The 57671-nt window shown below is 56.9% G+C and carries 49 protein-coding genes and 3 pseudogenes (2 of these 52 cut by a window edge); 20 read left to right on the forward strand and 32 right to left on the reverse strand.

Translation table 11 applies throughout. The features are described from left to right. The 4 genes and pseudogenes from DK870_RS14925 to DK870_RS30010 all read left to right on the forward strand — a co-directional run. Positions 1-51: the final stretch of an ABC transporter ATP-binding protein gene (locus DK870_RS14925; protein ID WP_161548977.1), read on the forward strand. Its footprint begins 711 nt before the window's first position; the window shows 51 of its 762 coding nt (coding positions 712-762); its start codon lies beyond the left edge, outside the window; it ends in the stop codon at positions 49-51. A gap of 12 nt (positions 52-63) precedes the next feature. After that, complete coding sequence (locus tag DK870_RS14930; RefSeq protein ID WP_161548978.1) at positions 64-567, forward strand: Lrp/AsnC family transcriptional regulator; 504 nt, start codon at positions 64-66, stop codon at positions 565-567. A gap of 32 nt (positions 568-599) precedes the next feature. Then, positions 600-1634 (forward strand): annotated as a pseudogene (locus DK870_RS30005) (cache domain-containing protein); the annotation flags it as partial. Positions 1635-1727: 93 nt separating this feature from the next. Further along, positions 1728-2492 carry a methyl-accepting chemotaxis protein gene (locus DK870_RS30010; RefSeq protein ID WP_372241675.1) on the forward strand — a complete coding sequence of 255 codons (765 nt, stop codon included), beginning with the start codon at positions 1728-1730 and terminating at the stop codon, positions 2490-2492. 27 nt (positions 2493-2519) lie between these two features. On the opposite strand, the gene DK870_RS14940 is transcribed toward DK870_RS30010, so the two are convergent. The 5 genes and pseudogenes from DK870_RS14940 to DK870_RS14960 form a co-directional block, all read right to left on the reverse strand. Beyond that, a complete protein-coding gene (locus DK870_RS14940) occupies positions 2520-3155 on the reverse strand; it encodes a LysE family translocator (RefSeq protein ID WP_161548979.1) in 636 nt (211 codons plus the stop codon). 1164 nt (positions 3156-4319) lie between these two features. Then, positions 4320-5678 (reverse strand): hypothetical protein, encoded by a 1359-nt coding sequence (locus DK870_RS14945; RefSeq protein WP_218580520.1) that lies wholly within the window; start codon positions 5676-5678, stop codon positions 4320-4322. After that, positions 5675-11982: pseudogene (locus DK870_RS14950) on the reverse strand (AAA domain-containing protein). Before DK870_RS14950 ends, DK870_RS14945 begins: the two are co-directional and overlap by 4 nt. A gap of 14 nt (positions 11983-11996) precedes the next feature. Continuing rightward, on the reverse strand, positions 11997-12641 hold the full coding sequence (locus DK870_RS14955) for a 4Fe-4S single cluster domain-containing protein (protein WP_161548980.1): 645 nt from the start codon (positions 12639-12641) through the stop codon (positions 11997-11999). 2 nt (positions 12642-12643) lie between these two features. Beyond that, positions 12644-14476 (reverse strand): AAA family ATPase, encoded by a 1833-nt coding sequence (locus DK870_RS14960; RefSeq protein ID WP_161548981.1) that lies wholly within the window; start codon positions 14474-14476, stop codon positions 12644-12646. A 440-nt stretch (positions 14477-14916) separates the two neighbouring features. Between DK870_RS14960 and DK870_RS14965 the strand changes: the two genes are divergently transcribed. The 3 genes from DK870_RS14965 (at position 14917) to DK870_RS14975 (ending at position 16773) form a co-directional block, all read left to right on the forward strand. Next, positions 14917-15498: a hypothetical protein gene (locus tag DK870_RS14965; RefSeq protein ID WP_372241676.1), complete on the forward strand. Its 582-nt coding sequence runs from the start codon at positions 14917-14919 to the stop codon at positions 15496-15498. Continuing rightward, on the forward strand, positions 15491-16198 hold the full coding sequence (locus DK870_RS14970) for an RES family NAD+ phosphorylase (protein WP_161548983.1): 708 nt from the start codon (positions 15491-15493) through the stop codon (positions 16196-16198). The genes DK870_RS14965 and DK870_RS14970 overlap by 8 nt, the downstream gene beginning before the upstream one ends. Before the next feature lie 74 nt (positions 16199-16272). Continuing rightward, a complete protein-coding gene (locus tag DK870_RS14975) occupies positions 16273-16773 on the forward strand; it encodes a hypothetical protein (protein ID WP_161548984.1) in 501 nt (166 codons plus the stop codon). Between the two features lie 86 nt (positions 16774-16859). Here the strand turns inward: DK870_RS14975 and DK870_RS14980 are convergent, their stop codons facing one another. Further along, complete coding sequence (locus DK870_RS14980; protein WP_256679860.1) at positions 16860-17396, reverse strand: DUF892 family protein; 537 nt, start codon at positions 17394-17396, stop codon at positions 16860-16862. Positions 17397-17427: 31 nt separating this feature from the next. Between DK870_RS14980 and DK870_RS14985 the strand changes: the two are divergent. After that, positions 17428-18264: pseudogene (locus tag DK870_RS14985) on the forward strand (DNA polymerase V subunit UmuC); the annotation flags it as partial. 161 nt (positions 18265-18425) lie between these two features. On the opposite strand, the gene DK870_RS14990 reads toward DK870_RS14985, so the two are convergent. Next, positions 18426-19646 (reverse strand): HEAT repeat domain-containing protein, encoded by a 1221-nt coding sequence (locus tag DK870_RS14990; protein ID WP_161548985.1) that lies wholly within the window; start codon positions 19644-19646, stop codon positions 18426-18428. A 532-nt stretch (positions 19647-20178) separates the two neighbouring features. On the opposite strand from DK870_RS14990, the gene DK870_RS14995 reads away from it, so the two are divergent. The 4 genes from DK870_RS14995 (at position 20179) to DK870_RS15010 (ending at position 27578) form a co-directional block, all read left to right on the forward strand. Beyond that, complete coding sequence (locus DK870_RS14995; protein WP_161548986.1) at positions 20179-21306, forward strand: DUF4062 domain-containing protein; 1128 nt, start codon at positions 20179-20181, stop codon at positions 21304-21306. A gap of 2 nt (positions 21307-21308) precedes the next feature. Beyond that, positions 21309-23078 carry an alkaline phosphatase family protein gene (locus tag DK870_RS15000; RefSeq protein WP_161548987.1) on the forward strand — a complete coding sequence of 590 codons (1770 nt, stop codon included), beginning with the start codon at positions 21309-21311 and terminating at the stop codon, positions 23076-23078. Positions 23079-23361: 283 nt separating this feature from the next. Continuing rightward, the gene (locus tag DK870_RS15005; protein WP_161548988.1) at positions 23362-25683 is read left to right on the forward strand and encodes an ATP-dependent endonuclease; all 2322 of its coding nucleotides are present in this window, start codon (positions 23362-23364) and stop codon (positions 25681-25683) included. Then, positions 25680-27578 carry a UvrD-helicase domain-containing protein gene (locus tag DK870_RS15010; RefSeq protein ID WP_161548989.1) on the forward strand — a complete coding sequence of 633 codons (1899 nt, stop codon included), beginning with the start codon at positions 25680-25682 and terminating at the stop codon, positions 27576-27578. Before DK870_RS15005 ends, DK870_RS15010 begins: the two co-directional genes overlap by 4 nt. 909 nt (positions 27579-28487) lie before the next feature. On the opposite strand, the gene DK870_RS29840 is transcribed toward DK870_RS15010, so the two are convergent. Both DK870_RS29840 and DK870_RS29845 read right to left on the reverse strand, forming a co-directional pair. Further along, positions 28488-29258 (reverse strand): hypothetical protein, encoded by a 771-nt coding sequence (locus DK870_RS29840; protein ID WP_305987038.1) that lies wholly within the window; start codon positions 29256-29258, stop codon positions 28488-28490. 182 nt (positions 29259-29440) lie between these two features. Continuing rightward, a complete protein-coding gene (locus DK870_RS29845; protein WP_305987040.1) occupies positions 29441-31081 on the reverse strand; it encodes a hypothetical protein in 1641 nt (546 codons plus the stop codon). A gap of 578 nt (positions 31082-31659) precedes the next feature. On the opposite strand from DK870_RS29845, the gene DK870_RS29690 reads away from it, so the two are divergent. From DK870_RS29690 to DK870_RS15035, 4 genes are all read left to right on the forward strand, one after another. Further along, the gene (locus DK870_RS29690; RefSeq protein ID WP_256679861.1) at positions 31660-32115 is read left to right on the forward strand and encodes a hypothetical protein; all 456 of its coding nucleotides are present in this window, start codon (positions 31660-31662) and stop codon (positions 32113-32115) included. 14 nt (positions 32116-32129) lie between these two features. Next, on the forward strand, positions 32130-33083 hold the full coding sequence (locus tag DK870_RS15025) for a hypothetical protein (protein ID WP_161548990.1): 954 nt from the start codon (positions 32130-32132) through the stop codon (positions 33081-33083). 46 nt (positions 33084-33129) lie between these two features. Next, complete coding sequence (locus DK870_RS15030; RefSeq protein ID WP_232000884.1) at positions 33130-33768, forward strand: hypothetical protein; 639 nt, start codon at positions 33130-33132, stop codon at positions 33766-33768. 546 nt (positions 33769-34314) lie between these two features. Further along, complete coding sequence (locus DK870_RS15035) at positions 34315-34554, forward strand: hypothetical protein (protein ID WP_161548992.1); 240 nt, start codon at positions 34315-34317, stop codon at positions 34552-34554. A 90-nt stretch (positions 34555-34644) separates the two neighbouring features. Here DK870_RS15035 and mobH read toward each other — a convergent pair whose 3' ends face one another. Beyond that, positions 34645-36363 carry a MobH family relaxase gene (gene mobH / locus DK870_RS15040; protein WP_161548993.1) on the reverse strand — a complete coding sequence of 573 codons (1719 nt, stop codon included), beginning with the start codon at positions 36361-36363 and terminating at the stop codon, positions 34645-34647. 224 nt (positions 36364-36587) lie between these two features. Between mobH and DK870_RS15045 the strand changes: the two genes are divergently transcribed. Then, complete coding sequence (locus DK870_RS15045) at positions 36588-36785, forward strand: hypothetical protein (RefSeq protein WP_032803416.1); 198 nt, start codon at positions 36588-36590, stop codon at positions 36783-36785. A gap of 133 nt (positions 36786-36918) precedes the next feature. Here DK870_RS15045 and DK870_RS15050 read toward each other — a convergent pair whose 3' ends face one another. Both DK870_RS15050 and DK870_RS15055 read right to left on the reverse strand, forming a co-directional pair. Further along, positions 36919-37881, reverse strand: coding sequence for an ArdC family protein (locus DK870_RS15050; RefSeq protein WP_161548994.1), 963 nt, complete (start codon positions 37879-37881; stop codon positions 36919-36921). Positions 37882-38016: 135 nt separating this feature from the next. Further along, positions 38017-38346: a hypothetical protein gene (locus tag DK870_RS15055; protein ID WP_161548995.1), complete on the reverse strand. Its 330-nt coding sequence runs from the start codon at positions 38344-38346 to the stop codon at positions 38017-38019. Between the two features lie 456 nt (positions 38347-38802). On the opposite strand from DK870_RS15055, the gene DK870_RS15060 reads away from it, so the two are divergent. Then, a complete protein-coding gene (locus tag DK870_RS15060) occupies positions 38803-39168 on the forward strand; it encodes a DUF3742 family protein (RefSeq protein WP_161548996.1) in 366 nt (121 codons plus the stop codon). 20 nt (positions 39169-39188) lie between these two features. On the opposite strand, the gene DK870_RS15065 is transcribed toward DK870_RS15060, so the two are convergent. The 5 genes from DK870_RS15065 to DK870_RS15085 form a co-directional block, all read right to left on the reverse strand. Then, positions 39189-40730, reverse strand: coding sequence for a conjugal transfer protein TraG N-terminal domain-containing protein (locus DK870_RS15065; protein WP_161548997.1), 1542 nt, complete (start codon positions 40728-40730; stop codon positions 39189-39191). Positions 40731-40740: 10 nt separating this feature from the next. Then, on the reverse strand, positions 40741-41049 hold the full coding sequence (locus tag DK870_RS15070; protein ID WP_161548998.1) for a hypothetical protein: 309 nt from the start codon (positions 41047-41049) through the stop codon (positions 40741-40743). Between the two features lie 3 nt (positions 41050-41052). Further along, positions 41053-42435, reverse strand: coding sequence for an integrating conjugative element protein (locus DK870_RS15075; RefSeq protein ID WP_161548999.1), 1383 nt, complete (start codon positions 42433-42435; stop codon positions 41053-41055). Further along, positions 42432-43388, reverse strand: coding sequence for a TIGR03756 family integrating conjugative element protein (locus tag DK870_RS15080; protein WP_161549000.1), 957 nt, complete (start codon positions 43386-43388; stop codon positions 42432-42434). Before DK870_RS15080 ends, DK870_RS15075 begins: the two co-directional genes overlap by 4 nt. Positions 43389-43493: 105 nt before the next feature. Next, a complete protein-coding gene (locus tag DK870_RS15085) occupies positions 43494-43748 on the reverse strand; it encodes a helix-turn-helix domain-containing protein (protein WP_069551348.1) in 255 nt (84 codons plus the stop codon). A 169-nt stretch (positions 43749-43917) separates the two neighbouring features. Between DK870_RS15085 and DK870_RS15090 the strand changes: the two genes are divergently transcribed. After that, a complete protein-coding gene (locus tag DK870_RS15090; protein ID WP_069551349.1) occupies positions 43918-44175 on the forward strand; it encodes a LasR-specific antiactivator QslA in 258 nt (85 codons plus the stop codon). 37 nt (positions 44176-44212) lie between these two features. On the opposite strand, the gene DK870_RS15095 is transcribed toward DK870_RS15090, so the two are convergent. The 9 genes from DK870_RS15095 to DK870_RS15135 are packed head-to-tail and all read right to left on the reverse strand — an operon-like array spanning position 44213 to position 51680. Next, entirely contained in the window at positions 44213-46966 is a 2754-nt protein-coding gene (locus DK870_RS15095; protein ID WP_161549001.1) for a conjugative transfer ATPase, read from the reverse strand. Further along, positions 46966-47382, reverse strand: coding sequence for a TIGR03751 family conjugal transfer lipoprotein (locus tag DK870_RS15100; RefSeq protein ID WP_161549002.1), 417 nt, complete (start codon positions 47380-47382; stop codon positions 46966-46968). The genes DK870_RS15095 and DK870_RS15100 overlap by 1 nt, the downstream gene beginning before the upstream one ends. Continuing rightward, the gene (locus DK870_RS15105; RefSeq protein ID WP_161549003.1) at positions 47345-48862 is read right to left on the reverse strand and encodes a TIGR03752 family integrating conjugative element protein; all 1518 of its coding nucleotides are present in this window, start codon (positions 48860-48862) and stop codon (positions 47345-47347) included. The genes DK870_RS15100 and DK870_RS15105 overlap by 38 nt, the downstream gene beginning before the upstream one ends. Then, on the reverse strand, positions 48852-49664 hold the full coding sequence (locus DK870_RS15110) for a TIGR03749 family integrating conjugative element protein (protein ID WP_161549004.1): 813 nt from the start codon (positions 49662-49664) through the stop codon (positions 48852-48854). Before DK870_RS15110 ends, DK870_RS15105 begins: the two co-directional genes overlap by 11 nt. Next, a complete protein-coding gene (locus DK870_RS15115) occupies positions 49661-50302 on the reverse strand; it encodes a PFL_4703 family integrating conjugative element protein (protein ID WP_161549005.1) in 642 nt (213 codons plus the stop codon). Before DK870_RS15115 ends, DK870_RS15110 begins: the two co-directional genes overlap by 4 nt. Further along, positions 50299-50712 carry a TIGR03750 family conjugal transfer protein gene (locus DK870_RS15120; RefSeq protein ID WP_161549006.1) on the reverse strand — a complete coding sequence of 138 codons (414 nt, stop codon included), beginning with the start codon at positions 50710-50712 and terminating at the stop codon, positions 50299-50301. The genes DK870_RS15115 and DK870_RS15120 overlap by 4 nt, the downstream gene beginning before the upstream one ends. Before the next feature lie 7 nt (positions 50713-50719). Beyond that, a complete protein-coding gene (locus tag DK870_RS15125; RefSeq protein ID WP_060738069.1) occupies positions 50720-51091 on the reverse strand; it encodes a TIGR03745 family integrating conjugative element membrane protein in 372 nt (123 codons plus the stop codon). Positions 51092-51108: 17 nt separating this feature from the next. Continuing rightward, the gene (locus DK870_RS15130; protein WP_161549007.1) at positions 51109-51348 is read right to left on the reverse strand and encodes a TIGR03758 family integrating conjugative element protein; all 240 of its coding nucleotides are present in this window, start codon (positions 51346-51348) and stop codon (positions 51109-51111) included. After that, positions 51345-51680: an RAQPRD family integrative conjugative element protein gene (locus DK870_RS15135; RefSeq protein ID WP_161549008.1), complete on the reverse strand. Its 336-nt coding sequence runs from the start codon at positions 51678-51680 to the stop codon at positions 51345-51347. Before DK870_RS15135 ends, DK870_RS15130 begins: the two co-directional genes overlap by 4 nt. A gap of 307 nt (positions 51681-51987) precedes the next feature. On the opposite strand from DK870_RS15135, the gene DK870_RS15140 reads away from it, so the two are divergent. Further along, a complete protein-coding gene (locus DK870_RS15140; RefSeq protein ID WP_161549009.1) occupies positions 51988-52359 on the forward strand; it encodes a histone-like nucleoid-structuring protein, MvaT/MvaU family in 372 nt (123 codons plus the stop codon). Between the two features lie 286 nt (positions 52360-52645). Here DK870_RS15140 and DK870_RS15145 read toward each other — a convergent pair whose 3' ends face one another. The 6 genes from DK870_RS15145 to DK870_RS15170 form a co-directional block, all read right to left on the reverse strand. Continuing rightward, positions 52646-53377, reverse strand: coding sequence for a TIGR03747 family integrating conjugative element membrane protein (locus DK870_RS15145; protein ID WP_161549010.1), 732 nt, complete (start codon positions 53375-53377; stop codon positions 52646-52648). Between the two features lie 90 nt (positions 53378-53467). Continuing rightward, on the reverse strand, positions 53468-55573 hold the full coding sequence (traD, locus tag DK870_RS15150; protein ID WP_161549011.1) for a type IV conjugative transfer system coupling protein TraD: 2106 nt from the start codon (positions 55571-55573) through the stop codon (positions 53468-53470). 9 nt (positions 55574-55582) lie between these two features. Further along, positions 55583-56098, reverse strand: a complete 516-nt coding sequence (locus DK870_RS15155; RefSeq protein ID WP_161549012.1) for an integrating conjugative element protein — start codon at positions 56096-56098, stop codon at positions 55583-55585. Beyond that, a complete protein-coding gene (locus tag DK870_RS15160; protein ID WP_161549013.1) occupies positions 56095-56643 on the reverse strand; it encodes a lytic transglycosylase domain-containing protein in 549 nt (182 codons plus the stop codon). The genes DK870_RS15155 and DK870_RS15160 overlap by 4 nt, the downstream gene beginning before the upstream one ends. Next, positions 56625-57344 (reverse strand): TIGR03759 family integrating conjugative element protein, encoded by a 720-nt coding sequence (locus DK870_RS15165; RefSeq protein WP_161549014.1) that lies wholly within the window; start codon positions 57342-57344, stop codon positions 56625-56627. Before DK870_RS15165 ends, DK870_RS15160 begins: the two co-directional genes overlap by 19 nt. A 9-nt stretch (positions 57345-57353) precedes the next feature. Beyond that, positions 57354-57671 carry the 3' end of a chemotaxis protein gene (locus tag DK870_RS15170; RefSeq protein WP_161549015.1) on the reverse strand. It continues 354 nt past the right edge of the window, so the window shows 318 of its 672 coding nt (coding positions 355-672); its start codon lies off the right edge, out of view; it ends in the stop codon at positions 57354-57356.

Consider the following 57671-nt stretch of genomic DNA (forward strand, 5'->3'; position numbering starts at 1 on the left):
AACCCCAGAAGCGAGCGCCTGCAGCAGTTTCTGTCCAACGGGCTTAAGTGAAATGCTTTGGCTATGACCAGCGGAACAAAGAACCACGCGGCCCATGAGGGTTTGGGACGCATCGACGCGGCCATCGTCGACGTACTGCGCCGCAATGGGCGCATCACCTATAAAAAACTCGCCTCACTGGTGCACTTGAGCGAGAGCCCTTGTCAGCAACGCGTTCGCAAGCTGGAGAGGCTGGGCGTCATCCGCGGTTACGGGGCATTTATTGACGAGCGCAAGCTATTACCCGGTTTATCACTGGTGGTTCTAGTGACACTGGCTGAGGGCAGGGGATGCAGCACGCAAAAGGTATTTGAGGCGCTTGTCAGTGCTTGCCCGCAAGTCATTGAGTGTCACCTGGTGAGTGGTGCGCTTGATTACTGCCTCCGAATACGCTGCCGGGATATGGAGCATTTCCGATCAGTCACTGAATCATGGCTGGAGAGCATTGAACTGCACCTCGAGAAACTGGTGGCCTATCCACAGCTGGCCGTCATCAAGCCTTCATCGACGCACCTTGGTATCGAATAACAATTACAACACTTCACGCCTAGAGATAAACCATGATCATTGCGAACCTGAAGTTCAGTCATAAGGTATTGCTTGCAGCATCATTCGTTGTTGTCGCAGCGTTTTCGCTTTTTACGCTTTACAACGACTCGATCCAGCGCAAAACCATTCGCTCGAACCTTGAAAACCACCTAGAGGAACTGAGCAAGATAACGGCTGCAAGCGTTCAGTCCTGGCTCTCTGGGCGGGTACTTCTAATAGATCATGTTGCCCAGACGGTTGCCAATGATCCCGCGTCGCAAAACATCACGCGGCTGCTGGAGCAGAGGTCGTTGCTATCGACGTTTACCTTCACTTATCTAGGCAGTCGTAACGGTAGTTTCGTCATCCGGCCAAAGGACGATCTACCTGCTGATTACGATCCTCGCACCCGGCCTTGGTATACAGACGCAATGGCTGCAGGAGGGACAACGCTGACTGAGCCTTACCTCGATGTGACGACAGGGCAACTGATGATGACCATTGCAACGCCGGTCAGTCAGGACGGCCAGCCGCTTGGAGTGGTAGGCGGGGATCTTACACTGGAGACGCTGGCGACCATTGTCAGCTCGCTCGACCTAGGTGGAATTGGCTATGCCTTTCTGGTCAACGCAGATGGCAGGGTGTTGGTTCATCCAGAAAAAGAACGGGTGATGAAGCAATTGAGCGATATTTACCCCCTGAACACGCCATCACTTAGCTCCCATATCAGCGAGACGGAGCAGGACGGAAAACCTCAAATTTTGATGTTCTCGCCGATCAAGGGACTGCCTTCGGTGAACTGGTATATCGGTTTGTCCATCGACAAAAGCAAAGCTTATGCGGCACTTGATGATTTTCGCACTTCCGCCATTTTGTCGATGGTTATTGCCGTTGCGACCACGCTGCTTTTGCTGGGCTTGCTTATTCGCGTACTGATGCGGCCCCTGAGGTTGATAGGTACAACCATGCGGGATATCGCCCAGGGAGAGGGCGACCTTACCCGCCGCTTGAGTGCGCATTCGAAAGATGAGTTCGGAGAACTGGCCGCAGACTTCAACCTTTTCGTGGAACGTATTCAGCACTCAATACGTGAAGTGTCTTCTGCTACCGAGCATGTCAATGAAGTGGCCAGGCGTGTAACGCAGACCTCTAGTGCGTCAATGTCGAACTCGGACGACCAGGCCAATCGCACCAACAGTATTGCGGCCGCGATTAACGAACTCGGCGCGGCGGCCCAGGAAATCGCGCGTAACGCGGGTGACGCTTCCCTTCAGGCGTCGGATGCCCGGTGCCAGGCTGAAGATGGCCGCGAGGTGGTGACCCAAACGATAAATGCCATGGGCGCGCTCTCTGGAAAAATCCGCACGTCATGCAGCAACATAGAGTCGCTGAATGGTAAGACCGAAAATATCGGTCGAATTCTTGAAGTCATCAAGGGCATTTCCGAACAGACCAACCTGCTGGCACTCAATGCCGCGATCGAGGCCGCGCGGGCGGGTGAAGCCGGGCGTGGGTTTGCTGTTGTAGCTGACGAAGTTCGCAGCCTGGCTTACCGCACGCAGACGTCAGCCCAAGAGATCCATACAATGATTGCAGAGCTTCAGATGGGCGCACGTGAGGCGGTACTCACCATGAACGAAAGCGAGCGCTACAGTAAGGACGGCGTGATTATCGCCAACCAGGCCGGTGAGCGGCTGGGCAGCGTCAGTCAGCGCATCGGCGAGATTGACGGAATCAACCAGTCGGTGGCGACAGCAACTGAAGAGCAAACTTCGGTCATCGGTTCACTGAACATCGACATCACCGAGATCAAAAACCTCAACCAGGAAGGGGTGGAAAACCTGCAGGCCACACTGCTTGCTTGTGACGATCTTGAACGACAAGCCACACGACTCAAGCAGCTGGTGGATGGCTTTCGAACTTAGGCCATCCCTACAAGAGCAGGCATAGAATCACGCGCGCGAGAACAGCAGCTTAAAACCTGCTGCGCCAAAGACCAACGCAAGGGTGCCTTCAATCCATCGGCGCGCCCTGCGATAACCCCGAATCATCGGTGCCGTGGAGAAAACGATCGCATAACCGCAGAAAATAGAAATGCTCAACACGGCACAGCCAGCCAGGATGATCATAACTGTTTCAGGTGTCGCTTGTGGTCCCAGGCCGAGCGTCATCGTGGCGATCCAACCCAGTAATGCCTTTGGGTTGGTCAGGTGCATAAGCAAGCCCCGCCGGTAGAGGCCAAAACCCGAGATAGGCGGTGCTGCGCCCAGCGCTTTCTCAATTTTCTCGTCAGGTGTCAGGGCAGAACGTCCCGCTTTCAGGGCTAGGAACAGCAAGTATGCTCCGCCGACGATCTTGAGCACGAAGAGTGCCTCTGCGAACTGAAGCAGAATGGCCGAGACGCCTGTGGCGGCCATCGATCCCCAAAAAAAAGAACCACTGATCACTCCGGCTGCAAGCATCAGCGCAGGTTTTCTGCCTTGGTGCATGGCAACGCCCATGATCCGCATATTGCTGGGCCCCGGGCTTGCCGCTCCAACAATGTAGGCGGTAAAAACGAGTAGAAGGTGGTGGAAATCAAATGACATCAGTCGACCCTCGAGCTGCTTGTAATAGCTCGCAGCTTAAGTGTTCATAAGCTATTCGTCATTGGGTTCTTTAGCTGAATTTTCTGGCTTATTTGATTCTCAACTCGTGGGACTGGATCGCGCTCAATGGGATGTTTTCCATCGCCAACTTCCTGTAGTCCTACGCCGAGTTTGCCCCTGCCAATCCCGCCATCAGCGTGTGATTTTTCGAGATTTGGGCTGCTAGACATTAGACTGGGGGCATCCTTTTCGAACCATCCAAAGCATGCCCTCAGATATGCCCCCAATGTAGCAATGCACTGGAGGTGGATGGATCTCCATGGTCCTTGAAAAGGCAGAAGTGATCGGATAAACAGCCCGCCATCCGGCCCCTAGAGACTCTCAGGGTCGCCAAAAAACATTTTTACTTGGCTCTAGGACGGTAGTTTCAGGTCATAAAAAACTAATGATGCCCCCAGTTTTGCCCCCAGTTACACAGGGTGCGAGAGCGCTCGCGAGCGGCGATTTCTCACGGACTCCAGTATGGCAGTGGCTGGCTTTCGGTGTAACTCCTCATTGTATCTGGAGGGAGGGTGCAGGGCTCATCAAGGACAATCTAATCCGCTCTCGCTCGAGAGCAGTGACTCCGATCGGCTGTGGTCGACCAAACATTTGATCCGCGTAGTTGGTTTGCTGGGCTTGGAGGTTTCTACGAAACCAGTGGCAATTCACTGGTTCGTCGATCGAAGAGGAGCGGGCGTGAATGTCGGGCCTGGGGTCGCGAGTCACGAATTATTCGGAATTAGGGATCATTAATAATTTCTCTGGGGGACATGGTGACCAAGGTGCATTTGAACGATGAATCAAATGAGCGAGAGCCTGCGATGACGTCAGACGTGCAAGACGACGGGGCCGGAAGTCCCCATCCGTTGCCCGGGACGATTGCAGGTAAGAAGGGGCTGTTTCCAGGCATCTCGTAGGGCACGGAGATGCTGGCAGCTCGAGCTACACGATGGTCAAGGCGCTCCGGGTGATCCTGACGCTAGACCAGCTTGTCTTCTACACCTGACGCTGGATTGGGCCTTAAGGTAGTGGCTACAAGACCCGATGCAAGCTCGTCGCGGCTCTGAGTTCCAGGCGGCAGAACATGTTAGCAATAGCTTTCGGTGGGATGGAGTTAGCGGTTCATTTATGAAGTGTCTTTTGCTGACCAGCGATTGTTTCTACGCCCGGCTCGGAGACGTTCGTTTCTTTGAGTGGAACCTCACCTACCGAAAGCGCACGCTCGATGAGTAACTCGCTGCCCTTGTCTTTCAATAAGACTTGCAGCCGTTGGAATTCGCCGCACCAGATAGTTTCAATGTCGCGATCTCGCGCCTTGTCGCGATCACTGCTGAGGGCTATGGCGCGGACCTGCAGACGGCCATTATCGGCTTTGCCACCCACTTCCACTCCGTAGCCGGGGGTAGCGGCCTTGCGCAGCACGACCTTGCCGGTTTCTGCCCAGGCAGTCGCCATGCCTTCGCGCACTTCGTAGCCGAGGCTGGCCAAGCCGCCGAGCACGGCTTCGCGGCGGGAGAGGGCGGCCTGGTCCTGTAAGTGGGAAGCGATAAGCGTTTTACACTGCTCGATCAGTCCGGTGGTTACCGAGAGGTCGGTGTCGGTTGTACAAGCGCTAACTTGATCGAGCAAGGTCGCGTGTTCGATGCCTGTGTAGGTTTTGGCTTCGCTGGCCAGATCCTGCAGTTGTTCGAGACATTCGCGTTGGCGTCGGAAGTTTCGGGTGGACGCGGCGAGGTCGAGTACTAGGCTGTCGAGCAGCAAGTTGCGCCGCTTGGCATCGGTTTCCGTTTCAGCTCTTTCCAGTACCAGGAGGAACGGCGCGGCACGTTCAGCGTCTTGCAACAGTTGCAGCTCCATGATGTGCCGGTCAATGCGTAGCAGCCGTACGTCGCGCGTTGCATCCGGTTCCCGGGCCGCAATCCATTCGCGCAGGGAAACCTCGGGTTCGTCGACCTTGAGTTGCTGCGCCAGGGCGCGTTGGGCATCGCTCAGGGTTGGCTCCTCGCTTGCGTCGCTCAAGTGGGCGAAACCCTCGGCCAGCAGACGTTCGGCATCTTCCCGACTGGCACCGCTGGCCATTTGTGAGAGAGACTCCAGCAAGGCCTGATCGGCGCTTTCGGGGTTGGCTTGCAAAGCGCTAAGCAGGGTTTCTGCGTTTTCCTGAACGCGTCGGTCGCGTTGGCGTCGCTCGGCGGCACGAATGATCGCCCGTTCTTCGCGGTCCTCCAAGTCACGGCGCAGGTGCTCGATCTCTACTGGTACGGCCTTCTGCAGTTCCGCCAATCGGTCTTCTGCCAGCAGAGCGCGAAGGCGAGCGTGTCGCTCCAGGGAGGCGGAGCGCTCCTGTTCACTGAGCTCACCAAGCCTTGTGGCCGGTGTTTCCCAGCGACCCACGGCGCGCTCCAGGCGTTGCAGGTGGCCTTCACAAATGGCGATGATTTCTTCGCGGGTGACAATGCGAACGACCTTGGGACCACTCATTGGCAGATTTCCGTATCAACTGACGTAGGGCTGGGTTGCAGCGGCTGCTCGACTTGCATGGCGTGTTCGATTGCTTCACGCAGCCGTAAGCGTTCGCTGTCGCCGCTGTGATACCAGGCTTGCGATGACACACGATGGATATGCGGGATGGCGCGGTGCAGCACGGACGGGCGCCAAATTTCCCGGGCGCGGGCACGTTCCAGCAGATTGTGGCAAGGCGCATCGCACTCGATGCCGATTGCGTACAGGCCCGTGCCTGGATTCTCGATGGCGAAGTCGAGACCGAAAGCGTCGCCTTCACTCGCGGGAGCGGCCTGCCATCCCAGGGAATGAATGAATTCACCGACCAGCCTGACAAAGCCATCACGTTGCTGACCTTGGTCACGTTGCTGACAGCTGCGGTCGGTCTGCAGGCGCTCCAGCAACTTGGTGCTGTTGCTGAACTCGCCCGAGGAGAGCGCGCGAGCATATTCCAGATAGCCCTGCAGATAGTCCCGCGGGCTGTTGGGCGCGCGGTGTGTGTTGAGCATGTCGGAGATATCGGCGATCGGCATCGACGTGATCATCACCACCTTGCGCCGGGCGCGGGTCACCGCCACGTTCAGGCGTCGTTCGCCCCCCGTCTGCCCCAGTACGCCGAAGCTACGGCGGAATGTGCCCTGGCTGTTTCGACCGAAGGTGGAGGAGAAGACGATGATGTCGCGTTCATCCCCCTGCACGTTCTCCACGTTCTTGACGAACACCGACATGTCCTCGCCGTCTTCGCTGCGCTCGCGCTCCTGGGCGTAGGCGGCGCGGAACAGTTCATCCTGCTCTGCACGCTGCTCCAAGTGCTCCTCGATGAGGTCGGCCTGTTTGCGGTTGAAGGTGACGACACCCACCGAGGGGCGCTGGTCATAGGGGTTCTGCCACAATTGGCTCAAGTACTCGACGACCCGTTCGGCTTCTGGGTATTACTCTGGTTCTGATACAGCCCGCCAACCTGGATCAGCTCCAACGGCTTGATGCGCTGGATGCTCGCCTGCGGGTGACGGACCGGAACGTTCAGGCGATTGCCATAGAACGAGGCGTTGGAAAAGCCGATCAGTTCACGGTAAGCCGAACGGTAGTGGATCTGCAATGTGGTGCTGGGCAGGACGTTGCGCGCCAGTTGCAGCAGATCGGGGCAGTCCTTGATCTCACGACGGTTCCAAGTGTCTTCGAACGCTTCGCGCTGCTCCTCATCGGCGTCTTCATCAGGTTCGTCGCCGTCGAACACTTCGGCTTCGTCGCTTTCGATGCGACTGGAAAAGAATGCCGTCGGCGGCATTTGCTTCTCATCGCCGCTTACAACGGTGACCTGGCCGCGGAACAGGGTCGGCAGGGCGAACTCAACCGGCATCTGTGAGGCTTCGTCGTAGATGACAGTATCGAACAGGCCTGCCTTGAGCGGCAGCACACGGCTGGCGACGTCCGGGTTCATCAACCACACAGGGCGTAGGCTCATCAGGCCTAAGTGACTGCCCAGCTCGATGAATTCGCGCAGGCGCCGTGAGCGTTTGCCAGTCAGGCGAGTAACATCCTCCCATTGTTTGCGATTACCCAGGTGATCAAGGTTGATGGCTTTGGCCAGCAGCTCGCGATTGAGCAACCGCATCTGCGCATCGGCTTGCGCGAGGCTGGCGACTTTGGCGCGGGCTTCGTCCTGGCTGAACAGCAGTTCGGGATTGGCTTGCTCGACGCGGTGTTTCCAACCCAGTCGAGCTTCGCGGTTAAGCAGGCGCCGCACCGCGGCTTCAAGCTGCTCGGGCGCAATGTTGTCCAACTCGCCCTGGCGTTGGCGCAGCAATGCGAGCAGTTGGAGGTCGGCTGCTGTCAACTGAGCGGCGCGCCCGCGGAAGGTCTGGTAGGCGGCCAGGAAAGGCAGAGCTTCATGCAGCCGATCAAGAGACAGTTGATTGCTCAGATTGTGTACAATGGCGTGCTGCAGTTGTTGCGCCAGTTCGTCGCCCAGCCAGTCGCCGAATACCTTGAGTTGTTCGAGGCTGGATTGGCGAACGCCATGACGCATCAGCGAAGCATCTAGATCGCTGAGCAGCGCCTCGAGATGTTGTTTGTCGCCAGCGAGGGCGGCCTCGTCGGCCTGCCGGGCGCGAGGCGATTGCGCCAACGCCATGGCAAGTGCCTGGATTTCCAGCAGGTGGCGGATATCGCTCTTCACAAAGCTGATCAATTCCAGGCAGGCTTGCTGACTCACAGCTTCCAGTTCCAACGCCTGGTGCAGGGTACTCAGCTCGCTGCGCAATGGTCGCCACTGGCTTTCAAGGCGGATGGCTAGCTGTAGGGTTGGTAGTGCTTCAATAACACGGCTTTCCCCCCGGCCCTGAAGGAAGTTGCGCAGCCGCTTCCGCCGCAGCAGATGCAGCGGGTTGATGTTCGCCAACCAGGACCGGGCTGCCATGATGTTGGTGCAGTCTTGGTCCAGATGCCTGAGGGCCTTGTTTTCGAGCAGGCAGAGGGCCTGTGATAAGGCGGGGGCGTAGTGTTCCTGATCCAGTTGGCCAAGTTGCTGATCCAGTTGCTGCAGTTCGCCGAGAATCGACTCGCCCCGTGGGGGTTGGCCCGCTTCACGGCTGCGGAACAGCGGGAGCCATCGGGCAAGGCGCAGACGTTGCTCTTGCTTCAGGTCGAGCAGAGCTGCGACATGGGCCGCTATCCAGTTACGGTATGGCGCCGGGTCGTCGATTTCAAAGCTGGCAGGGTGTGCTTGCAGCGTGGCCTGACGGCTGTGTTCGGCTTGGGTGAAACTGTGCAGATTCTCGGTGAAAGCCTGCAAAGTCGCGCGGTCGGCGGCGAACGACTGCAACTGGGCCAATGGACTGCCTTCGTAGCGTGCGGGCAACCATAGGCGAATCAGAGGGGCGCAGCTTTCCTCCAAGTGGGTCAGGCTAGCGAGGTCCAGGGAGGCCAGGCGTTGGCGCAGGGCTGGAAACTCGAGCGGGGCTGGGCCGGATTCCAATTCAATCAACTCGCCGAGCAGCCTGCGATAACTGAGGCCGGTATTTTCATCCAGTCGATGCAGGCTCTGGTGGAAGCGGTCGAGCTCACCCTCCAGGGCCTCGATGCGGGCCGCGACCTGTTCACGCTGGCGCTGCCAGCCCTGCGCCTGACTGCCGTTCGTGAACAGGCTTTCCAGTTGTTCGCGGATACCGCGTATGACGGGCTCGCGGTCTCGGTTCACGTCATTGACCATGACGATGCGTTGGCCGAGGCCTTCTGCAACCAGGCGTTTGTACACTACCTCCAGCGCCGCATGCTTCTGACAGACGATGAGCAAGCTGCGCTGGCGGCCGATGGCGTCGGCGACCATGTTGACGATGGTCTGGCTCTTGCCGGTTCCGGGTGGCCCCTCGACCAGCAGCCCCGGGCTTTGTCGGGCCTGGATCACGGCCGCTTCCTGGGAGGGGTCGCTGGCCACGGTGAAGTAACGTTGCAGCTCGCCTGGCGGTGCTTCATGCGCGGTTTCGTCGGCGGTCTTGAGGCGCAACGCCGTTTCAAGGCCGGTACCGGCGGACGACAGGGTTTTCAGTTGGCGTAGGTCTTCACCAATGGCTTGCCCCATGAAGGTCACGTGAAACAACACTGCCGCGCAATCCAGCTCGTCCTGGTAGGGCGCGATTTCCACGGTACTGGCGGGTAGGTTGTCAAGGGCGCGTGAGCGAATGGAGGCGAGCATGCCGAAGGCGTCCATCACATCCGTCGCGCGAATTGACGAACGTCCCAGCAGTTCATCGGCGGTCTTGCGCCAGCGTTTGCAGGTTTCCGCGCCGAGCACGCTATCCAGCGCGGGGTTGAGCCGAACTTCCTCGCGCTCACTGTCGAACGCCAAGGCGGCGTGACCACGGGAGCCCAGCTCCAGCAGTAGTTTCACTGGCCACAGCAGGAGCGGGATGATCCGCGTACGCGTGGTGCCGCGAGGGTCGCGATTGAGCAGGAAGGGGAAGCCCAGGTACAGGCCGTCGATGCCGGTGTCGCGTTTGTACAGCGCGCTTTGCCGGTACAGGGCATGCAGGCGCGATTCCAGTTGGCCGTTGAGCTGAAAACTCTCTGGGTCGAGGTTCACTGCCCGAGCATTACGTTGCAGCAGGTGATCGAGCAACGCCGCGGCCGGACTGCGCTCGCTGTTCAGTTCATTGATGTCGATCCGTGCGGTGGTTTTGCCGATGCTCATACGTACCAGTGGCCCGCGCATCACTGCGGTCACCACCTTCTTCTCGAAGAAGTCGAGAATCTGTGAGACGTACTGCTGTTTCTGTGGTTCCAGCCAATGACTGGACGGAATGGCCAGCAACACCACCGCCTGGGCCAACGGCATACGTCGCTCCAAACGGAACTGCTCGGCCCACTCGTCCACTACCGACACGCCACAACGGGCAAAGCCTTGGATGCGCTCATCGACACTGCGGTACAGCTCAAGTCGCGAATGCAACAGCAGTTGGGTCGCCGCTTCGCAGTCGAACCAACCGACATCGGCAGCCCTGGCCAGCTCGGCGGCAGCCTCTACAATCGAGGCCGCCGAACGGAACTGACTGATCGCTGCGCTAAGCAGCACGATCAGATCTTCTTCGGCGATCACCCGGCGCTCCGACAGTGAGGTCAGTCCCGGATGGTCGGTGTCTGGAAGCAGGCGTTGGCGCTCTTGCCATTGCGTGGACAGCTTGGCTCGTGAGGTCGATAGCAAGAATATCCGCAGTTGCTCTTCGACCAACTCGATGTGTTGGTGCAGGGCACGCTGGCGTACGTTTTCGGCGCGGGACTTGAGACGCGACAGCCAGTTGTCGGTCTGCAATTGTTCAAGCAGGTCCGGGACCGACCCGCTGATCAGGCGATAGCCTTCCAGTGGGTGCTCCAGTAGCCATCCTGGTGTGACGATGTCGCCACGATAAATCAACGGGATTTCCGGATTGAGGATTCTCAGTGCCAGCATTAGACGGAAGTCGTCCTCAATCCCTTCGTGCTGAACGACCTGACGCAAGCCGCCGACCAGGGAAGGGGCGAGCCCGACCTGCTCGGCCCACGTCACGATCACACCGCGCAGCAAATGGTCCAGGGCCTGTTGCCAGTTATCCGCCTGGGCCGCCGCCAGGGCGAATACGCCGGGCTTGTGGAAGCGGCGCTCGCCCAGCATTAGGGTGGCGCCTTCACCTTCGTCCGTTTGCTGGATGGAAGATGCCGGAGCCTCGACCGTAATACCGTTGAGCCAGGCTTCGACCTGCGGCCATTGCCAGCGCTGATGACGGTCGCGTGCCAGCAGACCTCGCAGCAGAAGGTTCAGACGCGGCTCGAGGTCGTCGGGGATCGGTACTCCGTTGGCCAGCACGTGAATAAGAAATGCATTGGCATTGATGCCGTCGAAGCAGGCGCCTTGAGTCAATTGCTCGAGCAGGATCATGCCCAGGCTCCACCAGTCCGAGGCAGCCGCAACGCCGCCTGCGATGGCTTCGGGTGCCATGTAGCGGCTGGTTTCCAGTGGCGACACGATGTCCAGGTCGAACTCGGATAGGCGTGCCGAGCCGAAGCCGCTGATGACCAGGTCCAGCGGTTCGCGGGAACGTACCAGCAGGCTGGCTGGGCGCAGGTCACGATGGCGCAGGCCAGCCTCGTTGAAAGCATGCAGCGCCAGGCCCAGTTCGGTGACCACATGGTGCACGCTGTCGCTGTCGCGGATCACGCTGCCAAGGTCTGCCAGGGTCCCGCCGGTGAGTTCTTCAATGACCTCGTAGGCACGGTTATCCCAGCGGCCGGTGGCAATGATTTCGGGTACGTGCTCGCGTGGCAGTCGGCGGATCACATCATAGATCGCTGGGTCCGGTTCGGCGCCGGGTCGATACAGGGTCAGGACCGCCTGTTGCGCGGCTTCCTCGTGCTCGGCGAGGTATCGTTCTCGCACACCGTCGGTGCTGCTGATCTGGCGGATCAGGCGCCAACCATCGATCAAGGTTTGGGGGATACCCTCTGGTTCGCTGCCGCCTGGCCGGGCGTCGTAGGACGTTGCTTGCGCAGGTGAGCTGCCACATTCAAGGCACATCAGGTCGCCATCGACCATCGGGTGCCCATTTTCGCAGAGCAGGTCAGGAGCATTCCCTTGAGTCGTACTGACCGGCGGGAGGGTTTCCTCAGTGACGACTGCTTGCGGCCGCCAGCCGGCGGAATGAATGGGTTCGCCAGCGAGGTCCCAGCCGCAGGGGCGTTCCTGAATGAGCCCTTCGCAGAACATTTCCTCGAGGGCGCGTTCGGTTTTGCAGTTGGGGCAGAAACGTATCATGGGGTGTACTCCACTCAGCGGCGTCGCGACGCGTGTGCGCTGATCTGTAAATGATGGCCTTGTTCATGCAGCAGATCGCGTAAGCGCAATAGGTCGTCACGTCGTGGTATGCCGGCCATCCAGACGCTGCCACTTTCGTCAAACATCAGGTCGAGCGCCTTGTCGGTGGGTTCGAGCAGGCGTTCGTAATGACCCAGGCGTGCCCGGCCCAGTGGTGTGAGCAGGCTCAGGCGTTGATTGTCACTGCCGCGCAAAGCCATGGTCTGACTGAGTGCTTCGATATAGGGGTCGCTGATCAAGGCATCTATCAAGCCCTTGGTCTGGAGCAACGACTCATCGAGTTGCTCTAGGGAGTAGCCACTGTAGACCAGGATGTCGAGCTTGCTGAGCCGACGCAGGCCTTCGAGCAGTGATCGCAGGGCGTCGAACTGGTCGAACGGTTCCCCTCCGGAAATGGTGATTCCTTCGGCCTCGTGCAGCCAGGGGGTTATCTGTTCAAGCAGTTGTTCCAGCGACAAGCGTCGGTGCCCGGGGCCCCATGTATCAGCAGAGATGCAGCCTGGACAGCGGATGCTACAGCCCTGGAACCAGATACCGATACGCCGCCCCGGGCCGAGGGTAGTGACCGGAAAATGCATGCGCGATAGACTAAGGTCCATGTTCAGCGACGTTCCATCTTCAGTCCGGTAATGTCCAACTCGGTGATCGTGAAGTGCTCGCCCGATTGCGCGTCCTGATCGAACAGTGCCCGCGACAGGGGATTGAGCAGGCGTGCCTCTAACTGGTTGCGGATGCCCCGGCCACCGTTGGACAGGTCCTGCAGACAGAGGTTGTGCAGTGTCTGGCGTGCCTGGGGGGCCAATTCGATAAACAGGTTCTGTCCCTGCAGGTCGTCGAAGGTGGCGTTGACCATCTGTTCGAAGATCTGCACTGCAACGCCTTCGCGAATGAAGTCGAAGACGATGATGTTCTCGCCGATTCGATTGAGGATTTCCGGCCGGTTGAGCACCAGCTTGAAATATCGGTCGATTTCGCTGTGCACCTTGTCCTGGACTTGCTCGAAGGCTTCGCCCGGCAGGACGTTGGCAACGCGTTCGCCATTGTCACCCTGGCGATAGATCCCCAGGTTGGAAGTGAACACGATCAGGGCCTCCGAAAAGTACACCCGATCACCGCGGCCTGAAGTCAGCACTCCGTCGTCGAGGATCTGCAGGAACTTGTCGAGAATCCTTGGGTGAGCTTTTTCGATTTCATCGAATAACACCACGCTGAACGGCTTCTCGCGAATAGCATTGGTCAGTTCACCGCCGACGTCATAGCCAACGTAGCCGGGCGGTGCGCCGATAAGGCGTTGATCGGCATGTTCGGCGCTGAATTCCGACATGTCGAAGCGGATATATGCACTTTCGTCGCCGAACAGCAGGCTGGTAATCGTTTTGGCGAGTTCGGTCTTGCCCACGCCGGTCGGCCCCGCGAGAAAGGCTACGCCCCGTGGACGGTTGCCCTTGCGACTGGCGCCAACGCCTGTCATCGCACGCTTGACGATGTCGAGCATGTGCGTCACCGCATGCTCCTGGCCTTTGACTCGCTGGTGGACGAGCGCATCCGCATGCCGGATACGCTGACGGTCGATCTTCAGCCACGGGTCCTCGGTGACACCGATCTTATAGCGGCGCACCGCATCGGCAATCTGCTCCATGGCTACACCCTCGACCCGCGCCAGTTGCGCAATGGCACTGAGATCGAGCAGTAGCAATCCCTCGGTGTTCTGAACTAAGGCTTCCACAGCCTGACGCATGACCACTTCGCTTGTGCCCTGGCTGCCACTGAGCCCTTTGAGCAAGGCCGGTGCCAATGCACGGCGGGACAATTGATCGGGTTTGGACACGGGAATGTGGCGCAGGCGCGGGTTGTCGACCAGCAACCAGTCGGGCAAATCACCTTCTTTTTCCACCAGCCATAGCAGGGTATTGAAGAACGGTTTACGCAGCTGTGTGGCCGGACGGCTGCGAGCCTGATGGGATTGCACCAGGGCCTGGGTGAAGAGCTGATGTTCAGCCGCGCTGAGGGAGTCGTTGCGAACCACCAGGCGTGAGGCGAAATCGATGATCAGCGCGATAGGTTCGCCAGCACGACCCACCAGCCGTGGCAAGGTGGCGCCCAGCAGATCGATACCTGCGGGGGCTGCGCCATTTACCGGAGTCAGGCCAAGTTCCTGAAGCAACGTCTGGCCAGCTTCAGGGGCGGAGCCGGGTTTATCGATTGCCCGGAAACCGGACACGGGATCCCAGGCGATGACCTGGGTGTAGCCGGCATCGAGCAGGGCATTACAGAGGGTTTGGTTGAAGCTCTGCGCAGTCACTGTGCCGGGCGCCACTTCACTAGCCTGCAGGTCGCGAATGTTGCCTGATAGGACGAATTGGCTCTTCAGCGGCAAGAAGCGGAGAAGATCTCGTAGCCAACGTGGGCTTTCAAATATGGCAATCCCTGACATGTTTCAGCTCGTAACGTTGGGTCGGTACGGGCAGGGTATTGCTCAATGCGCCCATTTGCCAGTGCGCTGCTACGAAAAGTTGTGTTGAGAGAACGCTTCTAAGGGGGCGCTCGTTTCATAGGGAGGCGTTATGCAACTTGATCGAGGATCCGTCGGCGTACGAGCTGGACGCGAAGGGTATCGATCCTCGCGAAGCTTCTTGCTCCCGAGTCATCGAACTAATCAACGGCACGGCGTGCTCTGCTCAAACCTATCTATGCATCCATGATGAATGGGGGTTAGGTCAGCGCTAGAGTTATCAAGGATATGCTAAGATTGGATAATGTAGATAACCGGTGAGGAAATTTTCCATGAGCGTTACAGAGCAATCGGGCGTCTCAACCTTGGTAGGTACACCTAAGGAGGCTCGGGCTAGCTTGAGCCGCTCGCATGCGGATCGAGTGCTGGTCGTGTCTTTCGATCGTATCAAGCTCGGCGTATTTGAAGCGTTGGCGGAAAACTTTGCCCATGTGGCCTCCTCGATGTATGAGGTGCTGCAGGAGCGCCAGGACCCGAAGGCGCTGGAGCGTCTGGCCGAGGTGTTTGTGACGCGCAAGCCGCCTTCACCTCGCCTGCTCAAGGAAGCGGCGATGCTGGTACAAGCCCGCAAAGCAGTGTTGGAGAGCGGTGATTGGTTGACCGCAGCAGATATTGCGCAGGTGGCCCAGTTGAGTACCCGTAACCCGAGTGCCCAGCCCAACAAATGGAAAAAGCAGGGGCAGATCTTTGCCATCAATCACGGAGGGGTCGACTATTTCCCTGGTTACGGCTTGGATCCGGACGCGGGCTATCGGCCGTTCAAGGCACTAGCCAAAGTCATTGAGGCTTTCGGTGTCCACAAGGACGGCTGGGGTCTGGCTTACTGGTTCCGGTCAGATAACAGTTTTCTGGGTGGTAAAAGGCCCCAGGACCTGCTGGCATCGGCGCCTGATCGGGTGATTGCTGCCGCACTGGATGAGATCCAGGGCATTGTCCATGGCTAAACAGCGTACCGAGTCCAGCGAGGGTGTGGCGACACCTGCCACGGATTTGGCGGAGTCCGTCACCCCGGTGCCTGCGGCTATGCTGCACGTGACTCTCACGGTGCTTGCCAAGGGCGACGTTCTCCATCGTGTGCATCAGGAAAAATATCAGCCGGATCAATTCAATCCCGGCGTGCATGGCAATGCACGCTTCAGCCCCATTCAGGATGATCAGGGGCGGGCGATTCCTACCTTGTATGGTGGCACGACAGTTGAGTGCGCCTTGATGGAGACCGTCTTTCACGACGTACCCCACACCGCTGGCTTCAAGAGTTTCGACAAAGGCAAGCTGGTTGGGCAGGTGCATTCAGCTGTCCAGGTTACCCAGCCGCTGCACCTGGTTGATCTGTCCAGTGTCCCCCTGCGTAAATTGGGCGTCACTCGCAAGCAATTGATCGACACTGAGAAAGATCAATACCCCGCAACGCGCAAATGGGCTGAGGCGATTCACCGTCAATACCCGGATGTACAAGGGCTGTCTTGGGTGTCGCGACAGGATGATTCGGCACGCGCGGTGGTGCTCTTCGGTGACCGGATTCCAGGCGGTGCGCTCCATTCGCAAGGGGCGTCGCGCAGCTTGATCGAAGACTCGACTGTGTTTGACTCGGTGCTAGATCTAGCAGACCGGATTGGGGTCGTCATCGTCGCGGGAAAAAGCTGAGTTGTCTTCATTAATCGTTGTTGCTCCGAGCAAAGCCAGCGCAGATCCAACGAGTACGCACGATGAGGATTGACATGTTCAAGGTTAAAAAAACACGTCCAAAATTGCCCGTTGTTGCGAGGGCATCCCGGGAGCTGGCACTCGCCTTCGCATTGGGAGGAGTGCCAGTTCTGTTAAATTCAGAGTCGTCAGCACAGTTCAAGGCAATGCTGGACCTTTTACTCGCCGCACCTTTTTTGATGGGCTACTACGCGTGGCTATGTTTAGCATTCGCGGTGGCTGCAATTGTTAAATACAAGTGGAGGTTCATGTCCGCTCGGTATCAGCGTTGGCTCGACGCTGTGCATCTTTTTTTAGGTGACATTGGTGGAAGTTTTTTGACAGCAGGCAGAACGGGTCTAGGGGCGATACTGGGATTTTTAATGGTGTGGCACTGGGTCGAACCGGACTCATTGAGCGCTGAGCATGTAATTCGTACGCTTTTCATGGTATTCAGTCTCACTTTACTTAGCGTGATGCTGGCGTTAGGCGAAGAGACTTTGAAAGATCCAAAGCAAGCAGCAGCCAGTAAATAGCTCAGGAAAGTGGGGGCACTCTGCCGAGGGCAAACATCTATGGGGGCTAGTACAGTCACTGAGCGGCATTCATCGTTCGCTGCACATTAAGGCCAAACTGAATTTGCTCGCAGGCTGCTCTGGCTTGCATCGCAAGGGGCATCTGCTGCTGAAATCAGCACCGCACAAGTAGCGGTTTCCACGTTCTCAAAAACGTAGCCAGCCATCTCACCTTTGATTATTTCATCACTCATGCTCGAACCGCCTATGGCTTGTCCCAACGCCATTAGCTTTCCGGTCACATCCTTGAGGTTCGAAGACCTGCCACCAAGGCGGGAAAGACATTCATCATTCAGTTTTGATGATTGTGAAAAGCTGCTAAGGATACTGGCAGCGTAGGTAAACTGGGGCTCTACCGCAAAAGCGGGCTTAGTTTGAATCACATCACTGGCTGTCCACTCGATTGCAGCTACTGCGTTCGTCACCTTTATGGAAATTTCGATCAGCGCACGCCGCAGGCGCTGATGAGCGATGAAGAAGCCTTCCAACGATTTATCAATCACAGGTATTTCCAGCCTCATATCACACCTATTCAGTTGTTCAACCGGGCCACCGACCCGATGCTCCCCGAGGTCAAAAGTCATACCCACAATCTACTGCGTATGCTTGATGAGGCTGGCCAAGCTCGCTAACCACACGGCAAAACGCCTTCAAGCTGAAACGGGTGGTGTGGTCGATATCTGTGATCCCTTTATGGGCGATTGGGTGTTGCGCAACACGGATGTATCTGAGGTGTGGGGTGTCGGTCGCCACATGAAAATGCACTTGGACGCACTGTGCGTTAAAACCGCCATGGACCTGGCCAAGGCTGATCCGCGGATGCTGCGCACGAAATTCAGTGTTGTCATCGAGAAGACGGCCAGGAGTTGGCTGGAACGCCTTGCCTTGAATTGGATGAGCCTGATCCACCGAAGCAGGAAATCTGCTGTAGCCGAATGTTCGGGAAGCGCCTCACCGAGTTGGCGCCGATCAAGGAGGCGGCGGCGATCTACATGATGCGCGCGTCGGAGAAGCTTCGTGCCCAGGGCTCAGTGTGCAAGAAAATCCGCGTCAGCTTCCGTACGGGTATGTTCAATCCTGAGGAAACCAAATTCGCCAATGGGGTAGGGGTGGACCGGCCTTACCCCACAGACAATGTTAGGTTGCTGATCAAGGCAGCGGTGGATGCGCTTGAACGTTTGTACCGGTCAGGTTTTAAGTACAGCAAGGCCGAGGTCATACTTCTCAACTTTGACAGCCAGGCGAGTACACGGATGATTTGTTTGCGGCTTCATAGACCTCAGAGGCAACCAAGGCGATGGCTTGTTGGAGAAGATTAATGAGAGGTGGGTAAGTGGAATGCTGCGTGCGGCAAGCGTGGCAAGCAATCCTGATTGGGCGATATGGATTGAGATGATTAACCAGAATTATTCGACGCGCCAGTATCAACTGTGGACGATAGGCCGGATCTAGGAAGTCAGGCAATAAAATGCTCTTTGCCGGCGTAAGGAGGTACGCCTCAAATTTGCAAAGAGCCTGTTCAATTGCCGCAAACTATTTTTCCGTTGCGCCTGCACCATGATGAGATGTCACTAATGGTACCGATACGTTCTAACGGTACTCCGATTAAGGATTCACTCGGCCGCAGCCTGAATAGATTTAATCAGCACCGACGTAGCCTCATCTTTCGGTTCGACCGATGTAGCAATTTCAGCCGCGGATTGTTTCTGTTCCTCATCGGCAAGGGGAACCGTCTGGCTAAGGACCACTAGCAGGTTACGTTGGCCGTCTTCGCTTGATTCTGGAAACTGTTGAATGATCAAAGGAATAGCACGCGGATCCTTTAAGTTGACTAGGACATTGGTTGCGTAGGATCGCACCGTGCCGTCGTCACTTGCGGACGCTTTGGTCAGAGCCTTCAAATCGTCTTCTTCAACAACTGCTTTCAGTGCTCCGCTTTGGCCAGCATTTGATTGAGCAATTTCATCGAGGGACACAAGCGCACCAAGCTTTGTTCGATAGGTACTGTCAGTGCTCTGTACTTTCGTCAACAGGGGTCTTGCAGCGGGCATTCCTTTTTTCCCGAGCTCAGAGCGAGCATCGCGCCTCACATAAGTGCTGTCGGAGTTCAAATTATTGATTAATTCATCAACCGTTGGAGTTTCCTCATCCGCATAAGCCGTTTGCAAAAGCGACCAAGACGAACCATCAATAGCCGGCATTACTTCAACGACAACGCCCGTACTGGTCCCACTGGGACATGGGCCAACCTTGGCAATTACTTTATTCGTCACGTCGCTTAGGCTTGCATCCTGGGAGTTGTAAACCCATTGAAGGGTATCTCCTGATCCTAGATGTGGACTTAACAACGCAGCATCAATGCAGCTAAATATTTGTTCTCTATCACCAATGTTGACGATGAGGGCCAATTTTTTTCGAACAATGTCCTTGTCGAAAACTACAAAGTCATAACTGGTTTTCAATCGGGACCCAAAAAAATCGTTGTCGCCCTCGAAAACCATCGTAGCCTCTCTAGTGTCCCCCTCTATTTTTATACGTAGGTAACGCCCGTCCATGCGGTCCAAAATTATAAAAAATATGCCGACTGCGAGTGCCGCACACCCAATGATCGTCATTGATTGGCCCGGTAGGGTGACGCAGGCCTTAGAGCCAAAAGCACCAAGAATTATTCCTAGCCCCGTACAGAACATGAAAATTTTCAATGTAAAGTTACCAAGGTGCATTACTTCAAAAAAAGTGCCTATCCCGATCATAATCAACCCCATAACTAGGGCTGAGTAAAAAATAGGACCTGTCTCGACTGACCGTTTATCGGGCTCTAACTTGTCGTTCATGGCTACTCCGGGATTGCTGATTGCAAATGAGCGACCACTAGACTCAACAACCCAATGAGTGCATGTGCTTAAAGTGGTGGTGGATCAACGCTAGTCGGCACCTAGATACTTGTCCAGTAATGGCAGAAGTGGGCTGTTGTACAGAAGATTTACATTTGTATAACATTTTTCCAGCTAATTGGCCGATGCTAGAAAAGGTGTTTGTTACTGCTTTCTTCTTGAAAAGGTTGCAGGTTTTCAATTTAATTTTTTGCTGCCACCGCGAAGCTGCCCCTTACACAGTTGGGAGCACACAGCGTCTAGATGGGTACTTTTGGCTCGCCAAATTGTCATGGCTCAAAATCCATCTCATGTTCGACATGTTTCGTTACAAATGCTGGGAGTGGTGCTGGTAACGCGATGTCCAAATAATTGCATTTTGCTACTTATGTGCTGTTCTAGGAGGACTGTCCGCGCGGCTCACCTTTTGTTGCGCAAGGATCACCTTCGTCACAGAGCCGTTAGAGCCTCTGGTTGAGGTTTAGGAGCAAGGATGGCCCAGTCCAAAAAAATCAAGGTCATGCTTTCGAGTCGTTGCAACGACTGTTTCCCCATTGATAGCAATCACACCCTTAGCTCAATTCGAGAGCAACTCAAGCGCGAGATTGAAGGTACAAAGATGTTCGGCAAGCAAGTGTTTGAAGTCTGGATCAATGAAGACGCTCCTCCCGCCGATGCTATGGACGATAGCTGGGATACATGTCTACAGGCTGTTCGTGATTGCGATGTGATGCTTGTGTTGTCCAATGGCAATGCAGGTTGGGCCAAGCGTGCTGGCGACATTGGCATTTGCCACGCTGAATACATGGAAGGCCTGGCCACCACCCGCGGCAAGGTGCGCCTTATTGCTATGCCGAATATTCCGGTGGGTGAAGGGCAGGACGCAGAGACTGCACGCAATAAACTGTTCCAGGATTTTGTCTCGCTGCAGACGCCTTTTCGAGGCGGTACTGTTTCCACTGTCGAGCAATTGCGCACTCGGGTGCATGAAGCGCTTCTTGATGCTCTGGTTGTGCTCACCCAGCGAGGTGTTACGGCAGCGGCCTCTACGTGTTTTGACATGGGGCAGGCGCTGGACTGGACCCGTCTCGATTTCCGTCAGCGCAAACGCGCCATGGAATCCGTTCTGTTGAGAGCGCTTACCGGGACAGATGCACCTTCAAGCGAGACTGCCGTCGTTGTTCCCATTGCCGGCGCGAAAGTCGCGGTTCTGGTTCACGCCATCCCGGCCGCATTCACTGTTGCTGCTGCGCGCGAGCTTGTCGGTAAACCCTTCTTACGAGATCACCTTCATGCGGATGCTTTGAAAACCGCAGTTGGGCCATTGCATCTGATTGCCTGTCATCGAGGTGCAACAGAGACGCAGGCGACCGCGTTACTAGGCTTCGCCGATGCCACTGTGGTCAGTGGTTCCTTCGGCATTTTCGTCGCGGACGATGTACAGAAAGTGCAATTTGCGTTCCTGGCAAATTGTCGTGATGAATCACAAACCCGCCATGCCCTTCAACGATTCATGGAGTGGCTGGATCAAACCGGCGAGGCTGACATCTTGGCGAAGAGGGCCGCTTCGCGCGCCAAGATCGTCAGGGTAATCGCTGCTGAATATCAGGGGAGATATTAAGGATGGCCAAGTCGCTTTTCACCGTGGGGCCCGTGCTTTCGTTTCGAGGAATCAGTGCTGGGAAATGGAGGGTCACTGCGTTGATCGGTATCACCACTGGTTCGCCGGTACCCCAACTCTCTATCGAAGGGAAAGCATGCCCAGTCCCTGTGGTTCTGTTGGCGGGGCGTAAGGAAACCATCCTTCGTTATGACCTGAGCTGCGCTCTCCAGAAAGAGGAGCGGGTCGTAGAGTTTGGTTTGGTGGGGGAAAATTTTAGATGGAAGTTCTCTGTGCCCGGGAAAGACTATGCGCCCAGGATGGCGTATGTCTCATGCAATGGCTTTTCGGATCCGGCTGCAATGCGCAAGTTGGCCAAACCTCAAAATGCTGTTTGGGCAGATCTAATCGAAAATCATGACAGTGAACTGCGTCCCAATAGTTTTGAGCTGGACAAAGAACAGCTTTGGCACGAAAGCCGAATCCATGACAAACATCTGAAGCGCTTCCACTTGCTGCTAATGGGTGGGGATCAGATCTACTTCGACTCGATTTGGGAGGATGTCAAACCTCTCAAGCAATGGGTCGGGTTGTCGCGTAAGGACCAGCTGAAATTCAAAGTGAATGCTGCACTTGAGCAGGAGATCGAGTCGTATTATTTCGAGCTCTATGCCACGCGCTGGTTACCGGAGACGCGTCGCGACTGGGGCAAGGGTTTGCCGAACCTGGATGCGGCTGATGCCATGGCGCGTATACCAACGGTGATGATGTGGGATGACCACGACATCTTCGATGGCTGGGGTTCCTATAGTCCCGAGATGCAGCACTGTTCGGTGTTCCAAGTGTTGATGCGTTGTGCTCGCCAGGCGTTTTGGGTCTTTCAGCTTCAGCACGCGCTTGAAGATTTGCCGCCATTGCTGGCGCAGCAACAGCGGGTGAATATTTCAAAACAGGATCCGCAGTTTGAGCAAATCGAGTGGAGTGTGGAGCTCGCGGGCGATCCATTGGCGCTGCCGTTTCTCGATAATCAGCCAGGGTTCAGTTTTGCTCATCACATAGGACCTGTGTCCTTGTATGTCGGGGATTTACGTACGGAGCGCTCCCGCACTCAGGTGCTTGGTGAGAGAAGCTGGAGTGCGATGCAGGACTGGCTCGACACGCTTCGCGATGGCAAGCCGGCTCACCCAGGTAGCAAGTGTCAGCATTTGATTTTCATGTCATCCGTGCCTGTGGCACATCCTAAGTTGTCGTTGGCTGAGGGGTTGCTTGATACGTTTGGCCAGGATCACGTGCTCGACAGCAATGCCGATGATTTGAAGGATCATTGGTCGCACGGAGATCACGAGGGTGAGCGTAAGCGGCTTCTGGAGACGCTAACACGCGCTGCTGAGAAAAAGCTGCTACGCGTGTCGATTGCCTCTGGGGATGTGCATGTGGCGGCTTGGGGGAGCTGCTATCGCCGGGATATTCCTCCGACCTCCAACTGGGCGCAGGTTCAACAGTTCACCTCTTCCGGTGTGGTTCATCCCTCGCTGATAGGGGTATCGGAATGGCTTTTCCTTCAGCTGTTGAACCAGACCGCCAGTAAGGTTCAGTCGATTGATGTGCAGCATTGCGTTGAGATGATGCTTTTTCCGGGATCTAACCGTTACATGATGCCCGCCAGGAACTGGCTGGCGTTCGAGTTGGATGTGGGGGAAGGGAAGGGGTGTAAGTTGTGGGCGACGTGGCGGTGTGAGACTGACTCGGGATTTTCGAATCATTTGCAGGCGGTGCAGCCGTTTCAGTTGTGAAGGGCGCAGCGGGCCTGATGGTTTTAAGTGGTCGGGGCACTCCGGTTGTCCGTTACAGTTTTCTAGATTGGCCATTTCATTTTTCTAGTGCACGCCTTAATAGTTTTCGACTTGGGTTCATAGGTGGTAAGACGCTGTCGTTGCGTGCTGATAACCGCAGGTTTCGGCCAGAAGCGGACATTGGTCAGAGGGCCTGTGCACCCAACTAAATTACCTGGTGCGTCTAAAAACAAGGAAGCGACTCATTCAGTGTTAAAAAACTATCTTCAGGGAGCGGAGTGATATGCATATTGAGACCGTTTGGGTGCGTAATTTCCGTCGTCTGAAGGATACTCGCATTGATTTGGCGTCCGATATTTCAATATTTGTTGGGGCCAACAACAGCGGTAAAACATCTGCGGCGCACGCTTTGCAGCTTTTTACCTCAGCTTCGAAGGATCGATTTACCCTCCATGATTTCAGCTCAGAATGCTGGGATGCCATCAACGCTTTCGGAGAAGGGGCGGCCGGAGTCGAACTGCCAACCATCTCCCTCGACATCTGGTTTCGCGTCACGCCAGCCGATCTGCATCGAGTTGTAGATCTGTTACCTAGCCTAGAGTGGCAAGGTGCCCGGGTTGGTATTCGAGTGGAACTCGCCGCAGCAGATGCCGGCCTCCTGAGAAGCAGTTTCCAAGAAGCACGGGCCGGCGCGCGACGTGCTCAGTTGCAGCCAGCAGGGGAAGGCGTGGCACCAGCCGTTGCGCAAGACGGGTACAACCCGCGACCGCGTGACCTTTGTGACTTCATTGCAGACACCGTAGGTGACAGGCTAAGGCGTGATTTCGAATTGCGCTACTACATACTCGATAGCGCCGGATTTGATGCTGGTTTTAAACAGCTTGATGGTTACGTGCCTCTACGCCTGCTTCCTGATAAGGGTCGTAGCGGCAGGGATGTTCTGGGTAGCCTGGTAAAGGTCGACTGTTTGCATGCCCAGCGTCACCTGTCCGACTCCAATGCTGGATCTCGATCCGAAGATCTCTCCCGTTGTTTGAGTCGTTTCTATGAACGGAACCTTGAGAAGCGCGGCGAGGATTATGACGCTCAGCGCGCACTATACCAGTCCGAGAGTCTGCTGAATGACCACCTGGAGCGTGTCTTCGGTCCGACTTTGGAGCGTTTGGCCGATCTGGGCTATCCCGGGGTCAATAATCCTCGGCTGCTGATCAAGACTGCATTGAACCCTGCGACCATTCTGAGTAGCCATGAAGGGGCACGTGTTCACTACGCGCTCGGCGCTCTCGGAGCAGCAGAGGTCACTGCAACCTTGCCTGATAGGTACAACGGCCTCGGTTTCAAGAACCTGATTTATATGGTTGTTGAACTGCTCGATGTTCATGGTCGATGGTTGGACATTGAGGAAAACCGCCCACCACTCCACCTGATCTTCATAGAAGAACCGGAGGCGCATCTCCATGCTCAGTTGCAGCAGGTATTCATTCGGAAGGTGTTAGACATCCTTGCCGTGCCCGAGGAAGACGCCCCATATTGCACAAGTCAGCTTGTAGTCTCGACGCACTCGCCTCACGTCCTTTACGAGCGAGGCTTTAAACCTATTCGGTATTTTCGGCGAGTAGCGGATGCCGGCATACAGCAATCTCAAGTGCTCAGCATGACAGCTTTTTATGAGGCTACCGTAGATCCTAACGACCCAAATGACCGCACTAGGGATTTCCTTGAGCGATACCTTAGGCTAACTCACTGCGACCTGTTCTTCGCTGATGCGGCCATTTTGGTTGAAGGGAACGTCGAGCGGCTACTGATGCCGCAAATGATTGCTAAAGCTGCACCTCGACTTCAGTCGAACTATTTGAGCGTTTTAGAAGTGGGTGGCGCGTTCGGCCATCGATTCAAAGGCCTCATTGATTTCTTAGGGCTCACTTCTCTGATCGTGACCGACATTGACAGTGTTTCGCCGCCCGCAGGGGGCGCTTTACCCGCAAACGGCGAGGTACCGGTTGATGAGGATCCAGCGGATGCAGAGCCTGACGACAATGAGGAAGCTGAAGAGGCTGAAGCGAGACGTACAGGGCGCAAGGCGTGCATGGTTCATGAAGCAGGAGCTCTTACTTCAAACCAGATGTTGATCAAGTGGCTGCCGGGGCACACCACGATTGACGATCTGCTGGCTGCGACTGCCGAACAGCGCACTCAACTCCGAGATGAAGAAGGCGGCGCCCTCGTGCGCGTTGCCTACCAGACACCTGTAGAGGCGGTGTGGAGCGGGGCGACTCAAGTGAGGACAGGTAGGACGTTGGAGGAAGCGTTCGCACTGCAAAATCTAACCTGGACGCAGCACCTGGACCGCAAGGATCTTGGCCTACGCATCAAGGGTTCCAACAATCTGGAAATCGAAGGTATTGCGGAGCGCCTCTACCGTAAGGTCAAAAGCTCAAGTTTTCGTAAAACTGATTTCGCTCTCGGGCTGCTGGCTCAAGAGCCGTCTGCATGGGCGGTGCCAAATTACATTTCGGACGGTCTTCGTTGGTTGGAGGATCTGGTCGCCCCACCACCGCCCGCAGTAGCTGCGGTGGAAGAACCTCTCAACGGAGGCGACGTATGACTGCACGTATCGGTCAGCCGGATACTCAAGCAGATATTGAATTGCGAATGTGCTTGGACCAGCGTCCTCAACGCAGCTTTGTCATGGTTGCCGGCGCGGGTTCTGGGAAGACGACGTCGCTGGTAAAAGCCCTTGCGCACCTCGGCCAGACGCGAAGACTAAAACTCAACGTGCGTGGTCAGAGAGTCGCTTGCATTACCTACACTGAAGTAGCGGTCAAGGAAATCTGGGGTGACGTAGGTAACGATCCGCTGTTCCACGTGTCGACGATTCATAGTTTTCTGTGGACGGTAATTAGGCCATTCCAAGTAAATTTGAAGGCTTGGGTCATCGCTAGGATCCACGAGAAAATCGCCGAGGCGCAACAACATCACGACAAGCCTAGGACTCGGGCAGCAACTCGTGAGCGGCTCGTGAAAGATATCGCGCGTTACCAGCGTCACCTTGAGGCCGTAAGGCATTTGACTCATTTTAACTACGGCGCGGGAAGCGATTTCGGACGAGGTGTACTCGGGCACTTCGACGTTATTTCGGCGGCGGTCGAGCTAATCGAGCATAGTCAGTTGCTTCGTGATGTCATCGCCAGCAGGTATCCAGTCCTCTTCATTGATGAAAGCCAAGACACGCGTCCGGAAGTAGTGGCTGCATTTAGAAGGATTGCCGAGACGACTCCTGTGGAATTCTGCCTTGGATTTTTTGGCGATCCCATGCAAAAAATCTACCTTGACGGTGTTGGAGTCATCGAGACGGCCGCAGGCTGGGAGCAAATCACCAAGCCCGAAAACTTCAGGTGTCCGCAACGAGTGCTCCAAGTAGTGAATGCTATCCGGGAGCCCGATGACGGTTTGTGTCAAACACGAGGCCGGATGAACTGGGTTGACGGCAATCCTGAACCTGTCATGGGATCTGCACGCTTCTTCCTACTGAGAGCGGATGACCATCGCTCAGTGAAGCTAGACAAAGTTCGTGAATGGATGCGGCGTACGAACGAAGACGATCATTGGGTGAGTGATGACTCTGCCGCTGACTTCCGAGTGTTGGTGGTCGTGCATCGGATGGCAGCGGCGAGGCTCGGCTTTCCTAATCTTTACGCTGCTTTGAATGACAACGAAGCACCACCGTCCATCAAGGAGGGTCTCAAGGACGGCACCGCATGGCCACTGCGGCCGTTTCTGAGTTACTTGCTACCCTTGGCAATTGCGGTTTCAGAAAACCGAAAGCTCGACGTCATGAATTTCCTGCGTTCGGAATGTCCGTTACTACAGCCAACGGCTCTTGTCGGTGGCGATCCGGTAGCGGTGCTTCGGGCATTGCAAGTATCCACAACAGAGTTGGCCAGACTCATTTTTTCGAGCGATGCATTAATGCAGGACGTGCTCGTTCACTCCCAGGCAGCAGGTCTGCTGCAGCTGGACGAAGCGTGGGAAAAATATTTGGGCCCAGACCGCGCAGCCGACGATGATGATCCGGAGATCCCTGCAGTGTCGGCTTTCCTACGTTGCGGTGTCGGTGAATTGGCTGGCTATCGTCACTACCTCGAAGATCTTTCACCGTTTGCGACCCAGCAGGGAGTGAAAGGGGCGGAATTTGAACGAGTTTTGGTGCTCATAGATGACGAAGAGGGCAAGGGGCAAAGGCAGTTCTCCTACGAAAAGTACTTCGGCATTGTGGAGCCCTCAGATACTGATATAGAAAACTTTGCGCAGGGCAAGGATAGCGTGATGGATCGCACCAGAAGGCTTTTCTACGTGTGTTGTTCCCGAGCGACTAGGGATCTCGCTGTCGTCATGTTCGTGCAGGACATCGAAAATGCTCGAGCAAAAATCGCCGAGACCGGAATCTTCGAGTCTGGCGACATCGTGGATGAGTATGCTTTGGAAGCCGCTCTAACTTAGCTCTGGATTGTTTCCGCGTTCATTGCCTGTGCCTTTCATGACTGAACGGCATCGGTAGACTGCCGCTTACGGCGACTGACTCATGTCGACCCAATATAGCTGCCCATCACTGGTTACGACAATCGGTTTAGAACAGACATCGAGACTAGTAGAGTAGAGCCTACACTCTATTGCTAATGATCAAAACAGTTGGTGCGATGGTGGTTTGCGAGCAGTAGCGTATGACTTTTCCGAAAAAGGGCTGTTGGACTTCAGGCTGGGGGCATCCTTTTCAAACCATCCAAAGCATGCCCTCAGATGTGCCCCCAATGTAGCAATCCACTGGAAGTGAATGGAGCTCCACGGTTTGTGGAAAGGCAAAAATGATCAGATAAACAGTCTATCCGGCGCCGCCTAAAGACTCTCAGGGTCGCCGAAAAACATTTTGACATGGCTATATCGCGGTGTTTTCAGCTTGACAGAATCTTGATGTGCCCCCAGTTTTGCCCCACTCGCGCGTCGTACACGAGTTATCGCGGATGGCGATTTCTGACAGTACAGAGGTGGCACAGGATGGTCTTCAGTGTACATCCACGCCGGAATGGCCGGAATGGCCGGAAGCAGGGCCGCGTCTGTCATAGAACCGATTGTCACGAATGATCGCAGAGATCAATGAACGTATTGAACTGCTCGGGGTAATCTCGGCAGGCTAATATCCGTCGCGGTGCGCTTCACCATCGAACTCGTAGCCGTGTTACTTCGTTGAGACGACCGCCATTCGGGAGATCATCGCTGATAGCCTGATAGGAATTGGTATGGTGTTTGGAATTGTTGCCGTCTAATCTTTCTAGTACCCCGCATTATGCGGTCATGCTAGAGCCTGACCAGAACCAGGTCGCACGCCCGGTTCTGGCTAGACTGTAAGCGCTTTTACTTACGCGCCGAAAACTCAGCTATCCAGTTGTGCAACGCTGTAACATCAGCCTCAAACACCGCCAGCTCAAGCGCGCTGCTCGGCAGTTCTTCTGATTGAGCATGCTCGAATACGGAGTAGCGGGTCATCAGATCATCAATGAATGAGCAGTCATCAGTGGTTACCTTGGCAACCTTATGTAGCTTGCCCTGGGTATTGATCGCGCGGCGGAAGCGGCCCACCACATCTGCCAGCAGAATGAACTCGATCGTTTTCTCCACGATGATTCTGAAATCACTACAAGCGCTCTTTGCGAGCACCTCATAGCTATCGACTTCGGCATTCTCCTGGTGCTTCTTCAGGCGCTTGATCGTGTGGTCGATCAGGCCCTTCACCGCGTTAGCTGGTTTGGCGTCTCGGGCGCTTTGAGTAGCCACGATGCCGGCGGTTTTGTCCATCCTGCGAAGAGAGGTGAGTGTAGGCTTCACGGTAGGCATGCCGGAAGTTTTGGACAATTTGTCCGTGACGGAATCCACCAAAGAAACCAGTGACAGACGGTGGGTAAAAATGATGACCTGCCTTGTATGCGATAGCTGCACCAGGCGCTCCACGACTTTCTCTTCGAAATCCTGATCGAGTGAAGAGATCGGGTCGTCGAAAACGAAGGGGGCCAGCTGGTTGGAGCCCGTTGTATCCGCCAGGAACGCAGCGAGTGCAGCTATCCGTGTCTCGCCCTCGCTCAGAATGTACTCTGGGCCATGTGCGCCATGAGCTCCCACCAGATTCAATCCGAATGTGATTTTTCCTTTACCCCCAGATTTGCTCTGCGGCGATACGGGAATGCGACGACCTCCCAAGAGCTTCAGCTAGTTCACAAACCGAGTCTGATAGCCAGCATCCAACTCTGTCTTGGCAAGCTCGTTTTTCTTAGAGGTCAGCGAGTTCGTTGCTGCCGAGCGTGATGCCTTGTCTAGGGATGCCACTGCGGTGAGTCTGGTTTTCTCGGCCGCGATCGAAGACTTGTTCTGCGACAGCCATTGTTTAGCTTGAAGCGTTTGCACTCGCTGCTGCATGGCCTGGCGATGCTCATCCTTCTGCAGGGCTGCCAAGCTTGCTTCTTCAGTAGCCAAGGTCGCGGATTTCTTCTTCGCCGCCTCGTTAATTTTGACCAGTCAAAAGGTTGCTGGCCGTCCAGAGGGGTACCTTGTGCAAGTCGTTCAAGGCGCGTCTTCAGCAAGCTGAGCCAAGATTCGGCTTCCGCCTTCTCGAAGCCCAGCGTGGACATATGGACGAGCCAATCCGCTTGGGAAGGAAGGGCAGGGATACGACGCTTACGATCGGCTAGAGCTGTTTCAGCTTTCTTTGCGGCTGTTTCCAGGCCGTCGGTGACAAACTTTTCAAACCCAGCCAGCCGTGCCTTTGCTGCATCGTCGAGGTTTTGGTGGCAAAGCACGCATCGTGAGTCAGGTGAGACATTTGGGAAAGCCGACTCAGGATAAGCTGCGGCGGTGGAGTACGCGCGAGCGTGCTCCCACATCTGCTGCCAGGTTGCTGAGCCGACACCCTCAAGCTCTGCTTTCCCAAAAATAGCTGTCGCAGCCTCTTCACTGACTTTTCGTGCTTTCACGGCTTTGTCGTTCAAGTCGACTAGCTCGAGCGCAGTTGCATCGTTCGATCCTAGCTGGAGGGTCGACATCGTCGTTTCGATGCTTTTCAGTGCGGTTTTTTCTTTGCCTATAGCCTGGAGTCGGCCAGAAATATCCTTCTCGGCGAGGAGTGCTTCTTTCTCGATTCGCTCACGATCAAGCTCCTCGGTGTAAAGGCACTCTTTGTCTATGCTCGACGCTGTAGTCGTACTTTTGAGTGTCTGCAACCATTTCGCCTCGGCAGTGGAAGAGAGGGAGCCAGGCACGGCAGGGAGGGCTCCCTTCAGTAGATCCTTCTCCCTAGTTAGCTCCGCGTTTACTGCGTCGGCGGTGGTGATGAGCGCCGACACAAATTTCATGCGGCTTGGCTCGTAGCAAGCTTCAGTTCGCCCCATGTATTGCTGAGCGGCTTTACTGTCGAAGATCTGGGCCTGCCTCATAGCTTTGTGAGGGCCGCTTGGGATGTCCCAATGGACATCAACAGAGTTTCCGTCCACTGAGACTTTGAAGTGAGCACGGCATTCCGTGGGGTTAGGATCGAAGACATTGCTCCGTATCTCGTCCTTGGAACGAGATCCGCAAATCTGCTTCAGTAGTCGTGCGAACCCGCTCTTGCCAGTGCCGTTCTGACCGTAGATGACAGCGAGGTTCGAGCTGCCGAATGGAAGATTGGCTCCAGCCTTGATGGCGTTCAGGCCATGTACGTCGAGAATTTCATCGATCCTAACTGGGGGTCTGGTTGCGGCCTGGGACAATGTGCCAGGTACTATGCTCAGAAATCCTGAATCAGGTTGGCCTTTGGCCTCAAGCTGGCAGAGCCTAGACAGCTCTTTGATTTCCCCTTCGTTCAGTTGGCGCTTCGCATCGATCATCATGCGTGCAGCAGTCTGCAGCCACTTCGGCCGACCATTTAGCCAAGACTCAAAGTCATCCATCACTACCGGCTCTTGTTCAATCGTCGACATTCTTCCTATCTCACGGCTAAATCTGTGAGCGTAGGTGCGGAATGGCTTTTGGCCAGTATTTGGTTGGGGACTTGGCAACAAAATGTAACTTGGGGAAATGGGCCTCAGATAAGAGGCATGCGTGAGGAGGGGACGATCGCCACTTTGGCTCTGGCGGCAAGTTAACGTGCCCCATGAAACTACTTGAGGGAGAGATGGGATGGGAAGGCAAGCGTCCGGCCTATTTTGGATCTCGGTAGCGTTTGTTCTCGCCGCTTTGGCTGCGATCCTATTTGATGTTTCTCTTCCTTCTAGGACGTCATCAAGCTGAAATTTTTGGAAACCTTACGCCTTCGAGATGGCTCGAAGATGCAGCAGGTTGTTCCGTACAGTGACTTCCTCGCCCCAGACGCAACTTACCGTCCGATCTGCACGGCCCGTTTCAGTACCCCAGGTGTGACTTGATCGTGGGGGGTAAATGCTTCTTTTTTTAGGTAGGCAGCCACTACCCCGATCGTTCGCATTTACCGTCATGATGGCCTAATGGTACTGTCAGCTGCCCGCCGCGCTGTTGCGACAGGTCAACGGAGGTTCGACGTATGGGTGCAATGGAAAAGACGTTGCCGTCCTCGCCTTTTCTGGCGGGTGGGGCTACGACGCGAACTGGTGAGGATGAGGTCCCAGGCTACTACTCCACTGCCCTTGACATGTGGGTTGTCGATACCGCGGAGGGCGTAAAGCCCATCATCGCTCAAGGGGCGTTGAGCGAGCTCCTCACCAAGACGAAGGTAAATGCTGAGCAGGATGATGAGGCTACCTGGCAATTGGAACTGATGACGAAGACTGCCCAAAACGTTGAAAGCGATGACGAGCACACTCGGGAAGCAAACCATCTCCTTCAGCTCGTGACCAAGACCGATTCGACTACCGAGCGCGACGACCGCTGCGAAGCCACTCATATCCTTGAGTTGATCACCAAGACCAATGTCCAACTGGAGCACGACGACAATGGCGATCCCACTTTCGGACTGGATACCCGGTACTACGAAGGCTAATGGTGGAGGCGCTCATGCTGTTATTGGTTACCAACCGTCGTGATATCACGATGGACTACATTGTCGCCGAGTTGCGTCGTCGTAACATTCCATACTTTCGCGTGAACACGGAGTTGCTCCCACAATCCTTGTGCACCATGGATAGTCATCCTCGCACAGCATGGTCAATTACGCTGGATGGCAAAACCATCCGCGGTGACCAAGTGACGGGCGCCTACTTCCGTCGGCCTGGCGCACCCATCGTGCCTGATGAGGTGGTCGATCCGGGAGAGCGAGCCTACATTGAAGCCGAATGGAGCAGCTTTCTAAAGAGTCTCTATACGCGTCTGGATGCCTGTTGGCTGAATTCTCCTGCCAAGATTTTCATCGCCGAGGACAAGCCGCTTCAGCTGTTGATGGCTCACGAGATTGGCTTTAACGTGCCGGCCGTAGTTATCACCAACGACATTGGATCAGCGCGCCAGATTACCCGGGTTGGTCAAGCCATTAGCAAGCCGTTGCGTCAGGCCGTTTTGGCTGGTGAACGCGAACGCGTCATCTTCACCAAGCGCCTTGGTACCTTGGACGACGGTCAGGCAAAAGCGATGGCATTGGCACCTTTCATTGTCCAGGCCGAGGTCTTGAAAAAATATGACGTCAGGGTCACCGTAGTAGGCGAGCGCCTCTTCGCCACTGCGATCTGGTCGCAGGAACACAGCGAGACCGAAGTCGACTGGCGCCAAGGAAGCAGACCGGATTTACGGCACGAGAAAATCAATCTACCTGCCGAGATCGAACGGCAATGTCTGGAGCTCGTCTCGAGTCTAGGACTGCGCTACGGGGCAATCGATTTGATCTGCGACCGACAAGGCAAACTGTGGTTCCTAGAAATCAACCCGAACGGCCAATGGGCATGGATTGAGAATCTAACCGGGTACCCAATCGCTTCCGCTATTGTGGACAACCTTGTCGGTATTTCCCATGGCTGATGGGTGGGGGCGGTTGAACCGGTTAATACGGTGGACATGGCCGGTTGTGGTCGATCTGTCTCCAGCACAAAAAGCTGCTGATGATGAATGGATGCGTAGCATCGGGACATCGGTAAGGCAGGGGAATTGGGCGAAGGACAGCGAGGTTGCGCTTGATGAGTCTCGCCGCCTTTTCGATGCTGAGGTTGATCGGCGAAAGGGTGCTGATGCCAAAGCCGGCATTTACCTTGCCGCGATCACGGCACTTATTCCTGTCTTGGTCTCCCTGCTGCCAAGCCTTTGGAATGACAAGTTGAGTAAGGTACTTGGCTTCACAGGGCTCTTCGTCTTCGCCTGGGCAGTTGCGTATTTGCTGCGCGCCGGCGCATGGGCATTCAGCACATTAAAGGTAGCTGGGTTTACTCAGCTTGGGCCTGGTGAAATCGCCGCGAGCTGGAAAAAAGACAGCCCCAAAGCGGCTCTCGCCAAACAGCTATCAATAGCCGTCCTCTGTAACTACCCACTCGTGAACAGAAAAATCACTGGGATCAAGATGACTCATGAATATCTCTTGAGGGCATTCCTGGGCTTCACACTGCTGATGGTTATCCAGGTGGTGTGGCCGGTCGGGACTTGGCTGGTGGAGCAGGGCATCCGCTTGTCCAAGCCTGAGGCGATCAATCCCCTGATCATGTGCTTTTCGTGAGCAAGGGAAGCTCTTGAGCATCCTTGTCTCAATGGGGTCGATGTGCATACCGACGGAGGGGCAGAACAGCTGCTCCTAGATGCCGACCACATACATTTTAATGACATGTATCGAGGGATTCTCCGCGGTGACGCTCGGAGGGCTCAATGCGACACGTAGGCTGGCCAACAGAATCAAGGCCCGACAAGGCAAGTGACCTTGCCGACATTGGCTCCAGGCGTTGAGTCCGCGGGAATTAGCTCAGGTTCATGATAAGCCCTCGGCAAGGTTCCACTTCAGTGGAGACTTGACCTGAAGTCCAGAAGCTACGGTTCGAGGGGGTCGCAGTGCGCCAGACAACCCTCGCAAGCGCAAATCGATTTCGCGCATGCCGCGCTCTGCGATTCGCACAGGGGTACTGAGGAGTTTCGACATACCGAAAGAAGGTAGGTTGCTTCAAGCTCCATCGTGAGGAAGCAGTCATCACAGCAGGAATTCAGACTTGTCAGGGGGATGTTTTTTCCGCAGTCTGTGCGCTTGAAGCAGAAGATTTGAGGAGGGTAAAGCATGGAAGATCAGCAGCTTAAACGGCAGCTGAATGGAATTGCTGCCGACCTGAAGTGGTCAGCGGTAGAACTCGCCCGTATTGCCGAAAGGCTGAGTCACTCAGGCAATGATCCCGATGCCCAAGCCTTGCAACGAATGATCACGGTTCTGCGCAAGGATGAAGAAAGCCTCGATGCACTAGGGGATCAAGTGCGAAAGGGGCATTTGAGTCATCAAAAGGCAGAAGTGAACCTCTCCTGATCCACGATATTGCCATTGGATGGCTTTCCACAGAATCGTCGAACCGTTTGGTAGTCCCTCAACCTCCGACCAATGGAGCACCCCGGAAATTTAATTTGTTTCGATTTTAAGAAAAGGATTATCGGGGGGTACCAATTCGAAAAATAGTTTCGGCTCAGATATCAGGTACCCCTTCAAGATGGTTTTCTTCCTAGGACCTCGCACTTGGCATGCCCAGATATTCAGGCCGTCGTCACGCTTCCTATGGATCTTCAGTTTTTCGAACTGCTTTTGTACCCAGCGCCATTCTTCAGATTCGTGGTCTGTCCCTAGAGCGACACTAGGAAACTCCTGAGCGTAGCGTTGGAAGAGGCCCGGTGTTACTAGAAACACAGTCCCGTTCACGGTGTGTACTTTTGCCTTGCTGTCATTGATGATCAGCTTGTGACTCTGGATACCTTCCTTGACCCAATTGAGGAATACCTGACCGGGATTTCTCGCAGGGGGGTTTGAGCTTTCGAAAGTGCTTTCTGAAGGTGCATCAGTGGTCCCAGGCGCTACCAAATCAAACATGTCCAGAAGTGTTCCGAGGTCGTCATCAGCATCTTCCATCGCTAGTGAATCGGGCAGCGATGGACTTTGAGTTGATCTTGGACTGATAGCGTTGGGCGCTGTTGTCACGTTAGACGAATTGTCATCGATGGCCACGCTCACGGTTCCGCTGAAAGTTTCGGGACGGACTTCGCTCCCCCAAATCAAAGCCGGTTGTAGGCGAAGAAAGGTAAAGCTCTGCTGCCAGTTGCCCTGTGCGACGAGCGCGGTCCAGATAGCTTTGCCTTCCGAAGTCGACTCGACTAATCCATGCGATTGCAGTTCGTCGAACACAGCAATGTTGGACGAGGGAATGCCCTCAATCGATTGCGCCAGCAGATAGGCCCGTAACTTGTCAGTGACCGTCTTGCTGACGAGCCACAGTGCGTCTTGAGTCAACCAACCTGCGGCACCCGGCTGGTTGAGTTTCAGCTCGTGTTGAACCAGGTGACGCAGTCCGCTGATCAAGTGGTGTTGCAGCGAATGAATCGGTGCTTGCAGTGCCTTGCTCGGGTTGCCACCGATGTTCTGCGCGGTGGAGATGCGGTCGGCCTGAATGACCAACTCGCCCAGCACGCCGGCGCGTTCGTACTGACCGGCCAGGACGTACAGCAGACTGGCCCACAGCGACGGAAATCCACTGAGCCAGTCCAAGATAGGTCGGTCGAGAATTTGGGTGTAGAGCAAGCCTGCGGCGGCGCCGTGCAGGAGGTAGTCACGGCCTTTGAGGTAGCGAAAACGGTAGGGCTGATCCAGGGGACCCTGCCAAGGGTGCCAAAGACGGCCATCCTGGCGTTCGACCTGCAGGTCCACGGCGATCTTGCCGATATCATGGAGCAGGGCGCCATAAGCAATACCCGCCGACCAGGCGTCGGTCTGGGCGGCTTGGTCTTCGGGCGCGGCGCCGGTGGGCAGCAGATACGACTGACGCAGTTTCAAACTGCAAGCGACCAGCTCCAGGCCATGGTCGAGCATGCCGCCGAGATACGCATGGTGGTGTGTCTCGCTGGCTGGAAGTTGCTGGACCTGTTCGGCGTAGCTATGGATCGGGTTTAAATAGAGCCAGGTGAATTGCGCTTGAGAGAGGGCGGTGTACTGCCAAATCCGATCGAGCAACTGACGGCGGTGCTCCGCAGCTAACAAACTGAGGGCCGACTCGACGGGCAGGTAACCTTCGGCGACGCTCACGGTCGGTGGCGGAGTGGGCTTCTGCTTTTTGTGGCGAAACAGATTGAGCATCGTGACCTCCGGGAAGTGGCTGGGTCAGTGGCCTTTTAGCCTTTTCGGATAGGGCTCTTACCCTTGAATTCCCATTCCCTTCCAACCCTTACCCGTCCTTTTGGCTCGTGTCCCTTTGTGCGGCAATCGAAATATGGATACCGCTAGGCATCGATTTGTTGGGAGGGCTAGTACGGAAAAGAAAAGAGTCGGTACACTGCGGTGCATATTTTTTGGGTCTTGCCATGAACCTCACTGACGCCACGCTCGTGCTGCTGCTCGCGGCACGTATCCATGGGACCGACGAAGCCGTCCGGGCCTCGGCGAAGAGCGTGGTCAAGAAGTTGCCGCGCAGTAAACGCGATCTGATTTACAAGGTGATCGACAGCCGTAGTCCGCTCGAGCTGGTGGATTTTCTGGCGCAGAACCTGGATACGGAATGACAGGCTGCTGGTGTGCGCGCCTCTCTTGTTCTTCGCGTCAGAGTCCCTCAGTGCGGGGCTTTTTTCTGAGCGCAGAAAAAAGGGCTCAACTCGCGTTGGGCCCTGTGAAACGTTTGCAGTGGTGAGGTAACAATTAAGCTCCGTCGTTCATGCATAGTGAGTCATCCAAGACCGCTTGCTTCAGTTGCTGCTCCAGGTGGAGAACATACTCCGAAGCGCTTCGGGCGTGACCACTGGCGCGAAAGATCGCACGCTTATCAGCCTTGAGCAGGCCGAGCCAGGAGTCGATGTAGCCCTCGTGTCGCAGCTCTCCCTGTATACCGGTGTAGGCACATAAAAAAGCAGCGCCCATTTCGGCGATCAACTCCTCAAAGGCATAGCCTGGCGAGCCGAACGGACAGACTGACGTCACCCCTTCGCGCTGCAACCGAGCGTGATGCCCGGTCCAGTGCGTCAGCTCGTGCAGTGCGGTGGCGTAGTACCCACCTTCGTCGTGAAATTGCGCTTTTGTCGGCAGTTGGATGAGATCCCTGATCGGCTGGTAAAAGGCTTCGTCGGCAGATCGATGAACGATGTGTGCACCCGAACTTAACAGCAGATTTTCCGCAGCACTGTTGGCTAGGAAGGGATCGGTCAGGTCCGTATCGAGTAAGGTTTCGTTGAACGTTTCGAGCCCCTCCGTTTGCTCGATGTTGAACAGAAAATGCGTCCTGAGAATGCCAAAGTGAGCGACCTTGGGTTGACCGTTCTCATCGAGGACCGGTTGGCCTGACTCGGTCTGTTCCTCGCGCTCCATTGGCTTGTAGAGCACCGCCAGGGTGCTGTGCTCACCCTTACGGATGTGCCCACCGGCCTTTCTGGCTTGGTTGAAGGTCAGCCAGCGATCTTGAGTGAACCCCTGCAATCGGGCCTCGGCCCAGAGCAACGGTAAATTGATCCCCGAATAGGGACGCTGCGTGATGGCGTTGATGGGGTAGGGGTGATGATGACCGACGTAAGCTGAGCCACTTGAGGACCAGGGTTTGATCCAGGGGGCAACGCCTTGGTCCAACGCAGTAACGATCTTGTCTGTCACGTCTTGGTAGATATCGCGCATGGCATTTTCCTCGAGAGAAAACGGAGGAACGCCTTGCCCGTCGGGGAGGGTTCCCCGGTGGGTGATGGTTGGATTGATGCAGGGGTTGCATACCGTCTGAGTGTGGATCGGGGTGCCGAGTACGACTGTATGCGTTTAGCGTTGATGTTCTCCTGCAAGCGCTATCAGCAAGGCGTTAGGCTGGCCTGGCTCTAGGAGCAGGCTTAGGCTCAGTTGCAGCAACGGGTTTTGGCGTGGATGACCCGTTGACGCGATGTGGGCTACCTCGAACAGCAAATAGGGCTCGTGTGGATAGGCCAGGTGAGCCTCGAAGGCTGCGCGCAATATGTTGGTCAGCCGATCGACCTGCAGCTTCTCAGGATGACCTGAGCGCTCGAGCAGTACTGCGCGTTGCCACGCGCCAGGCGTAAACACAATGGGCAACTGTAGGGTGTTCAGTGCTTCCGGCGTAAGTGAGTCGGACATGGTGTGCCTCCGTTGAAAACGCGAAGAAACCTGTCCCGTGCGGGAGATAATTTCCCCGCGGTGGGTTGAAGAAATACAAGAAGGTTTGCCTGGCGAGCGGAGCTCGGAAGACGCTCAAAAGAGCAGTAGGCATTCACCACCGTAGAAACGGTGACCGTGCGAGCTACCGAACGCTAATCGCACTTGGGGAAGAACCATCACCGAAGTGGTGTAGCCTTGAAGGTTCTGGCTACCTGGGCAGGTGCTGTTGATAACAGCGATCCGTACCTTGTATTTAGCCGGACGATTTATCTGGGTCAATCACTGTGGAGAGGTTGTTTCATGGGGCTTGTCTTCTGTCTTCCAGTGAGGATTTTTTGGCTGGGCAAGCTGATAAACGGTCAGGCACGGGCCGATTTCAGTAGTAGGCTGTTACTCCTGTCTCAATCATGAAAACGCTCAGAAGAGGGCGAGACCATGCCGATTCAGCAACCTGTTCAGAGTTCACGTGCCCACCGCTGGGCGTACGCCTGTGGTATGTCGGTAAAGCGTGGGTATCGCAAATTGAAAGCGTTTGAGTCCCGTGTGGCTGAGCGTGCGGTGACGGCAGGTATGCCCGCAGGTAAATTACTTGTTCGCGGGAGTTTTCTGATTGCCCAATTGGCGCTGCTCGGAGCATTTCTTTTTGTTAGCTTCTGGTTGTTTGTGCTGATGTGCACATTCGTCGCATTAGCAGCTATCCCAGTTCAACATTCAGACACTCCAGGTATTGATGATCTCGATGATCCAATGCATAGGACATCTTGGCCTGAGCGGTACGATAAATGGGGTTCACTGAAGTAACCCTGTGGTTATTTTGAGCCCTATTTACCTGAAATAATTCTTGCTCCGCTCATCAACTGAGAGGTCCCGCTAGAGCTCGCTGTCTGCGCAGCCTGGGTTCCCCGGCTGAGCATTCCTTCTACACCTGAACCTACGCTATACCCAGCCCAGCTCATGGCGGCTAGAAAAACCATTGGCAGCACGATGAACATCGCCCCCATCACATACTCGATCACCTGCGCCGTGACCGTTCCATCCATAAACCCGGATGTGGGCAACGACAACAGCACCTGATTGGACGCCGAAACTTGGTTGTACAAGGTGTCGAGCATGCTGGAGTCGACCCAGCGTGCTAACTCCCACCAGAAGGTCAGCATGTGCAGTGTGAACAGCGCGAACGTCACGGTCATGACGGTCTTCAACTGATAGGTACTGACCAGCAATATCAGCGGCAAGCTGATGATGATGCCCATGATCAGGAAAGCCTGCACCATCGGCAGGGCGGCGCGTAGCGCATTCATCGCCGGGAAGTTGCTGAAGGAGCCGAGGGCCAAGCCGGTATTGGTGGCCAGGTTATTAAGCCCCTGATTGATCGAGCCGCCACGAGCGCTGGAGCCATAGTCCTGGTACACCTGTCCGGGTGACATGGACAGCGATTGCTGGCGCGGGCTGACCAGTTCACGCAGGGTCGCATCCTCGATCTCGTTGCTCGAACGACCAGTCAACCAACCTTTCAGCTGAGTCAGCAGCGAAGGATCGACCTGCTGGATCAAGCGCTCGCGCAAGCCGACACCGCTATCACTCCACCACTGCTTGCAGGTGGGGTAGCCCGCGCCATTCTCCAGCCGCGGTAAAGAAACATCGCGTTCGTCATACGGCCAACTGACTCGCGGTGTACGTGAGCGATCGGTGTCGTAGTAGCCGGGCGCGTCGAGAAAATAGCTTGAGCCGATCCAGGACGCGTCGTGACTTTGTGCCTTGTCCAGCTGAGGACGGTTGGTGAACAGCCGAGAGCGGGAGTAGCCATAGCAGTCGCGGGAGAAGTCGGCGACTTCTTGCAGCAGCACCTGGTTGTCGATGCGCGAACTGTCGATCTCCATGCGCATCTGCCGGATATCCGGTGCACAGGGGATAGCTGCGGTGGCCGCAGCGGTCACGCCTTTACTCAAGGCATGCACCAGAAACCACCAGATCGGTACGTTGGCGGAACGTTCGCCGATGGTATTGAAGGTGGCACTCCAGGCGGTTTCCACCGGCTTGGCCACACTGACACCGCAGCGCTGGCTCGCCGCATCGTCGAATGCCATTGAGGCGAGGCTCAGCGGAAAGACCGGTGCGCAGCAGAACAACACAACGATGTAGGCCAGCCACAGCCGGTTTTCAATCCGAGGTACCGAGAGCAGGCCCTTGTTGCCTTCATCCGCGCCTTGCTGACGGGCCGACAACCATTCTTGCAAAATGATTGCGCCAAAGGGCGCGGCGAACAGTCCAGTGTCGGACAGGACGCTCCAGAGGCCGTTGTTGATGATCCAGGCCAGCAGGGAGAGGTAAAACTCCAGGTAGCTGTTGGTGCTCATGAGCATGGTGGTGACCTCACAGTCGGGTGAACTCGACGACAGTCAAAAGCACGAGCCCTAATGTCCCGATGTGCTGCACACGCAGTCGATCCTGTGGTCGATGTCGGTAGCGCCGAAGCAGATCCCACCAGAGCGCAAAGAGGGCGCCGTAGAGTAGGGCTCGCCACCACCGCAGATAGGGCCCTACGGATTCGAATGCCTGCTGCCAGGCCTCGAAGCTGCCCAGCGCAGTGCGGCCGATCCACCCGACCAGTGCGGCGGCCAGGATCATCACTGCGGCAATCCCCAGACTCGAAAGCAAAGTGAATAGCGGTGAGCGTTTCATGGCTCACTTGCGCCTGGCGTCAGCATCTTTGAGTCGACCGGGCTCGGGGTCACCTTGCTCGACGGTACGCGAAGCACCGGCACCACCCGCATGTCGATCGAGTACCAGGCTGGCGGTATTGGTGGCGAGCATCTGCCGGACCTGCAGCTCGGTTTGTAGCAGACGTATTTCGCGCTCCAGGGCGTCGATATTTTTCGTCAAGGCGGTCTGGGCCGGCTCGGCTGAAGCGATGTTCGGTTCGTGACTGCCTGCCAGCAGGGTGCGCAGTAGCAGGAGCGCCTTATCGAGTACGCTGGACAGGGCCGTCTCGCTGGCCAGGCGTCGCGCCAGCAGATCCTGGTCGGGATCGTCGCGCAAGGCTTCGATCACGCCACGGGTCACTGGCAGTATTGGGCTTGAGGCTTTCGCCAGGTTGTCAGGGGTGGGCGACAGTGAGCCGGACAGCAGCCCTTGCAGGGCCTTGAGACGTTCGCTGTAGGCCTCCTGGATCAGCGGCGTCAGCCCGCTGCCGGCGGTCGCACGCAGGGTTTCGCAGGTGTCGCAGGTCGCGACTTCGCTCTCGCCCAGTACGCGGACGGCCCATTCGGATTCCTCTTGGGGCGAGGTCCAAGTCTGGCAAATAGCCCCGCCCAGGCAGTCGCTGCTACTGATCGAGGCGCTCTCATCCACCGACCGGTTATGCAGCAGGTTGTAGCCTGCTCGCACTACGTCGGAAGTCACCCGGATGGGGGACTGCCCACTACCTCCAGCCTTCTGGCCGCCGACCCAGGACACCCCATTGCTGCCGTTACGGGCCTCGGTGTTTTTCACCGCGGCCACAGCATCTCCGCCGGTTTGCTCCAGATTGCCCTGCATTTCCTGGTTCTTGGCCAGCGCGCCCCAGCCGGCTTGACCGACCTTGTCCGCCATCTTCTCGGCCATGGCCTGGCAGGTCAATTTGGAACGATCGAAGTCGATACGCCCCTGCATCACCCCGTTACTCAGCAACTCATAGAGTCCGAGGTTGGCGCGCTGAATGATCAATGCTGGCAGCGACATCACCGCCTGGGTCGCGTTCTGCACGATGCTGCCCATGATCTGCTGGAAACCTTCGGTGGCACCGTTCAGCTGGTTTTGCAGGGTATTAGTGAGGCTCATGTTTCCGCACATCATGTTCGCTCGCCAGGACCCGCCGACACCGAGACCACTGGGTCGGTAGAGCGAGCTCGGTGAGCCCACTGCCGAGCCACCACCGATGGTGTACATCACTCGGTCATCGAGCACTTCGCCTTGAGTGCCCAGGCGGTAATCGCCCTCGGCGGCGTGGGCATGAGTGGCCATAGCGAGTAGCCCGAAGAGCAACAGACTCATCACGCCCAACCAGGGGCGCGCGAGAAACCGGCTCATGAAGCACCTCCTTCGAAGTCGATGCTGAACAGGAAGGTCTGCCCCTCACGTTTGCAACAGCTATAGGGCCGCCACAACGACCAGGCGTAGCCCCCATCCGAACTCTGTACCGGATCGCTTGGGAAGATGGCGCACGTGGGTTGAACCTGAGGGTAGAGCAATTGCCATTTGTGGGTCGAAGCGTCGTTTTCAACGATCGGGCCGGGCGGCCAGTAGCCGTCACGTTTGGCGGGCATGAGCGGTAAATACACATGCGGCTGTCCGTTACGGGTGATGACATCGCCGGCTCGTTGCGTCATGACCGCGGCCGCCTTGAAATCGTCGGGCTGTACCAGAAAGCCCTGCCGGGGATAAACGTTGCCCCACATGTTTCCCGAGGCCTGACTACCGATTTCACGGAGCCCCGGCATGAGCGACTCGGGGTAGAAACTTTCCGGGATGCCATGGCGCCAGGCCAGTGAGTCCAGGGTACTCAGGTAGTAAGGCATGAATGCAGTAGCGCCGCTGGCGCAGGCGTAGCCTGATTGCGAAGCCAGTTCCGTTGCGATCCAGCCACCGGGGTGGCCGATGCCATCAACGTTCTTGAAGCGGGGTAAGTTGTCGCGGCGGGTGTTGGGTGTGATCAGGTTGCCGCCACCGTCCGCACCGCTGATGGGGAAAGAGAGGGTGGCCATCGCGCCCCAGGGATTGTTGCCGGTGGTGGTGTAGCTCGAGACCACCAGTTCAGGAATGAAATGACGAACCTTGGTCGAGGTTTTGACCTTGCAGCCGAAGGGCGTGCAGAGGAGCCAGAAACAAATGCCGACGACCCTGTAGTCGAGGCAGTTTTGCGAAAGCACGGAGGACGTGATGCTGGCGGTGTCCAGCGCCACGCTTGGGCCGCACGCCAGCAGGATGCTCAGCGCCAGGGGCCGTAGCTTTGTGGGCGAGATTGACGAGCAGGCAACAGGCATGATCCAGGCTCTCGGTGTATGGCCTGGGCAGGTTCGATTACGGACTGAAGACTGTCAGTGGAAATTATGAAGGCGGATCTATCGGATTTGTGAGCCGTGAGACTATTATTTGACGTGAAGGGCGCTGCGCAGAGTATCGGGTTCTGCAAGTAGCTGATCTGTGGTGATTTCGAGAATATTGGCGAGCTTGCACAGGACCAACAGCGACGGATTGCCCGTGCATCGTTCGATTTGACTGACGTACGTGCGATCCACCTCGGCCATGAGCGCGAGCTGCTCTTGGGTAAGGTTTTTCACGCGTCGCATCAAGCGGATGTTTTCCGCCAGCTGAAGACGAAGCTGTTCGTAGTCTTGAGTCATGCGCGCAAATTGCGCCTTGGGGGACTCTCAATCCACGGGATATAGTCTACATTGGCATTGATCTAGGCCATTTGATGCTCATGCCTGTTATCGAGCGTTCATTTGGCTTCGTTAAGCTTTTCGAAGCTGGACCCAACGTCTAACAATAAATCAGAAATCTAGGGTGTGTATGGACGAAAACTACATTTCAATTCCTGCGGCGGATGGTTGCCCAAGTCTTCTGACACCTTGGGGCAATGAGTTTGCCTCGATGATCGAGCGTGGCGTGCAATGTGCTCAGGCTTGGCTTGATACGCCCGGCGAGATTCCCCTGTGGTGGGAGCTGGCGCAAACCCGCAAGACCTTTCCTGTCGGTGACTGCCAGGATGCCTTCGAAGCCGGATTCCTGTTGAGGATTCAGCAGCGGCTCCGGGGCGTACCGCAATAACCGGTCACTCGCTTTAGAACGCGAGGAATAGATTCCCCTATGCGGGTTCTATTCCTCGCGCTATATCGATCCGTTCAGCTACCCTATACGCCGCTTCCAGTTCTGAGCAGCCGTTCTCTTGCATCAGTGTCCAGCGCTCGGCTTTTTCCTCGGGCTCCGTCATGGCCAGGGTGAGATAAAGACTCGGCGGCACGGCCCGAAACAACGTTTCGAGCTTCTTCGATAGCACGACCCCCTCAGTGTATTTACCCGGCTCCTTACTGGCGGAGAGCAGCAAGGCTTTCTGTGCCGGCGTGAGTTTCTTGAACCGTGCGATCTCTTCGATTTCCGCGGGCGGCATGTTCAAACAAATCCACCATTCGATCATGTTGAGCATGGTCTGCGCGGCAGTGGGAAAGTCGGCAAGGTTTTGCGTCGCCAGCCAGAACCAAGCGCCGAGCTTGCGCCACATCTTCGTGCCCTTGACCACGAATGGCGCCAGCAGCGGGTTTTTGGTGATGATATGGCCTTCGTCGGTGACCATGATGATTGGCCTCCCCAGGTACTGGTCGCGTTCGGCTAGGTTGTTCACGGTGTTCATCAGGCTGATGTAGCTGATGGACATCTGCGCCTCGTAGCCTTCGCGAGCGTAAGTGGCGAGATCGACAATGGTCACATCGCTCTCGGGCCAAGGCGTGCCCTCGCGATCGAACAGTTCACCCTCGAAACCTTGGCAAAACAGGTCGATGGACTCACCCATTTCCTGGGCACGCTCGCGACGCTTCTCCGGCAAGTGTGTGTCAGCGGCGACGCGCAGCAAGGCGTCGCGCACGTTGCGGGTCAGTACCTGGCGACACGCCGCGACACACGTTTGCGCCGCATCGAGAATGCACTCGCGGATCAAGCTGCGATCGGCTCGACTCAGGCGCGCCTCTTCCTTGGCCTCGCCGCCGGTGATCATCAGGCGGGCGGTGATTTCCAGTTCGCCGAGAACATCGCGCTGGTCTTCGCGACTGGTTACCACCTCATCGTCCAGCTCATCGATAGACAGACTCGCTACCTGATCCGGCTGCTCGACCAGGCGCCAAGCGTCGGCGAACGGTGCGAGGCTGACCGAGGCGCCAGGTTTCAATTGGACCTTGTTGACCGACAGGCCCTGTGTCGCGAAGTAGTCGCCCTGCAAGCCGAATGAGTTGCCGGCCTCGACGATAAACAGGCGAGGGCGGTACACGGCCATGACCTGCATCAGTAGGGTGACCAGAGTGGCCGACTTGCCGGCGCCGGTGGGGCCGAACAACAGCAGATGACCATTCATGGCTCGGTCCAGGCGTGATAACGGATCAAAACTCAACGGCGAACCACCACGATTGAACAGGGTGATACCTGGGTGGCCGGTGCCGGTGCTGCGGCCCCACACCGGAATCAGATTCGCCAGGTGCTGGGCAAACATCAGGCGGGTGTACCAGTTGCGCGTGTCGCGGGCCGGGTTGTAAGCCATCGGTAACCAACGCAGGTAACTGTTGCAGGCGGCGACTTCATCGCCTTCGCGTACCGGTTGTAGGCCCGCACCCAGTAGTGCGTTAGCCAGGCTGACCGAGCGCCGGTGCAATTGCTGTTCATCGTTACCGCGCAGGTAGAACGCCAGGGTGCCGCGGTACAGCTTGTGCTGGCGACCGATGATTGCACGAGCCTCTTCAACATCTTGGCGGGTCTGGGTCGAGGCCAGGTTTTCACCGATGGCTTTGCGCGCCAGGCGGTTCAACTGTTCCTCAAGTACATCCTGCGGTTTGACCACCAAGGTTAGGCTCATTACTGTACCTTCGGGTAACTGGTCGAACAGCGCATTCACCGCGTCACCTTTGCGGGTTTCTCCGGTGAGTTGACCAATCAAGGGCGCTCGCCGCAGCTTGTCCACCACCATGACCCGATGGGGTTGATCATCGAAAAACCAGAGCCCGTGCTGGACATCCGAGCGCGGTTCGTTGAAGAACAGCCGCTCGGCGAAGTCATGATCGAAGGGCAGTTCCAGCGACTCGCCGTCGCCCGACTCCGGATAGGTCACGCGGCGGTAGAACTCCTCGGGCGCTTCATCGGTGAGCCTGGGTGCCGGATTGAACCAGGGCACTAACCAGGCATACAGACCTCGGCCATCGACTCGCGTTGTTTGCACCCCGCATGCCTGCAACGAAGCAGCAATACGTTCGCAAGCCTGATGCAGGGATTGCACCGGGCTGAGTCCCGTCTCCTCATCGCCAGACCCGAGCCAGCGATAGACCACCAGTCGCACCCGACGGTTATTGCCGCGCCAGGGCAGGCGCGTCACCACCTTATCCTCAAACAGACCACCGGGCTTGGCGATGGCCTTCAGATGACGGCGGCTGAGCTCTAAATACGCCTCGGTGAAGACCGTGGCTCGCGCGTTGTCCTGGATATAATCGGTGAGCCGGGTCAGGTAGGGGGTGAAGTCGTTGTCGTCCTGACAGAAAAACTGCGCCACCCACGGCGCTTGGTCCAGCTCGTCAAAGCTATCCTGCAGGGCATCCTCGAGGGCGTCGCGGGCGGCCATCAACCAATCGGGTTCGCGCCCTTCAGTGCCAATGGGCAGCAACTCGAACACGGCACCCACCGAGCGGTTGTCATCCAGTAGAAAACACTGCTCGGTGTCGAGGTATTCGACCCATGGCAGGTGATCGGTGAAGCTGGGGTTATGCGCATAGAGTGCAGCTTCATCGGCCGAGGTGGCGCGAGGGCGCAATGGGTGGCGCCAGGCTTTCCATGCAGAAGTGCGGTTGCCCGCATCGCTGGTACGCACTACAAGTCTTCCTGACGTTCACCGGGTAATGCGTACTGCACCTGTTGGTAGAACGGAAAGACGGTCGAGTAACCCGGAACCGGTGCCTGCTCGGTACCACTCAAATGCGGATACACGTACAGCACCAGATCGGGATTGGGCAGGCGCGGGAACAGGTTGCGGATCTCGTTCGCCTCTGTGCGCGTGTACGGTTCCTGGAGAGCCGCGGAGACATCTGCCTGAGCCAGCGGGCGGCGTAACTGTTGTCGAGCATCCAGCAGTTGCTGCTGAGTGCCTTGCGAACCGGCGCCGTTCCAGATATCCATCATGGTTTGCTCGCCATGGGGCAGCAGCGTGTCTTTGTCGGTGGAACACCCCGTCAGGACCCAGCAGAGCAAGCTAATCCAGGTCAGGCAGAGAAGCATGGTCTTTTTCATGGCGAACGCTCCGGCCCTTGGGCTCGTAGTCGATGGTGATCTCATGGTCGAGGTGCAGTGCGACCTGTGCTGCAGGTGGTACGTACACGGCAGCAAAGGCTTCGCCATACAGTTTGTTCACCCACTCGCGGATGTCGCTGACCCCACCACTGAGAATTGAATTCAGTGCGCTATTGCCACTGCTGCTGGTGACTCCGAGCGTACTGCCGCCCGAACTGATCACACTGCTGTTGTTCCGCTCATCCCCGAGCAGCGCTGCGACACCGGCACCGGCGGCAGTGATCAGGCTCTGGCTGCCGAGGTATTGCTGGGCGTTCGAGCGGCGCTCGCCAGCGATGCAAGGAATGCCATACGGATCGGACAGGTAACCGAGCCCGCCACGGATCTTGTCGGTGTTCGAGCTCTGGGTGGTGGACGCAGTGCGGCTGGCTATCGCCTTCGGCTGAGGCACCGTGCGGATGGTGCCATCGGTAAACACAAAGGTAATTGACTCGACCTGTCCGCGTACGCAGGACAGGGTCCAGTCACCGGACGCCGTGCCGCTCATCACGGCCCCCGCGACGTCCGGCAGGTCGATGCCGTTGGCGGTCAGGTTCTCCGGACCGACCAGCACCTTGAAGGGATAGGGGTCATTCACGGTGCCGTCCACCGGGACTCGGCCGATCAGCGCGGTCATGGCGACCGAGCCCATCAGCGTGGCGTTTTCGGGGATCGTGTAGACCGGCTTCGCGCCTTCGGTACGATCAACGGATCGCGTCAGGTCGCGCTCACCCTTGGTAACTGCACGTAGCTGTTTCTGGCTGCGATCAATCGCGTTGTCTTTCAAGCCTTCCAGAGAGTTGAAAGCGGTAGGCAGGCTCAGTGCGGAGGAAGTCGTGGTTTTGCCTCTGGCGTCGGTGGACGGAGCATCCGAGGGTTCAATCCACTGCAGCGCATCATTGGTAGAGTGTCGCCCTTCGAACTGAGCGCCGTCGCCGGGCTCAAGCCCCAATCCGATCGGCATGTCCTTGCTTTTGCCAGCCAGCCCCGACAACTGTTCCTGCAATTGCGTCAGCAGGCCGCGAGCCTGACGACTGTCTTGTTCCGCTTTGAGTCGGGCCTCGTTGGCTTGGCGGCGGCCTTCGTCGACCTGCTGGGTCACACTGCCAAGCGCGCTCTGGATACGCGAATCGACACTGTTTTCCCGCTCGCGTAGGCGGTTGTTTTCCGTCTGCAGTGAGTCATTGTGTTTCTTCAAACCGAGCATGTCGCTGCGCATGGCCTTCACCTGGCCGACCAGGGTGGCGACCGTGTCGCGTGGGGTATCGCCCGCAATGCCGAGCGACTTGGCTTGCTCGGCGGATAATTGAATATTGCCCTGATCAACTGGGTGCTCTGGAGAAGGTGTGCTGCCACCCGGGACCCAGGTTTTCAGGATGATCAGCACCACGCCCAGCAGCGCAGCCGGTACCAGCCATTTGAGCAAGGCGTTAGCTTTCATCGTCAGCACCTCGCGCAACGGGCGGGAGCAGCACGGCGTGCTCGAGGCCGGCACCGCGGGTGACAAGGTAGGCGATCGTGGTGTCTTCAGCGCTGCCGACAAGCCCGAGGAAAGCATGCTGGAAGGCCGCGGCGAACAGTTTGGCCTGAAGTCGACGTGGATCGAGTTGCACCGTCTTTGAACCACGATTGCGCAATTTCACCGCCGTCACCCAGTAATCACCGAGTCGCCAGACGGCGAAGGGTGTGCTGGACACGTTTTCGGTCGGCAGCAGGGTTGGCAGTTCGGTGCGCAGCTTGAGCGGGACGCGGCGTACACCGGGCAGGGACTCCACGGTGCGCAGCGGCGCGTACAGGCTTTGCGCGGCGTAGCGCGTCAAAGCGACCGGGATCGGTGTGCGTTCTGGAACAGGGACGGCGCTAGATTCAGCCTCGGTAGCTTGCCCCTGAGCATTCTTGAGAATACGCACGGGCTCCAGCGGTTGATCGCCAGGCGTGGCCGCGATATCCAGCAGGATGATCTCGCCTGTCGTGACTGATTGCAGTTGCAGGCGGCTCGGGGCAATGGCTTCCGACGCGCGCAGGTACAGCGTGCCACCGGTTGATTGCACGCGCAGCTTGCCCGTCAAGGTTGAGGGCACGCCGACGCGAACAGCCTCATCGACAAAGACCACTCGCTCCTGATTGATCACCAGCGGGACCGCGAGGGGTAGGCGTTCCCAATGCATCAGCTCGACGGCCTGCGCTGCAGCTCCCCATAGCGTTAGTGCGACGGTGAGTCCCAGGGTAGACATCCGCTTCATGGCTCACCTCCAGGCAGGGAGATTTTTTGCGGCGTGCCCTGATAACAATCCAGCGCCAGCCCCCACTTATTGCGTTCGGGGTCCAGATCAAGACGCACCACGCGTAATGGATAACGCACCACCACCCGTTTCACCGGTTCGGCGGCGTAATACTCATCGGCATTGAGGTCGAGCTTGACCAGCCAGCTGTCGCGGTCGAGTTGTTTGACCCTGAGTTCCGGATCCTCGCTGTAACCTCGGCCGAGAATTTCGTAGACCCCACGCACCCGCTGGCGCAGCTCACCGGCGGCCTTGCGATACTCATAATCGCCGTCGAGGAAGGCCTTACAGGCGGGGGTCAGGTAGGACTGCAAGCCATAGATGGCGCGGCGATAATCCTGCTCGCCATCCGAGGGCCAGCGGTTGAGTTGGCCGAAGATGTACAGGGCAAAGGCATAGACATTCTCTGAGGGGATATCCCACCACTTGCGCGTGCTGCCCGAGCGCAGATCCGGGGGTACATGCACGGTCAGATCGGTCGGTGCCGAGCGCCAGCCATACCAAAGTCCGGCACAGACGAGGGCGAGGATCATTACCGCCAGACGCAGGCTGAAGATGTGGGCCTGCTGGGCATCCACCTTGTTCCGAAAACGACTCATGGTTGCCACCGGGACAGGGCAGGGCGCAGTCGACGTGAGCGGCGAACCGTCCAGGCGCCGGAGTGCAGGATCAAATTTCCGTGACCCAGGCGCCAACGGCTGGTGAGTACCCATTCGAGTTTGCGGTACAACCAGGTCTCGGGGCGAGCCCGTTTGGCCCGGCGCAGTAGCGTGCCACCGGCAAATAACACCACGGCCATGCTTGCGATCATGCTGGTCGGCGCCACGGCAATGGAGGCGGTGGCGATCGCCAGAGGAACACCCAGCAGCAGGCCGACGAGTGCGCCGACACCGAGCGCCACCCACATCTCATCATTGGTCAAACCACCCAATACGGCAGGATCGCGATTAAGTCGCTCGGGCAGAAAAACCAAGGTGTCGTCGGCAAGACGCTCGATAGTATCGTTCATGCCGACCTCACAAAATCGCGGCAGCCTTGGTCAGGAACCAGATGATGATCACCACCAGCAGGGCGCCGATACCGACCACAGCGCCGAGATCCTTCCAGGTCTTACGCTGGTTCTGTACGTCGGCATAGACGGTCAGCGAGTGCCAGGCCACCCCCAAGAAAGCGAGTAGGGCGATCAGCAGACCGAGCAGAATACCGCCGTCGTAGGCGTAGTTTTTGATCGTTTCGATCAACCCGGAACCTTCACCACGTGAAGGAGCTTCCATGGTGGGGAGTTCGGCAAAAGCCAAACTTGGACCGAGCACCAGCAGCAGACCGATCAAGCGTTGGCTCGCACGATCACGCAGGTTGTTTTTCAGAGGGGCAAGGCACTTGAGCATGACGGCGATCTCCTGGGTTAGGACAGGGTGAAGAACATCAGAACCAACAACACGAGCAGGACGCGGGCGGCGCTCCCGCCCAACGCACCGAAGCGCACGCTGCCAGCCGCCCAACCCCTGTAAGCCGTCCACATCACCCAGGCACACCACAGCAAAGCCAGCACGAGAACCAGGGAAAGCCAGAGCGTCGAACTGCTCTGCGGTGAGAAACCGGAGGCGTTTTGGAAGGCAGCGGTCTGAGCCTCAGTCATGCTCATGGCGAGGGCTCCGCGGACGGAGTGTCGAGGCGGTAGTCGCCGACCAGTTCACTGGGATCGCGGGGTTGAGCGCGGGAAGGGGAAAGGTAGCCCTGCACACCGTGGCGGATGCGCTGGATGTCTTGGGAAAGACGGAGATAGTCGAAGCGATAGCGCTCGACTGGTTCAGCCGTGCTGGCTGCCTCAGCTTGCGTTGCAAGGCGTTCGATAATGTCGAGCTGCTGCTGGATCAGGCTGAGCTGTTCCTGCTCATGAGCTGATGCGGCATAGCCGCTGCCATGAGCGATGGCCAGTGAAAGGAGTAAAAAGCAACGAAAGACGGTAGTCGACATGATGCTGGTCCATGTGGATATGGAGCTAGCATCAAGTTAGGGGTTGAATTACTCAGTATAAAACGCGAGATGGGATGTATCGCTTTTTTGGAGGCGAGCGGAAGAAGTTTACCCACACATACACTAGCAATCGATCGGGCGAAAAAGAGAGCCCAGTCTAGCAATCCTTCCCCATTAGTTATGTGTTGCTCATAAGGCAATGAGTGGATTCTCTTCTGCTTGAAGCGCGTATGGGTGACGAAGAGTCAATCATCGCTTAGCATGGGGGCGTTCACTTCTCATTTCCCTAACCTGAAGGATGTTTCACATGTCTCGTTTGGCTGAATTTCGCAAGCTTGAACAACAACTGGCCGAACAGCTCGCAGAGCTCGAGTCGATGAAAAGTGACTCCGGTCTGAAAAAAGAAATGGAATTTGAGAGCAAACTACGTGCGTTGCTTGGCGAGTACGGCTTCAGCTTGAAGAACATCATTAGCATCCTGGATCCAGAGGCTGGCCGTCGCACCTCGACACCAATAGCTGCCCCCGTAAAGGCAGTCCGTAAGGCTCGCGAAGTGAAGATTTACAAGAATCCAAACTCGGGTGAGGTGATCGAAACCAAGGGAGGAAATCATCGACAACTGAAAGAATGGAAAGTCGAGTTTGGCGCAGACGTTGTTGACTCGTGGCGTACTCAGTAAGATCGGTTTGATGACCAGGGGCCTGTAAGGGCCCTTTTTTATCGGTGAAAATGATAAATCCAGAGTGCAAGTCTTGACCCAGTCCTGCACCAGTTTAATTGCTGGTTAGATCCTTGATATTCCCCCAAATCTTGGAAGCCTATATTTCATCTGATGCTCTAATCCATAGTGGGAGTCGAGGACGACCTCTAGCCGCTTTATTTGCATTCGTATGGTGTGTCAGTTTTCGGTCGCTGGATAACTATCCTGGCATCGGGATATGTAAAGAAAAACTGGTTTTTCCGAATCAGAGATACTTCTTGAATGTCGTTGCCGTGATTGCCGTAATGATGCCGAGCATCACAGCACAAGGGAAAAACACAGCCATGGGATTGAGCGAAAAGGGTAGGGACAAGTAGATAACCCAGGGCACGATCAGCAGTGGTATCACGGCTCGTTTAGCTCGATGGTAGACAAAGCTACTTTCTCGCCCTGCGCCAAATTTACGTAGGTCCCGGCGCATCAGTCCATCGACAAAACCAGTGAACATGGCCAGCAGAAACAGGGGGATGGCCAGGACCAGAATGGTAAGGCGCACCACGAAGGTAAAGGTGACATACACAGCCGTCAGCATGAAATCCTCAATGGTTACGTAGAACTGGTTAATCCACTCCCAGAAGCCATTGCCATGGTTAGGCCCCCGCGCCTGCTGGGCAAAATCTGCAAAGCCGGTCTTGACCAACAACCACTGATTGAGAAAATCCAGTAACTGGATGATCGTTTGCCCAGGCTGCTGGAGGATGAGTGAAGATTTGAAGTGTTGGCTAAGCCAGCCCAGTTCATTGGTCAGCATGGCCTGGCTGTGCCGCCAGCCCTGATCGCCCCAAAAGAGCAATAGGCCTGCAAACTCGATCAGGATCGAGAACAGCAACGAGGCGATCAGTACACCAATAATGCGTAAAACCAAGCCAATCACCGAGACGATTAATCCTGGGCGCTGGATTGGTTGTGGCGGCGTGTTCTGGGTGGAAGTCGCCATCGTTCACTCCATTGTGCGTTGCAGAGTCGATGCCATCACGATCCTTCTGGATAGTTTTCTGCTGAGTCAAAAACCTGCAGCAGGGGCGGGCTACCCGACCTGATCCAGATCGAAGTTGGTAGTTGGGCCGCCACCGCTTGCGCTCCACCATTGCCCCGCCTGCGCGTTATAGGTCGCCCGCATTCGCTGGGTGAGCTCCTGCAGGTCCTTGGGCATGGCATCGTCGTTGGAGGGTTTTGGCAACGGCATGCGGACTTTCCAGAGCTGCCCACCGGCCTGGAAGGAGAACATTTGCCCCTTGGGTAAACTGACGATATGAGCCGGCTCGATCAAGGGCACGCTGGTGCTACTGACGCGGTCTTGCGAGGAGGACGTGAAGTCCGTGTTGGCCTCAGGATCGGAGGTGTCGGTGGCACCCGACACCAGGGTCTTGGTCAGCACGTTAACCTTGGGCAACTGTTGGGTGAGCAGTTCCGCAGTGGCGGTTTCGCGCACCCGCAGTATCTGCAGGGTGTTGAAGTTACCAATGACCTGGCCGGCCTTGGCTCGGTTGCCGATTCGCGCTTCGATATCGCTCAGGGTTTGGGTGTAGGCCGTCACCTGGATGCCGGCGCCACCGCCCTTGTTGATCAGCGGGATGAACTCATCGCCCATCAACTCATTGAACTCATCGGCGTGCAGGTTGATCGGCAACTTGTCACTATTGTTACCCGATTGGGGCAGACCATGGTCAATGCCATGTTTGTAGATGTGGCCAGCGACCGAGACCAAATCGGCAAACATGGAGTTGCCCACAGCGGCGGCCACCTCGGCGTCGGTCAGCGCATCCAGGCCGACGTAGACGATCCCGCGTTTTCGGATGATCTGCATCCAGTCGAAGATCGGCCGTGGGTCGTCCAGATCGGTGTAGTCGGGGGCCAGCAGTTGGGCTGTCTTGCCTGTGGTGAGTTTCTCCAGCAGCGGCAGTAGCGAGGCCACGATTTTGTCGAAGTAAGTACGGTCATAGCGAACCGCCGAACGCAGTCCATCCAACACAGGATCGAATACCCGTTTCACCGCCAGGTACTGCTCGATGGCCACCACACGCTTTTCGCGCCCGATCATATGTCGGGGAATGTTTTTTTCGGTGAGTTTGCCTTCAAGCTGGACGATCACTTCCCACGCCTTCGGGTCAGTTTTGGCGAAAAACTGCTGGGCGTATTCGATGAACAGGGCGTCGATGTTGACCACATGCCGTTGGATTTGCAGGTAGTCCGGACGTCGGCCCAGCTCGATCAGCGCGCGGGCGATGATGTTGACGAAACGCCAGGCGAACTCACGAAAGGCCGCCGAGTTACCTTCACCACTGAGCTGCCCGGCGATGCGTGACGCCACTTCCGAGATACGCCCGAAACGTCCCACGGCGTTGTAGCGGGCGGAGATCTCTGGCCAGCCTAGATGGAAAACATAAAACTCCTTTTCTCGACCGGCGCGTTTGGCTTCGACATACATCCGCTTGAGCAGGTCGGCATCACCCTTCGGATCAAAGACGATGACCACCTCATGTTCGACGCGGTGAATGTCTTGGGTGATGTACACCTCGGCGAGTCGCGTTTTGCCGACACGGGTCGTGCCCAGCACCAGTGTGTGTCCGACCCGTTCGCCCAGCGGCAGGCTGACTTCCGTTTCGTCGGGCTCGACCCCATGCAACAGCGGTGAGCCACCGACCGGGGGCAAAGGGCGCCACGGATTGAAGGCGCTGTCCCAGGCCGTGACACGCGCCAGTGTCGAGAGCGGAAACGGTGCATGTTCCAGGCGACGTCCGAGTCCACGGGCCAGGCGGTAACGGATCGGTTGGTCGACATAGTGGGCGACCGCCGGATCCTGGGCCTCGACCAAGCGCTGGGTGTGTAGACGGGTCCAGCGAAAGCCGCGACCCATGAACAGACGCTTGTGGCTAACCGGAATCTGCCGACTGGTCAGTTCGTAGCGGGGCAGTCGGCGGATATTGCGTCGATAGCGCAACACCTCCCAGGCTTGGCGCAGCCGGATCAGGCCGAACAGGGCATAGGCCAACGCCGCAACCCGACCGATCTCGGGTGACAGGGCCACAGTCCAGGGCGAGTACACGCACAACACCGCGGCAGCGATGCAGATCGCTACGGTGTACAGCTCCACCGCTGGCCGGAGCTTGGACTCCATCGCATGCTCGGCCATGACCTGGACTCACTGTACCAGTGAGGTGGCAGTGATCAAGACGGGATAGTGCTCAATTTGCAGGCGGGTGGCGATGTCGTTACCGTTGACCGGCAGGATGGTGATGCCTGGAGCAGCTGCTCGAATCCGGGCCAGGGCTTCATTATCGACCACTTCGACGGCGAGGCCCACCGCGCCCATTTCCTGCAGTTCAGGAGCGCGTTGACGCAGCCAAGTCAGCGACTGGGGATCGTCACCAACCAGGAAAAATGGCTGTAAGCCCGGCATGCTCAGGGCGCGAGACGTGATCTGGCCGGGGCTCAAGTGAGAGCTGCGGACGGGCAGTATCCAGGCTTCATCGGCAAACGTGGACAGGTCCGCATGCATGGCCCGATCAGGCTGGGTCCTGTTGTTTATTGGCGGTCTGGAAACTTGAAAATGGGGCCGGCTGAAGTCGCTGGGCTGCCCCCCAGCTATGGTTAGCTCCGGCTGGGCGAACGGTGCCAAGAGCAGGAGGAAATAACAGGTAAGAGATATGGGCTTCATAGCGATGTGCCCTGTTCGAAGGAAGCCAGCAACCGTTCGAGTTGCCGGGAAAAACCGGCGCGGTAACGTGCGGCCGGCGCTCCTCCTGCCGGGCGGTGATAGCGTCCGGCAGTTGACACCCAATCACCGGTGGCGGCGTGATGCTCCTGCAACAGCGCGGCGGTTACGGCGAGATTTCGGTAGGGATCGAGGGCTTCGCAGGGACTGGAAAAACGTTGGCCGTGGTAACCCAGGTTGGTTTGTCCAAGACCGACATCGACCCGCTTGGAGTCATGCAGGGCGAGCGCCTGAAGCAAGGCGTGACAGGCGGCCTGGCGAGTGGCGAAGCGGTAGGGTGTTCCGGCGATGTTCAGGGTCCAAGGCCAGGGCAGCAGTCGACCACGGACGCGGATACCACTCTCCTGCAGGGCAATCGCGAACAGCACCGTAGAAGGGATGTCGGCGTCATGCGCCGCCAATTGGTAGGCAGGAGGCGGAAGTTCGTCAGCCTGGACGGCGAGCATTGTCAGCATGAGCGCAATACCACTCAGTCGAGGCGTTGCCATTGTCCATTCACCTGTTGAAATGTGGCAGGCAATGGCCCCGGGGCACCCAGGTTGAACCAGCGACCACGGTCATGGTTCAAGGTGATCTGCTGGCGTTGGACCTTGACCGGATCGATGTCCGCTTGCCGAGCCCAGCGACGGACGCGTTCATCCTGGCCTTGGCTGCCCACCAGGTAGATATCGAGCGCCGTGTCGCTGCTTTGCAGACGCTGCGCTTCGTCGGTGCACGCCTGGCAGTGGTCCTCCACAAACAGGGCCTGGCGCGGCATGACCGATGAGCTGGCAGGGGGTGGGGACGCCATGCCCTGGATCGGCAGCAGCCCGGGAAACAGCTTGGTCCAGGCCGCGGTGTAAGCGTTTTGGTAAGCCAACTCGCGCTCGGCGCGTTTGGCTTCCAGCGCTACCTGTAATTCGGCATAGCGCTGGCGCTCTTGGTCGGTGTGGGCTTCGACCCCGAGTGCGGTCAACGGATCGAGGTTCGGGCTCCAGAATCCGCGCGGGCCGGCTTGGATCTGTTCGAAGCGCGTCCACTCCTGCTCCGTCAGACCCCAGCTCGCCGCCTGTTCAGAGTCAGAGCGCCCCAGGGGAGCGGACTGCGTGTCCTGGATCCGTGACTGTGTCGCGACGGGGTTGCCCACCGCAGCGCCCATGGCCAGTAGCGAAGCGAGACAGACAACGGCGGGCAGTAGCGTTCTGTTCATGATCACTTCTCAAGGGAGGTGCACGGTCTGATCTGGCTGAGCCGCCACCGCGAAGATGGCTGAGTTTGGCTCCAGCACTTTCAACTGCCAGGCGCCCAATTGCTCGCCGCTATGCAGCAGCCGAACATCCATGAGTGAGCGACTGTCATGAGGTGCGACCGCCAGAAAACGCTCACCCCCGCGGGACTCGACGCTGAACACTGAGAACGGTGGCGAGAGCGGCGCGGGCTTGGGGCGAGCCGTCTGTTTTGGCTTGGTCACGGAAGGCGTCGGTGGTGAGGTTGATGGCGGACTCTTAAGCTCCATAAACTGCTGCTCGACGTGCTC

This window comes from Pseudomonas sp. Q1, from assembly GCF_009935975.1.
Lineage (GTDB): Bacteria > Pseudomonadota > Gammaproteobacteria > Pseudomonadales > Pseudomonadaceae > Aquipseudomonas > Aquipseudomonas palleroniana.

Bases quoted from the DNA above. Each gene is read 5' to 3' on its own strand.
- DK870_RS14930 (WP_161548978.1), top strand. From the start codon at position 64: ATGACCAGCGGAACAAAGAACCACGCGGCCCATGAGGGTTTGGGACGC.
- DK870_RS30010 (WP_372241675.1), top strand. From the start codon at position 1,728: ATGTCGAACTCGGACGACCAGGCCAATCGCACCAACAGTATTGCGGCC.
- DK870_RS14940 (WP_161548979.1), bottom strand. From the start codon at position 3,155: ATGTCATTTGATTTCCACCACCTTCTACTCGTTTTTACCGCCTACATT.
- DK870_RS14945 (WP_218580520.1), bottom strand. From the start codon at position 5,678: ATGAGTGGTCCCAAGGTCGTTCGCATTGTCACCCGCGAAGAAATCATC.
- DK870_RS14955 (WP_161548980.1), bottom strand. From the start codon at position 12,641: ATGGACCTTAGTCTATCGCGCATGCATTTTCCGGTCACTACCCTCGGC.
- DK870_RS14960 (WP_161548981.1), bottom strand. From the start codon at position 14,476: ATGTCAGGGATTGCCATATTTGAAAGCCCACGTTGGCTACGAGATCTT.
- DK870_RS14970 (WP_161548983.1), top strand. From the start codon at position 15,491: ATGGCTAAACAGCGTACCGAGTCCAGCGAGGGTGTGGCGACACCTGCC.
- DK870_RS14975 (WP_161548984.1), top strand. From the start codon at position 16,273: ATGTTCAAGGTTAAAAAAACACGTCCAAAATTGCCCGTTGTTGCGAGG.
- DK870_RS14980 (WP_256679860.1), bottom strand. From the start codon at position 17,396: ATGACTTTTGACCTCGGGGAGCATCGGGTCGGTGGCCCGGTTGAACAA.
- DK870_RS14990 (WP_161548985.1), bottom strand. From the start codon at position 19,646: ATGAACGACAAGTTAGAGCCCGATAAACGGTCAGTCGAGACAGGTCCT.
- DK870_RS14995 (WP_161548986.1), top strand. From the start codon at position 20,179: ATGGCCCAGTCCAAAAAAATCAAGGTCATGCTTTCGAGTCGTTGCAAC.
- DK870_RS15000 (WP_161548987.1), top strand. From the start codon at position 21,309: ATGGCCAAGTCGCTTTTCACCGTGGGGCCCGTGCTTTCGTTTCGAGGA.
- DK870_RS15005 (WP_161548988.1), top strand. From the start codon at position 23,362: ATGCATATTGAGACCGTTTGGGTGCGTAATTTCCGTCGTCTGAAGGAT.
- DK870_RS15010 (WP_161548989.1), top strand. From the start codon at position 25,680: ATGACTGCACGTATCGGTCAGCCGGATACTCAAGCAGATATTGAATTG.
- DK870_RS29845 (WP_305987040.1), bottom strand. From the start codon at position 31,081: ATGTCGACGATTGAACAAGAGCCGGTAGTGATGGATGACTTTGAGTCT.
- DK870_RS29690 (WP_256679861.1), top strand. From the start codon at position 31,660: ATGGGTGCAATGGAAAAGACGTTGCCGTCCTCGCCTTTTCTGGCGGGT.
- DK870_RS15025 (WP_161548990.1), top strand. From the start codon at position 32,130: ATGCTGTTATTGGTTACCAACCGTCGTGATATCACGATGGACTACATT.
- DK870_RS15035 (WP_161548992.1), top strand. From the start codon at position 34,315: ATGGAAGATCAGCAGCTTAAACGGCAGCTGAATGGAATTGCTGCCGAC.
- mobH (WP_161548993.1), bottom strand. From the start codon at position 36,363: ATGCTCAATCTGTTTCGCCACAAAAAGCAGAAGCCCACTCCGCCACCG.
- DK870_RS15045 (WP_032803416.1), top strand. From the start codon at position 36,588: ATGAACCTCACTGACGCCACGCTCGTGCTGCTGCTCGCGGCACGTATC.
- DK870_RS15050 (WP_161548994.1), bottom strand. From the start codon at position 37,881: ATGCGCGATATCTACCAAGACGTGACAGACAAGATCGTTACTGCGTTG.
- DK870_RS15055 (WP_161548995.1), bottom strand. From the start codon at position 38,346: ATGTCCGACTCACTTACGCCGGAAGCACTGAACACCCTACAGTTGCCC.
- DK870_RS15060 (WP_161548996.1), top strand. From the start codon at position 38,803: ATGCCGATTCAGCAACCTGTTCAGAGTTCACGTGCCCACCGCTGGGCG.
- DK870_RS15065 (WP_161548997.1), bottom strand. From the start codon at position 40,730: ATGCTCATGAGCACCAACAGCTACCTGGAGTTTTACCTCTCCCTGCTG.
- DK870_RS15070 (WP_161548998.1), bottom strand. From the start codon at position 41,049: ATGAAACGCTCACCGCTATTCACTTTGCTTTCGAGTCTGGGGATTGCC.
- DK870_RS15075 (WP_161548999.1), bottom strand. From the start codon at position 42,435: ATGAGCCGGTTTCTCGCGCGCCCCTGGTTGGGCGTGATGAGTCTGTTG.
- DK870_RS15080 (WP_161549000.1), bottom strand. From the start codon at position 43,388: ATGCCTGTTGCCTGCTCGTCAATCTCGCCCACAAAGCTACGGCCCCTG.
- DK870_RS15085 (WP_069551348.1), bottom strand. From the start codon at position 43,748: ATGACTCAAGACTACGAACAGCTTCGTCTTCAGCTGGCGGAAAACATC.
- DK870_RS15090 (WP_069551349.1), top strand. From the start codon at position 43,918: ATGGACGAAAACTACATTTCAATTCCTGCGGCGGATGGTTGCCCAAGT.
- DK870_RS15100 (WP_161549002.1), bottom strand. From the start codon at position 47,382: ATGAAAAAGACCATGCTTCTCTGCCTGACCTGGATTAGCTTGCTCTGC.
- DK870_RS15105 (WP_161549003.1), bottom strand. From the start codon at position 48,862: ATGAAAGCTAACGCCTTGCTCAAATGGCTGGTACCGGCTGCGCTGCTG.
- DK870_RS15110 (WP_161549004.1), bottom strand. From the start codon at position 49,664: ATGAAGCGGATGTCTACCCTGGGACTCACCGTCGCACTAACGCTATGG.
- DK870_RS15115 (WP_161549005.1), bottom strand. From the start codon at position 50,302: ATGAGTCGTTTTCGGAACAAGGTGGATGCCCAGCAGGCCCACATCTTC.
- DK870_RS15120 (WP_161549006.1), bottom strand. From the start codon at position 50,712: ATGAACGATACTATCGAGCGTCTTGCCGACGACACCTTGGTTTTTCTG.
- DK870_RS15125 (WP_060738069.1), bottom strand. From the start codon at position 51,091: ATGCTCAAGTGCCTTGCCCCTCTGAAAAACAACCTGCGTGATCGTGCG.
- DK870_RS15130 (WP_161549007.1), bottom strand. From the start codon at position 51,348: ATGAGCATGACTGAGGCTCAGACCGCTGCCTTCCAAAACGCCTCCGGT.
- DK870_RS15135 (WP_161549008.1), bottom strand. From the start codon at position 51,680: ATGTCGACTACCGTCTTTCGTTGCTTTTTACTCCTTTCACTGGCCATC.
- DK870_RS15140 (WP_161549009.1), top strand. From the start codon at position 51,988: ATGTCTCGTTTGGCTGAATTTCGCAAGCTTGAACAACAACTGGCCGAA.
- DK870_RS15145 (WP_161549010.1), bottom strand. From the start codon at position 53,377: ATGGCGACTTCCACCCAGAACACGCCGCCACAACCAATCCAGCGCCCA.
- traD (WP_161549011.1), bottom strand. From the start codon at position 55,573: ATGGCCGAGCATGCGATGGAGTCCAAGCTCCGGCCAGCGGTGGAGCTG.
- DK870_RS15155 (WP_161549012.1), bottom strand. From the start codon at position 56,098: ATGAAGCCCATATCTCTTACCTGTTATTTCCTCCTGCTCTTGGCACCG.
- DK870_RS15160 (WP_161549013.1), bottom strand. From the start codon at position 56,643: ATGGCAACGCCTCGACTGAGTGGTATTGCGCTCATGCTGACAATGCTC.
- DK870_RS15165 (WP_161549014.1), bottom strand. From the start codon at position 57,344: ATGAACAGAACGCTACTGCCCGCCGTTGTCTGTCTCGCTTCGCTACTG.